At 67.2% G+C, this 57,671-nt stretch carries 37 protein-coding genes and 1 riboswitch (1 of these 38 running past the window's edge); of the genes, 14 read left to right on the top strand and 23 right to left on the bottom strand.

What is annotated here, in order from left to right; genetic code table 11:
• Window positions 1-52: 52 nt before the first annotated feature.
• Window positions 53-1,555, bottom strand: coding sequence for a hypothetical protein (locus Pla123a_RS12365; protein WP_146587348.1), 1,503 nt, complete (start codon window positions 1,553-1,555; stop codon window positions 53-55).
• A gap of 207 nt (window positions 1,556-1,762) precedes the next feature.
• Complete coding sequence (trxA, locus tag Pla123a_RS12370) at window positions 1,763-2,086, bottom strand: thioredoxin (RefSeq protein WP_146587350.1); 324 nt, start codon at window positions 2,084-2,086, stop codon at window positions 1,763-1,765.
• 339 nt (window positions 2,087-2,425) lie between these two features.
• Here trxA and Pla123a_RS12375 point away from each other — a divergent pair, with 339 nt between their 5' ends.
• Window positions 2,426-3,004 (top strand): thioredoxin family protein, encoded by a 579-nt coding sequence (locus tag Pla123a_RS12375; RefSeq protein WP_146587352.1) that lies wholly within the window; start codon window positions 2,426-2,428, stop codon window positions 3,002-3,004.
• Window positions 3,005-3,259: 255 nt separating this feature from the next.
• On the opposite strand, the gene Pla123a_RS12380 is transcribed toward Pla123a_RS12375, so the two are convergent.
• The 11 genes from Pla123a_RS12380 to ligA form a co-directional block, all read right to left on the bottom strand.
• On the bottom strand, window positions 3,260-3,874 hold the full coding sequence (locus Pla123a_RS12380) for a tetratricopeptide repeat protein (protein ID WP_146587354.1): 615 nt from the start codon (window positions 3,872-3,874) through the stop codon (window positions 3,260-3,262).
• Between the two features lie 111 nt (window positions 3,875-3,985).
• Window positions 3,986-4,777, bottom strand: coding sequence for a hypothetical protein (locus Pla123a_RS12385; RefSeq protein ID WP_146587355.1), 792 nt, complete (start codon window positions 4,775-4,777; stop codon window positions 3,986-3,988).
• A gap of 304 nt (window positions 4,778-5,081) precedes the next feature.
• The gene (locus Pla123a_RS12390) at window positions 5,082-6,374 is read right to left on the bottom strand and encodes a TRAP transporter large permease (RefSeq protein WP_146587357.1); all 1,293 of its coding nucleotides are present in this window, start codon (window positions 6,372-6,374) and stop codon (window positions 5,082-5,084) included.
• Window positions 6,375-6,380: 6 nt separating this feature from the next.
• Window positions 6,381-6,908: a TRAP transporter small permease gene (locus Pla123a_RS12395; RefSeq protein WP_146587359.1), complete on the bottom strand. Its 528-nt coding sequence runs from the start codon at window positions 6,906-6,908 to the stop codon at window positions 6,381-6,383.
• Window positions 6,909-6,938: 30 nt separating this feature from the next.
• Window positions 6,939-7,961 carry a TRAP transporter substrate-binding protein gene (locus tag Pla123a_RS12400; protein WP_146587361.1) on the bottom strand — a complete coding sequence of 341 codons (1,023 nt, stop codon included), beginning with the start codon at window positions 7,959-7,961 and terminating at the stop codon, window positions 6,939-6,941.
• 181 nt (window positions 7,962-8,142) lie between these two features.
• Complete coding sequence (locus Pla123a_RS12405) at window positions 8,143-9,012, bottom strand: transglutaminase family protein (RefSeq protein WP_146587363.1); 870 nt, start codon at window positions 9,010-9,012, stop codon at window positions 8,143-8,145.
• Between the two features lie 15 nt (window positions 9,013-9,027).
• The gene (locus tag Pla123a_RS12410; protein WP_146587365.1) at window positions 9,028-11,598 is read right to left on the bottom strand and encodes a circularly permuted type 2 ATP-grasp protein; all 2,571 of its coding nucleotides are present in this window, start codon (window positions 11,596-11,598) and stop codon (window positions 9,028-9,030) included.
• Window positions 11,598-15,062, bottom strand: a complete 3,465-nt coding sequence (locus Pla123a_RS12415; protein ID WP_146587367.1) for a transglutaminase family protein — start codon at window positions 15,060-15,062, stop codon at window positions 11,598-11,600. Before Pla123a_RS12415 ends, Pla123a_RS12410 begins: the two co-directional genes overlap by 1 nt.
• Before the next feature lie 85 nt (window positions 15,063-15,147).
• Entirely contained in the window at window positions 15,148-16,134 is a 987-nt protein-coding gene (locus Pla123a_RS12420; RefSeq protein ID WP_146587369.1) for an alpha-E domain-containing protein, read from the bottom strand.
• Window positions 16,135-16,253: 119 nt separating this feature from the next.
• Window positions 16,254-17,675, bottom strand: a complete 1,422-nt coding sequence (locus Pla123a_RS12425) for a circularly permuted type 2 ATP-grasp protein (protein ID WP_146587371.1) — start codon at window positions 17,673-17,675, stop codon at window positions 16,254-16,256.
• A 697-nt stretch (window positions 17,676-18,372) separates the two neighbouring features.
• Entirely contained in the window at window positions 18,373-20,451 is a 2,079-nt protein-coding gene (gene ligA / locus Pla123a_RS12430) for an NAD-dependent DNA ligase LigA (protein ID WP_146587373.1), read from the bottom strand.
• Between the two features lie 123 nt (window positions 20,452-20,574).
• Between ligA and uvrA the strand changes: the two genes are divergently transcribed.
• From uvrA to Pla123a_RS12445, 3 genes are all read left to right on the top strand, one after another.
• Window positions 20,575-23,472, top strand: coding sequence for an excinuclease ABC subunit UvrA (uvrA, locus tag Pla123a_RS12435; protein ID WP_146587374.1), 2,898 nt, complete (start codon window positions 20,575-20,577; stop codon window positions 23,470-23,472).
• Window positions 23,465-24,502, top strand: coding sequence for a ThiF family adenylyltransferase (locus Pla123a_RS12440; protein WP_146587376.1), 1,038 nt, complete (start codon window positions 23,465-23,467; stop codon window positions 24,500-24,502). Before uvrA ends, Pla123a_RS12440 begins: the two co-directional genes overlap by 8 nt.
• A gap of 113 nt (window positions 24,503-24,615) precedes the next feature.
• Entirely contained in the window at window positions 24,616-26,001 is a 1,386-nt protein-coding gene (locus Pla123a_RS12445; RefSeq protein ID WP_146587378.1) for a sulfatase family protein, read from the top strand.
• An 18-nt stretch (window positions 26,002-26,019) separates the two neighbouring features.
• Here the strand turns inward: Pla123a_RS12445 and Pla123a_RS12450 are convergent, their stop codons facing one another.
• On the bottom strand, window positions 26,020-27,006 hold the full coding sequence (locus tag Pla123a_RS12450) for an SRPBCC family protein (protein ID WP_146587380.1): 987 nt from the start codon (window positions 27,004-27,006) through the stop codon (window positions 26,020-26,022).
• Window positions 26,966-27,361: an ArsR/SmtB family transcription factor gene (locus Pla123a_RS12455; RefSeq protein WP_146587382.1), complete on the bottom strand. Its 396-nt coding sequence runs from the start codon at window positions 27,359-27,361 to the stop codon at window positions 26,966-26,968. Before Pla123a_RS12455 ends, Pla123a_RS12450 begins: the two co-directional genes overlap by 41 nt.
• Window positions 27,362-27,563: 202 nt before the next feature.
• On the opposite strand from Pla123a_RS12455, the gene Pla123a_RS12460 reads away from it, so the two are divergent.
• Complete coding sequence (locus Pla123a_RS12460) at window positions 27,564-27,791, top strand: hypothetical protein (RefSeq protein WP_146587384.1); 228 nt, start codon at window positions 27,564-27,566, stop codon at window positions 27,789-27,791.
• Window positions 27,792-27,800: 9 nt separating this feature from the next.
• Here Pla123a_RS12460 and Pla123a_RS12465 read toward each other — a convergent pair whose 3' ends face one another.
• Together Pla123a_RS12465 and Pla123a_RS12470 are read right to left on the bottom strand one after the other, a co-directional pair.
• Window positions 27,801-28,595 (bottom strand): enoyl-CoA hydratase/isomerase family protein, encoded by a 795-nt coding sequence (locus tag Pla123a_RS12465; protein ID WP_146587386.1) that lies wholly within the window; start codon window positions 28,593-28,595, stop codon window positions 27,801-27,803.
• A gap of 57 nt (window positions 28,596-28,652) precedes the next feature.
• A complete protein-coding gene (locus tag Pla123a_RS12470) occupies window positions 28,653-29,819 on the bottom strand; it encodes an acyclic terpene utilization AtuA family protein (RefSeq protein WP_146587387.1) in 1,167 nt (388 codons plus the stop codon).
• Window positions 29,820-30,048: 229 nt separating this feature from the next.
• Here Pla123a_RS12470 and Pla123a_RS12475 point away from each other — a divergent pair, with 229 nt between their 5' ends.
• On the top strand, window positions 30,049-31,611 hold the full coding sequence (locus Pla123a_RS12475) for a sigma-70 family RNA polymerase sigma factor (RefSeq protein WP_231956417.1): 1,563 nt from the start codon (window positions 30,049-30,051) through the stop codon (window positions 31,609-31,611).
• On the opposite strand, the gene Pla123a_RS12480 is transcribed toward Pla123a_RS12475, so the two are convergent.
• A complete protein-coding gene (locus Pla123a_RS12480; protein ID WP_146587390.1) occupies window positions 31,608-32,522 on the bottom strand; it encodes a serine/threonine-protein kinase in 915 nt (304 codons plus the stop codon). The two genes, Pla123a_RS12475 and Pla123a_RS12480, sit on opposite strands and share 4 nt — an antisense overlap.
• 242 nt (window positions 32,523-32,764) lie before the next feature.
• On the opposite strand from Pla123a_RS12480, the gene Pla123a_RS12485 reads away from it, so the two are divergent.
• From Pla123a_RS12485 to recJ, 3 genes are all read left to right on the top strand, one after another.
• The gene (locus Pla123a_RS12485) at window positions 32,765-34,630 is read left to right on the top strand and encodes a DUF7453 family protein (protein WP_146587392.1); all 1,866 of its coding nucleotides are present in this window, start codon (window positions 32,765-32,767) and stop codon (window positions 34,628-34,630) included.
• 172 nt (window positions 34,631-34,802) lie between these two features.
• Window positions 34,803-34,899: riboswitch (cyclic di-GMP riboswitch) on the top strand.
• A gap of 573 nt (window positions 34,900-35,472) precedes the next feature.
• Entirely contained in the window at window positions 35,473-35,649 is a 177-nt protein-coding gene (gene rpmG, locus Pla123a_RS12490) for a 50S ribosomal protein L33 (RefSeq protein WP_146587394.1), read from the top strand.
• A gap of 115 nt (window positions 35,650-35,764) precedes the next feature.
• The gene (recJ, locus tag Pla123a_RS12495) at window positions 35,765-37,636 is read left to right on the top strand and encodes a single-stranded-DNA-specific exonuclease RecJ (protein ID WP_146587396.1); all 1,872 of its coding nucleotides are present in this window, start codon (window positions 35,765-35,767) and stop codon (window positions 37,634-37,636) included.
• On the opposite strand, the gene Pla123a_RS12500 is transcribed toward recJ, so the two are convergent.
• Entirely contained in the window at window positions 37,612-39,048 is a 1,437-nt protein-coding gene (locus tag Pla123a_RS12500; RefSeq protein WP_197527911.1) for a DUF3754 domain-containing protein, read from the bottom strand. The genes recJ and Pla123a_RS12500 overlap by 25 nt on opposite strands.
• 133 nt (window positions 39,049-39,181) lie before the next feature.
• On the opposite strand from Pla123a_RS12500, the gene Pla123a_RS12505 reads away from it, so the two are divergent.
• From Pla123a_RS12505 to Pla123a_RS25290, 4 genes are all read left to right on the top strand, one after another.
• Complete coding sequence (locus tag Pla123a_RS12505) at window positions 39,182-40,045, top strand: hypothetical protein (RefSeq protein WP_146587400.1); 864 nt, start codon at window positions 39,182-39,184, stop codon at window positions 40,043-40,045.
• A gap of 239 nt (window positions 40,046-40,284) precedes the next feature.
• The gene (locus Pla123a_RS12510; protein WP_146587402.1) at window positions 40,285-41,412 is read left to right on the top strand and encodes an ABC transporter permease; all 1,128 of its coding nucleotides are present in this window, start codon (window positions 40,285-40,287) and stop codon (window positions 41,410-41,412) included.
• A 96-nt stretch (window positions 41,413-41,508) separates the two neighbouring features.
• A complete protein-coding gene (locus Pla123a_RS12515; protein ID WP_146587404.1) occupies window positions 41,509-42,432 on the top strand; it encodes a phosphatidylinositol kinase in 924 nt (307 codons plus the stop codon).
• Between the two features lie 140 nt (window positions 42,433-42,572).
• Window positions 42,573-43,184: an HIRAN domain-containing protein gene (locus Pla123a_RS25290; protein WP_391542390.1), complete on the top strand. Its 612-nt coding sequence runs from the start codon at window positions 42,573-42,575 to the stop codon at window positions 43,182-43,184.
• Between the two features lie 183 nt (window positions 43,185-43,367).
• Here Pla123a_RS25290 and Pla123a_RS12525 read toward each other — a convergent pair whose 3' ends face one another.
• From Pla123a_RS12525 to Pla123a_RS12540, 4 genes are all read right to left on the bottom strand, one after another.
• On the bottom strand, window positions 43,368-43,691 hold the full coding sequence (locus Pla123a_RS12525) for a hypothetical protein (RefSeq protein ID WP_146587407.1): 324 nt from the start codon (window positions 43,689-43,691) through the stop codon (window positions 43,368-43,370).
• Window positions 43,692-44,130: 439 nt separating this feature from the next.
• The gene (locus tag Pla123a_RS12530) at window positions 44,131-49,347 is read right to left on the bottom strand and encodes a non-ribosomal peptide synthetase (protein WP_146587409.1); all 5,217 of its coding nucleotides are present in this window, start codon (window positions 49,345-49,347) and stop codon (window positions 44,131-44,133) included.
• A 2-nt stretch (window positions 49,348-49,349) separates the two neighbouring features.
• Window positions 49,350-50,990, bottom strand: coding sequence for an NAD(P)-binding domain-containing protein (locus Pla123a_RS12535; RefSeq protein ID WP_197527912.1), 1,641 nt, complete (start codon window positions 50,988-50,990; stop codon window positions 49,350-49,352).
• Between the two features lie 117 nt (window positions 50,991-51,107).
• Window positions 51,108-56,336, bottom strand: coding sequence for a non-ribosomal peptide synthetase (locus tag Pla123a_RS12540; RefSeq protein ID WP_197527913.1), 5,229 nt, complete (start codon window positions 56,334-56,336; stop codon window positions 51,108-51,110).
• 429 nt (window positions 56,337-56,765) lie between these two features.
• On the opposite strand from Pla123a_RS12540, the gene Pla123a_RS12545 reads away from it, so the two are divergent.
• A protein-coding gene (locus Pla123a_RS12545; protein ID WP_146587414.1) for an amidohydrolase family protein crosses the window boundary here: on the top strand, window positions 56,766-57,671 show its 5' portion. 315 nt of this gene lie beyond the right edge of the window; only the first 906 of its 1,221 coding nucleotides appear in the window; its start codon is at window positions 56,766-56,768; its stop codon lies off the right edge, out of view.

Here is a 57,671-nt window from a genome sequence, read left to right on the forward strand (position 1 = left end):
ATGGCTGGCGCGATGGGCTACTGCGGGATGGCCCTTCTGACCATGGCTGCAATTACGCCGCCTTGGCGAGCGGCCCCTCCCCCGAGGGCCCGTGACGCATGTTCGACAGCAGGTCGCGGATGCGGGCCCGCAGCTCCGACCGCTCGTGGTTCCACCTCACCTCGAGGGACTCGTACTGACCCTGCTGGCGGTCGAGCTCCCGCTCGCGTGCGATCAGCCGCGCGGCCTGCTTCTCGATCTCCTCGTCCCGACGGCGTGACCACTCCAGGAGCTGGCGGCCGTGCTCCTCGAGCCGCGACTGCTCGTCGCCCAACTGCTTGGAGACGCCCTCCAGCTCCACCCGGCGCTCCTCCATCTCACGGAGGGTCTGCTCGTAGTGGTCGCTGAGCCGGGCCCGCACCTGCGCGATCGAACGCGTCAGGCTGGCGGGCGCCAGGGCGCCGGTGAGTTGGGCCCAGGTCTCCTCGGTGGCGAGGCGCATCTCGAGCACCTCGCGCTGCGTCCCCTGGAGCTCGACCTGCAGCCGTTCGAGGGCCGCCTCGCGGTCGTCGATCCGCTCGGCCCGCCGCGACAGCAGCTCCTTGTCGTGGGCGATCTCCTGTTTCATGGTGACCCGCTCCTCCTCGATCTTGCGACGTTCCATCAGGTGCTGCTGCTGCATCGCCTGGCGGTCGGCGTTGAGCTGCGAGCGTTCCCGCTGCAGCGAGCGCTTCTCCTCGGCGAGCATCGCCTCGGCCTCGTCGAGGTGGATCGCCCGGGCGTGCGACTCGTTGCTCTGGCTCTCGGCCTGGGCGATGCGGCGTTCGGTGATGCCGAGCGCCTCGTAGCGTTTGATGGCGAGCTGGATTTCTGCCTGACGGGCGGCCAGCTGGGCCTCGCGTTCGGCGAAGCCGGCGATCTGGTTCTGCAGCTCCTGCTGCTGCGACTCCAGCTCGACCCGCTGCCGCTCGAGTTCGGCCTCGACCGTGGACCTGCTCTTGAGCTGGCCGTTGAGCTCCTGCTGGCGTGCTTTGAATTCTTCCTCGCGGCGCTGGATGGCCTGCTGGCGGCGGTCTAGCTCGGCGATGCGGTCGCCGTGTTTGCCGCGGTCGTTGGTGAACGATTCGATCTCTTGGTACAGCTCGGCCTGCCGGGCGTCGAGCTCTTGTTCGCGTTTGGCGATAGCGGCCCTCAGCTCTTCGAGTTCCCGCTTCGCCCGCTCCGCGGCGGCCGCGTCGGCGCTGGGGTCTCGTTCGCCGCCCGGCCGCTCCTCGACGAGCTGGTTCTGCTCCTCGAACCACAGCTTGGCCGACTCGACCTTGGCCTGCAGGTCGAGCTCGCGGGCGTCGAGCTCGGCGGCGCGGCGCTGCAGCGCGTCCTGCTGCTGCTGCAGCCGCTGGGCCAGCTCGGCGGCGTGCTTGTCGATCGGCATCGACGATTCGAGCTCGAGCGCGGCGGGGGCCTCTGCCACTTCGCCGCCGACGGCCGCCTTCGCGGCGGTCTTGGCGGTCGCGCGGTGGATGGCGTGGGGCGGGTCTACCCGCGACTCGGAGGCCTTGGCGGACTTGTCTGGCATCGAACGCGATTCCCTTCTGCTGGCCGCCACGGGGCGTCGTGCCCGTGCGACCCGTACAAACGGTAAGATTTGCCTATCTTCCGTTTCGGCCAGCCGGCGTCACGGCTTGAGCGAATTGCCGCGTGACCGCGCAAAAAAAAGAGCCCCGCTGCTAGCAAGCAGCGGGGCTCCTGGTCGTTGGTGGCATTATTGGCCGGCCGGCGTAGATTAAGCCTTGGCCGAGTCGATCGCGTCCTGCAGGCGGTTCTTCGGCTGGACGCCGACGAAGCGGTCGACCACCTCGCCGCCCTTGAAGACCATCAGGGTCGGGATGCTGCTGACGCCGTAGCTCTGCGCGGCGCCGGGGGCGTCGTCGACGTTGAGCTTCACGACCTTGGCGCCGCCGCTGTTCTCGCCGGCCAGCTCTTCCACGAGCGGGGCGATCTGACGGCACGGGCCGCACCACGGCGCCCAGAAGTCGACCAGCACCGGCTCGCCGGCCTTCAGTACTTCTGCCTCAAAGTTATCGTCGTTGACTTCTTGAACGCCCACGGTAGTCTCCTGAACTGGTAACCGGTCCGCCTGGCGCCGGACCGCTGGTTTCTAATGACACAAATCTGCTAGTGACTCACTACGGCGTCGGGTGACAGCGGGTTCGACCCCGGCGGGGCCATCGGCCGTAAGTTGTTTGCGTGCAAACGATTGTAGGAGCTGCGGGGCCGCTGTCAACGCTACGGGCGGCCCCCCCGGCCGGTTGGCGGCGGGGCCGTGGCTCCTATACTGCAGGACCTAGGCCGCCCGCTGCAGGCAGGTCCCGCCGCCCGCCCAGGGCAGGACCCAGGCGGCCCCGCGAGGTTCGTTCGCCGTCCCGCTAGATCCGGAGCCCCACCCATGGTTAAAACCCCCAGCACAATGCTGCCGCTCGGCACGCCCGCCCCTGATTTCTCGCTCCCGAACGTCGACGGCAAAACGGTCTCCCTGGACAGTTTTGACGGCTCCAAGGGCCTGCTGGTGGTTTTCATGTGCAACCACTGCCCCTTTGTGATCCACATCGCCGACGAGCTGAAGAAGTTTGCCGACGAGTACCAGGCCAAGGGCCTGGCGGTGGTCGGCATCAGCGCGAACGACGTCGAGAACTACCCGGACGACTCGCCCGAAAAGATGGTCGAGGAGGCCAAGTCCCGCGGCTACAGCTTCCCGTACCTGTACGACGCGACGCAGGACACCGCCATCGCGTACAAGGCGGCCTGCACGCCGGACTTCTTCGTGTTCGACGCGGACAAGAAGCTGGTCTACCGCGGCCAGTTCGACGCCAGCCGCCCGGGCAGCGACATCCCCGTGACCGGCGAGGACCTCCGCGCCGCCGCCGACCAGGTGCTGGCCGGCAAGACCCCCTCCGAGGACCAAACCCCCAGCATCGGCTGCAACATCAAATGGAAGCCGGGCGGCGAGCCGGAGTACTTCGGTTAGCGGGTAGTTGAGGCTCTGCGAACAGCTCGAGATAGCAACCTCGAGGCGTTGCCGCAATCTCTCAGTGAGGGTCGATATGTGCCGCGGTTCGTCCAGCCTCGGCTGCTAGAGATCTGACGGAGCTGCGCGAGGTGTCCGCGTCTAAGAGCAACCGCTGCGGATAACGGTAGGGATCAGCGGGCGGCGGGAGTTGACATTGATCTCACCAAAAACCGCACCACCGCCGCTCCGTTGCATCCCATGGTTCTGCCCGTCTTATTCGTGTGATGCGAAAAGTGACTGGTATTTGGCGGCACGCTCGGTATCGCCAAGTTCATCATAGCATCCAGCCAGTTCACCGTATATGAAGTACGAAGAAGGCTGGCCGTCGGCAGCAATCTGAAACGCTTCTGCAGCTTCGGCGAATCTTCGCTCGTCGCGAAGGATATAGCCAAGGTCTTCCGCGATGTATTGCCTATGGGGCGACAAGTTAAGTCCGTTTCGGAGAATGTTGATACCGACATCAGGGGCAATTCGTGAGTAAAAGAGTTCGTAGACCCCGAAGCAGTCAATTGGGACACCGCAGACCACATCGCCATCACATTCGTGGTGGTATCGAAATTCAATCTCACCGTCGCGCAGAAAGTATGCGTAATCGCTGATGCGTTCAGGAAGGCAGAGGTCCAAGTAGCAATCTTGGATTGTGCCGCCTGGAAGTACATGTTTCGCCTTCACGACGAAAAAGTCACTGATCTCGGATTCACGGAGGACTGCCGCATCGATTGGGTCGAATTCCCAATCGCGAATGTCGTCCGTGTCGGGTTCGAGTCCTTCGACCCGGCCAAAGATCGGAATTTCAGGGTGCTGAGTAAGAGCGTCGATGAATCGCATCGTTGTAAATTCAGCGGCAGAACGGCAGTCGTAACCGGGCACGAACGGAAGACCTTGATTTCAAATGCCGCGTGAATGAGTGCTCCGGTTCACGGCTTTGTTCTGCAGCATTCACGGTTGATTGGCGTACGCGCCGATGGTGTCCAAGTTAAACGCCAACCGCCCATCATTGTAACGCACTAGTGGCGACCAAGAGGTGTATTTTGGCACGTCAAGATGAAATTCAATCGGTGCGATTGTTGAAACTGGTTCCAATTCGAATGTCGAATTTGCGTTTTCATTTAGATGGCGTTGTACTACATCACATTCACGCGCGAGGTCGCCATCGGTAACGGCCAAAATCGCATCAGCGCGTAATTGTGGTGGGTCAGGAAATTTGCCAAGCATTGAAAATGGCGCACACCATTGAAGGACACGAACTGCCTCGCATGCCATCAGCGAAGGAATGGATTCGATTGTCGGCAATGTGTCAAGAGTTTTGCGAAGTGAATCAAAGGTCGCCCATTCAAATACGGGAATTCCGTACTTGGTCTCGGTGAGATACCCCGGCGGCGTGTATTGGCTCGATTTCCACGCACCTTCAAGCATCTTGGTAAACGCCGGAATCCAGACTACGTAATTTCCAACGCGTCGAATTGAGATATACCCGCCGGATTCACACCCCGGAAATCCACAGCAGTCGCAAACCAGCACTTGGGATGGGTCTTCATCGACGCCAGCACGGTCGATATTGTTGACGAGGCAGACGCCGTTTGAATGAAGTGCCTTGGTCGCAAACATTCCCAGCGACGAAGATGTGTAATCGAAGGTCACATCTCGGAGTTCGTAGGATTCGACATACCACATGTTGATGTTGCTGCAGAACTTGTTATTAGACAGAAACTTCTTCAGTAAGAACTGCATACTGAAGAAGGTCTTCAGTATGCGGGTTGACAGGGAGTTCGCGGACATGTATACATAAATACACTACCCGTCAACATCCCCGCAGAGGGCCTCGCGATGGCGCCAGTCTACCGGTGCGACCCGCAGGCGGCAAACGGCGTTGGGTTAACCAATCCACTCAAGTTGCTGGACCGAATGTTGAGTCAAGTTCTCCGCGCCTGAACCAGCCGTCGGGGAGGTCATTTGCGTCGACCGGCGCGGCGAGCATCCTTTCCAAGATCGCGGCGGGGCGCGACACTTCCCTTACCTCCCCTGAACCCGTCGCCTACGGCCCCAGCACTTCCGGCAGCCAGAGCGACAGCTGCGGCACGTAGGTGATGATCAGCAGCGCCACGACCATCGCGATGAAGAACGGGATCATCGGCCGCGCGACCTTGGCGATGGTGGTCTGGCCGACCCCGCAGCCGATGAACAGGCAGGTCCCCACCGGTGGCGTGCAGAGGCCGATGCACAGGTTCACGATGATCATGATGCCGAAGTGCACCGGGTCCATGCCGAGCTCCGTGACGACCGGCAGGAAGATCGGCGTGAAGATCAGCACCGCCGGCGTCATGTCCATGAACGCGCCGACGACCAGCAGCACCAGGTTGATGATCAGCAGGATCACCAGCGGGTTGTCCGACAGCGAGAGCATCGTGGCGCTGATGGTCTGCGGGATGTTCTGGTAGACCAGCACCCAGCTCATCGCCTGGCTGGCGCCGATCAAGAGGAAGATCACCGAGGTGGTGATGCCGGCCTTGAGCAGCATCTGCGGCAGGGCCGACAGCGGCGCCTCGCGGTAGATGACGAAGGTCAAGAGGAAGGCGTACAGTACGGCGATGGCGGCCGCCTCGGTGGGGGAGAACACGCCCCCCAAGATGCCGCCCATCACGATCACGATCAGCAGCAGGCTGGGGAAGGCGGCCCAGGCGGCGCGGATGATGTCGTCGAGCGAGGCCCGCACACCCTCGTGCTCGTCGCCCCGAAAGCCGGTGATCCAGCAGGCCAGCATCAGCAGCAGGCCGGTCAGGATGCCCGGCCCGATGCCGGCCAGGAAGAGCGAAGCGACCGAAACGTCGCCGGCGACCACCGCGAACACGATCATCACGTTGCTGGGCGGGATCATCAGCCCGGTGGTGGCGGCGGTGGTGGTGAGCGCGACGCTGGTGTCGCGGTCGTAGCCGTTGCGTTGCATTTCAGGGAGCATCATCCCGCCGACGCTCGACACCGCGGCGGTGGCCGAGCCGGAGATGGCGCCGAACAGCATGCAGGTGAGCGTGCAGACGTACGCCAGTCCGCCCTGCAGGTGGCCGACCAGCACGCTGGCGAAGTCGATGAGTCGCCGCGCCATGCCCCCCTCGCCCATCAGCTGGCCGGCGAGCACGAAGAACGGGATCGCCAGCAGCGAGAACTTGGCGATGCCGGCGCTCATCTTCTGGGCCACGATGTACCCGGTCGAGACATCGCCCAGCGACAAGATCGCCATGAACGCCGCGCCGCCGATCGCGATCGCCACGGGGACGTTCATCAGCAGCATCGCGAAGAACGCGACCACGATGATGATGATCTGCACGTCCATACGGCGTCAGGCCTGCTGCTCCAATTCGGTGGGGACCGAAGGGGCATCCCCCGGCCCGCCGCCGACGACCTCGGCCCCGCCCGCGATCCGCCACGCGCGGTGCAGCGAGAACAGGCAGATCAACACCCCGCCGACCGGAGCGGCCAGGTAGACCCAGCCCTTGCGGAGCGGCACCGTGGTCATCATCTGGCCCGACTCGAGGGTCTTCGCAACTAGCACGTAGCCGCCCCAGATCAGGGCCGCGGCCGCGAACACCGCGCAGATCAGCGCGACGAGGACCTCCAGCAGCCGCCGGGCGTCGGGCGAGAGCTTTTCGGCCAGCCAGTCGAGGCCCAGGTGCTCCCAGCGGCGGAAGCCAGCCGCGGCGGCCAGGAACGTCAGCCAGACGATCAACGCCTCGGAGACGTCTTGGGTCCAGCGGCTCGGCGAGTCGAGCACGAACCGCGACGCCACGCCCCACAGCACGACCAGCACCAGCGCGCCCATGATGAGCGACACCAGCCCCTCGAGCAGCGCCACGCCAAAGCGTCTCACAGAAGATTGCTCCTGATGGTCCAAGCTGCCCTATTCCTCCGCGATCCGCTGCATCAGCCCGCCCACCTGCGTGCCGTCGTAGCTGTGGTGCAGGTCCTGGACCTTCTCGATGAACGGCGCCAGGTCGGGCACGTGGACTGCGACGCCCTCGGCCTCGAGGGCCTGCAGGACTCGCTTGGTTTCGTCCGACCAGAGCTGCCGCTGCCGGTCGGCCGACTCGTAGGCGGCCTCCTGCAGCCACCGCTGCTCGTCGGGCGACAACGCCTGCCAGGTCTGCTCGCTCACCAGCAGCACGTCGGGCACGCGGGTGTGCTCGTTGCGGGTGAAGTGGCGGCAGACCTCGAAGTGCCGGTTGGAGTAGAAGCTCGGCAGGTTGTTCTCGGCGCCGTCGACCTGGTTGGTCTGCAGGGCGGAGTAGAGCTCGCCCCAGTCGATCGGGGTCGGCGACCCGCCGAGCGCCTCGACCATGGCCATGGCGGTCTTGCTCTGCTGCACGCGGATCTTGAGGCCGACCAGGTCGTCGGGCGAGAGGATCGCGCGGTTGACGGTGTAGAAGCTGCGGGCGCCGGCGTCGAAGTAGCACAGGCCCTTGAAGCCGACCCGCTCGCCGGCGGCGAGCAGCTCGTCGCCGATCGGGCCCTCGAGCACCTTCCAGCAGTGGTCCTCGCTGCGGAACACATAGGGCACGCCCAGCACCGCGATCTCGGGGATAAAGTTCTCCAGCGGCCCGGCGGAGGTTTTGGTCAGGTCGAGCGCGCCCTGCTGCAGCTGCTCGACGCACTCGGCCTCGCTGCCGAGCTGGCTGTTGGCGAAGATCTCGAGGCTGAGCCGGCCGCGCGACTTCTGGTCGAGCGTCTCGGCCATTTGCAGCAGCGCCTGGTGCACCGGGTGCTTCTCGTCCAGGCTGTGGGCCAGCTTCAGCACCCGCGTTGGCGAACCCCCTGGTTCATGGGCATCGTCGGCCGAGCGGAGCACCAACGCAAACGCCAGCGTCGCGCTCAGAACGCCACAGCACAGGCCAACGATAAAGAACGATGTGGCTTTGCCAAACATAGGTCGGAATCGGATTGTCCAAGAAGAGCGCCGCGGCCGCGGCGGCAGCCCCTCTACCTTAAGGCAAACCCACCCGCAGGTGTATGGGTAATCGACCCGCGACGGCGAAAGATCCGCCGCGGGCGTTCGTGGTTGCAGAGCGCGCGCCATCTAGCGCAACGCAAGTGGACAAGTGCGTGGGCTACTTCATCGGGGCCACGTCGACCGTGACCTCCATCGTGTGCCCGCCGCCGCCGACATAGACGCCCTGGATTGGGCAGACGTCGGCGTAATCGCGGCCGTGGGCGATGGTGATGTGGTCGCGGCCGGGGAGCACCGCGTTGGTGGGGTCGGCGTCGACCCAGCCGTCGGCGCCGCAGTACAACGCGAGCCACGCGTGCGAGGCGTCGGCCCCAACCAGCCGTGGCTTGCCCGGCGGCGGTATCGTCCGCAGGTAGCCGCTGACGTACCGCGCGGCGAGGCCGATCGACCTCAGGCAGGAGATTGCCACGTGGGCGAAGTCCTGGCAGACGCCCGCCCGCTGGTCGAACGCCTCGGTGACCGGGGTGCTGACCGTGGTGGCCTGGGGGTTGTACTCGAAGTCCTTGTTGATGCGGAGGTTGAGGTCCCGCAGGGCGTCGACGATCGGCCGCCCCGGCGTGAACGACTTCTCCGCGTACTGCCCCAGCCGGCGGACGAGCGGCGCCTTGGACGAGGGGAACGCGAACTGGTAGGGCCGCATCGGCGCGTCGGGCTCGGCCGCCGGGAGCGCGTCACGCACCTGCTCCCACGGCGTCCCGGGTCCCGGCTCGTCCCGCTCGTCGATCTCGATCTCGCTGGTCGCCGAGAGGGACAACCCGCGGTGCGCTTCGAGGATCGAAAAGTACTCGGTCGGGTTGCCAAAGACATCGGTCCGCTGCAGCACGTCTGACGGGTCGGGCAGGATGATCAGGCGGTAGCTCTGCCGGGTCTGGCCGCGGGTTTCGCGGGGCGACAGGTGCACCAGGTTGTGGCACACCGCCACCGGCTCGCTGTAGGCGTACTTGGTGGTGTGCGTGATGCGGTAGCGCATGGCGGGCGTAGTCGGCTAGAGCGGTGAGAGCTGCCGCGGCGTGCCGGCGTGGACCAAGTACTTGAGTGAGATCGCGTTGGACAGGCTCGGCAGGTCGCGGCTGATCTGGGCCAGCAGCTCGGCCAGCGGCTTCTGGTTGCCCATCTCGTGGGCCTCGGCAAGCGCCTCGACGTCGGCCATGCGGATGGCGTGGCTCATCGACATCACCAGCCGCTGCTCGGCCGCGGCGCCCTGCGCCTCGTCGTCGCTGCGGGGCAGCTTGCCGATGTGCCGCTCGAGCGTGTTGAGCTGGAACGCCACGCTCCGCGGGTTCGACGGGTCGGTCAGCAGCAGGTCGAGGGTCGCCACGAAACGCATGTTCGAGCGGTACCGCGAACGGTAGGTCATGATGCTGTCGGAGGTCTCGAGGAGCGCCTCGAGCATCGGCCGGACGGAGGGCTGGGTCTCGATCAGGCAGGCGGTCAGCAGCTCGACCAGCTGGGCCGCCCGCTCGAGCCGCCGGCCGATGTCCAGGAACCGGTAGAACTGCGTGCGGGTCATGCTCTCGACCACCAGGCCGCCGACGGCGGCCAGGTCGGCGATCAGCTCGTCGGTCGCGTTGATCAGGTCGGTCAGGTCCTGCGGGGCTGCGTCGGGCGCGTTGAACGCCTGGCTCACGCGCAGCAAGAGCCGCCACGCGTCCCGCGACAGGCGGTCGCGTACCTTGGTCGCCGAGTAGAACACCCGATCGACCGACGCCGTCAGCGAGCTCGGCTGCTGCGAGTTGAGCACCTGCGACGGCAGCGACCGGTCGACGTGCGGCAGCAGCTCGCGCATCTCGGCGACGGCGTAGCCCGGCTCGATCAGGCCCTCGTCGGCCAGCGCCCGCAGCAGGTAGGGCAGCTCGACAAGCTGCGTCGGGTCGTCCTCGCCGGTCAGCCGGTTGGCGACCGTGCGGACCAGGCGCGCTTTGGCGTCGGCCCGTTCGAGGTTCCGGCCCAGCCAGTAGCTGTTGTCCGCGACACGGCTGGGCAGCTCGGCGCCGAGACGCACCAACGCCACTGGCTCGTCCTCGTGAGAGAGCAGCGAGATCGGCTCGACCGGCTGATCGCTGGTGATCCAAACGTCCTTGCTCCCCTCGCCGGAAAGGATGGAGGTCTCGAGCGGCTCGGCGCTCGACGTCGTCCGGGCGAGGGCGCCCTCCATCACCTGGAAGCCGCCGTCGGGGGTCGCGGTGGCGAAAGCCCGCAACGCCACACGGCAGGTCTGCAGCCGCCCGTTACGCCAGCAGGGCGCCGAGGAACGCTGAACCCTTTCCTGGGCGATGTAGCCGCGCGGGTCGGCGCGTAGTTTTTCGATCAGCTGCTCGCGGGGCATGTCGCGGAGCTCGACCGTCAGCATGCTCTCTTCGCCCCGCTGCCGGAACGCCCGCTTGAGCAGCAGGCGGTCGACGTTCTGCGTGACGTACTCGAGCGACTCCGGCTCGCCGCACCACCAGGTCGCGACCCCCGGCAGCTTGAGCTTCTCGCCCAGCAGCGCCTGGCAGAGCCGCGGCAGGAAGGCCATGAACACGGGCGACTCGACCAGCCCGCTGCCGAGCGGGTTGGCGACCGCCAGCGACCCTTCGCGCGAGGCCTGGATCAGCCCCGCCACGCCGGCCGGCGATTCGCCGCCCAGCTCCAGCGGGTCACACTGATCGCTGTTCGGGCGGCGGATCAGCACGTCGATGGGCACCAGCCCCTCGAGCGTCTTGAGCCACAGGCGGCGTTTCCGCACGGTGAGGTCTTCGCCCTCGACCAGCACGTAGCCCAGGTACCTGGCGAGGTACGCGTCCTCAAAATAGTTCTGCTGGCCGGGGCCCTGGCTGAGGATCGCGATGCTCGGGTTGCGGACCTGCTGCGGCGCGATGGCCTGCAGGCTCTCGCGCACGCGGGCGAAGTAACCCGCCAGCCGCATCACGCGGCAGTCGCGGAACGGCTCGGGCAGCATCCGCGAGACAACGATCCGGTTCTCCAGCGCGAAACCGATTCCCGAGGGCGACTCGGTGCGGTCCGCCAGCACCCACCACGACCCGTCGGGGGAGCGGCCCAAGTCGGCCGAATACAGCTGCAGCATCTGCGAACGCGCAACCTCGGGCGACTTAAGCGGCAGCAGGTAGCCCGGGTGACCGTACAGCAGCTCGGGAGGCAGGACGCCATCGCGCACCAGCTTCTGCGGCCCGTACAGGTCCTGCAGCGCGAGCTCGAGCACCTGAGCCCGCTGGGCGAGACCTGTCGAGACCTCGGACCATTCACGCGACCCGACCAGCAGCGGGAACGGGTCGAGCATCCAGGGGCGTTGGCGGTCGTCCGCCGCGCCGTGCGGGCTGTACGCGACGCCGTTGGCATGAATCAGCCGCTGCGAACGGGCCCAGCGGCGTTTGAGCTCGAGCGTGCCGAGTCGTTCAAACTGTGCGGTAAACGCCAGCCAGTGGGCGCGGTAGCCGCCGCGGGGGTCGATTAGCTCGTCGTAGGCGCCGGCGACAGGTCGGTACCCAACCAGCGGAGAAACATCGGCGGCCTGCTGGTTGACGAGGCCACCGGGTTGAGTCTGCCGCTGGCCTTGCATCAGGTTCCGCCGCGCCGTAGATCAAGCGTGAGTGGGAACTCTGGATTGGTTTCCACAGGCGGAATTCTAACAGGGCCCGGGGTGTGGCCAAAGCTGAAAAACCGCGTCGCGCGTCGGCTTTCGGCTTCTAGGGCGTTGACTGGGAAGGTTGTAGGATTGTTGCCTCCGGGGTGGCCGATATGGTACTGGCAACCGCCCATCGAGCGGTCCATCCACGAATCGACCAGGTCGAAGACCAGCGGCCCGTGTACCGGGATCGTGGGGTGCAAACAACTTGGCGGCTGCCACGCGCGGTACCGGACACCCGCGACATACTCGTCCTCGACCCCGGTTGGGTGGAGCGGCACACGGCGGCCATTGCAGGCGAGCACGTACCGCGGATCGGTCATGCCGCTCACCCTGGCTTCCAGACGCTCAATCGACGAGTCGACGTAGCGGGCCAGCGCCCCGCCGCCCGGCTCCTCACCGAGCACGTACCACGGCTCGATCGCCCGCCGCAACTCGACGTGCACGCCGCGTTGCGTGAAGCGGCCGATCACCGGGAACCGGAACTCCCAGTGGGCCGCGAACCAGTCCCGCTTGATCGGGAACCCGAGCTGGTGCATCTCGTCGGTGACGTCCTGGAAGTCCTGCCAGATGAAGTGCGGCAGCATCCAGCGGTCGTGCAGCGTGGTGCGCCACGACACGATCGGCTCCTCGTAGGGCGTCTCCCAGAACCGCGCGACCAGCGCCCGCAGCAGCAGCTGCTGGGTCAGGCTCATGCGGGCGTGGGGCGGCATCTCGAACGCGCGGAACTCGACCAGTCCGAGGCGGCCGGTCGGGCCGTCGGGCGAGAACAGCTTGTCGATGCAGAACTCCGACCGGTGCGTGTTGCCGGTGCCGTCCACCAGCAGGTGACGGAACAGGCGGTCGACCAGCCACGGCGGGACCTCGCGGCCGGCCTGGATCTGCTCGAACGCAATCTTCAGCTCGTACAACGAGTCGGCCCGGGCCTCCTCGACCCGCGGCGCCTGGCTTGTCGGGCCGATAAACTTGCCCGAGAAGATGTACGACAACGACGGGTGGTTCTGCCAGTACGCCAGGAAGCTCTTCAGCAGGTCGGGCCGCCGCAGCCACGGGCTGTCGGCGACCGACTGGCCCCCCATCACGACGTGGTTGCCGCCGCCGGTGCCGGTGTGCGAGCCGTCCTGGTCGAACTTCTCGGTGCCGAGCCGCGTCTGCCGCGCGTCCTCGTACACGCCAGTGGTAATCTCAACCAGCTCGTCCCAGCTCTCGGCCGGGTGGACGTTGACTTCCAGCACACCGGGGTCGGGCGTGACCTTGATGTGCTGCAGCCGCGGGTCGTGGGGCGGTGTGTAGCCCTCGATCACGATCTGGGTGTCGAGCGACTCGGTTGTGTCTTCGATCGCGGTGATCAGGTCGAGGAAGACCTCGAGCCGATCGAGCGGCGGCAGGAAGATATGCAGCACGCCGCCACGGGCCTCGATGCAGAGCGCCGTGCGGATAACGTCGGCCGGGTCGTTGTAGTTGGTGTCGGCCTTAAAGACGTTTTGGGGGTTGTAGCGGTCTTCGGGGTCCTCGGGCATCTGCTCCGGGTGCGACGCGTCACCGGGGCCCCCTGCGCCGTTCCAACCGCCGCCCGAGCCGTTCGGGCCCGACCCGCCGCGGCGCCGCAGCGCGCTGAACGGGTCGGCGTGGTCGCCCTCGCCGCCGCCAGCAACGGCAAGTGCGGGCTGGGCGTGACGCCGGCGGAGCGTCTCGTAGCGGGGCAGCTCGGCGAGCGCCTCCATCGTGTCGCGTTCGAAGTAGTCGGTCGAGGTGGTCGACTTGCCCGTGTACAGCAGGCTCTGCAGCGGCAGCCGGTAGCCCATCGGCGAGTCGCCCGGGAGCAGGAACATCTCGTCCGCCCGCACCACCCACTCGCTGCTCTGCCAGCAGGGCTGCGACTCCCACCAGCGGAACTGCAGCGGCAGCGCGACGCCGACCGTGCTCGACAGCCCCTGCTCGAAGATGCGGGCGATCCGCTCGCGTTCTTCGACCTCTTCGATCTTGGAGTCACGCGGGTCGACGTTGGCCGGCAGCCGCCGCTCGCGCCAGGCGTAGTACATGGCGTCTTCGTAGGCGTCGGTGACGTGATCGGCGTTCACGCCCAAACGCTCGGCCAGCGCGCGGCCGAACCGCTGCGCGTCGGCCGCCGTGTGGCCGAGGTTGACGCCGTCGGGTGCGAAGAGCGCGTCGTTCTTCCAGATCGGCTCGCCGTCCTTGCGCCAGTAGCACTGCATGGACCACCGCGGCAACGACTCGCCGGGGTACCACTTGCCCTGGCCGAAGTGCAGCAGGCCGCCGGCGCCGAATCGCCGCTTCAGCTTGAGCAGCATCTCGTTGCCCAGGCGACGCTTGTTGGGGCCGACCGCCGCGGTCTGCCACTCGTCGCCGTCCATGTCGTCGATAGAAACAAAGGTCGGCTCGCCCCCCATGGTGAGCCGCACGTCGTGCTGATTGAGCCGCTCGTCGACCTTGTGGCCGAGGGCCTCGATCTCGCTCCATTCTTCCTCGGTGTACGGCTTGGTGACCCGCGGGTCCTCGTGCACCCGGTTGACCGACATCTCGAAGTCGAATTCGACGTTCTCGCACTGATCGTGGGCGCCGGTGATCGGCGCGGCCGAAACCGGGTGCGGCGTGCACGCCAGCGGGATGTGGCCCTCGCTGGCCAGCAGGCCGGAGGTCGGGTCGAGCCCCACCCAACCGGCGCCCGGCAGGTAGACCTCGGTCCACGCGTGCAGGTCGGTAAAATCGGCCTCGGGACCCGAGGGGCCGTCTAGTGACTTCTGGTCGGCGACCAGCTGGATCAGGTAGCCGGACACAAACCGCGACGCGAAGCCAATCTGACGCAGCACCTGGCACATCAGCCAGGCCGAGTCACGGCACGAACCGGTGCCGAGCTCGAGCGTCTGCTCGCAGGTCTGCACGCCCGGCTCGAGACGCACGACGTAGCCGACCTCACGCTGCAGACGCTGGTTCAGCTCGACCAGGAAGTCGATGGTCTTGCGGGGCCGGCGGTCGACCGTGCCGAGCAGCGCGTGCATCCGCGGCCCGGCCGCGTCCAGCGACATGTACGGCTTCAGGTCCCGCAGGGTGTGCTCGTCGTAGTGGAACGGGAACTCTTCGGCGGCCGGCTCGGTGAAGAAGTCGAACGGGTTGATCGACGAGAGCGACGCCACCAGGTCGACCTCTACCGACAGCTTGGTCGCCGGCTCCGGGAAGACGCACCGCGCCTGGTAGTTGCCGTAGGGGTCCTGCTGCCAGTTGAGGAAGTGGTTGTCGGGCTGAACCCGCAGCGAGTAGCTGAGGATTGGCGTCCGCGAGTGCGGCGCCGGGCGCAGCCGGATGACCTGCGGCCCTAGCCCAATCCGCTCGGAGTAGGTGTAGGTAGTCTTGTGGTGCAGCGCGACGTGGATGCTCATCGGTAGGATTGCTCGCGAGGGGAGACCCGCTGCCGCACGCCTCCCCAGTCTGGGGGGACCGCCGCCGCGGGTCCGGGCCGGGCCGTCAGGCCTGGCGTTGGGATTGCAGGATAGGGGTCTTCGTATGATCGGCAGGAGACAGGAAGTCTGCCTGCAAAGCTTCCCCAATCCCATTCAATAGGAGTTGGAAGCGATCGATATATTCGTGCAATCCCTCGCGTATGACATCCTCAATGGCGGTGTAGTCCATCTCTGACCGCAGTCGACCGGCCAGCTGCTCCGTCCGACAGGTGAACGTCCCCGGTCGGCTGCCGGTGATCTCGCTGACCGAGTCCTGCGCGCGCATCACACAGAAACGCATCGAGCGGGGAAAATCTCGGTCGAGGATCAAAAAATCGGCGACCCGATCCGGCACAATCCGACCGTGCACCCGGCGGTACATTGTCAGTGCACTGGTCGAGCGGAGCAGCGCGTTCCAGCGCACCAGGTCGAGGGCGGAGCCGACGTCATTAATCGAGGGGAGCAGGTGGTAGTACTGGACATCCAGGATGCGCGACGTCTTGTCGGCCCTCTCGAGCAGCCTTCCGACCCGCGAGAAGTGCCAGGCCTCGCCGTGGGACATCGTCGTGTAGGTGTGCCCGACCAGCGCGTGGCTGTTGAGCTTCACGGCGTCGCAAAACTCGTTGGGGTCGTGCAGGGCGGCGCCCGACTTGGCGACCGACTGCACCATCAGGTAGAAGCGGTTGATCTGCTCCCACATCGGCGCGGTGATCGAGTCGCGGGCCGTGCGGGCGTTCTCCCGCGCGGCGTTGACGCTGGAGAGGATCGAGTTGGGGTTGCGGTCGTCGAACGCTAGGAACCGCAGCACCGAGTCGCGCTCGCCCTCGCCGTACAGCTCCTTGAACAGCTCGTGGTCGCCGGTCGTGTAGACGAGCGGCGCCCACTGCAGCGGGTTGTCCGATTCAGCGCCAAGGGTGATGTTGAAGTTGACATCGATGTACCGCGCGACGTTCTCTGCCCGCTCGATGTATCGGCTCATCCAGAAAATAGAGTCGGCCACGCGGCTTAGCATGTTTAATATCGCTCCGCCAGATAATTCTGGGTCCGCGGGGGCTTTTCCCCCGCGGCGAGATGCAGTCCGGCCGCCATCGGCCGCAACAGTTCTGTCTGGCCGCCGTCGGCCGAAGCTCCCTAGTTTCGCAAGACCCAGGTGTCTTTGCTACCACCTCCTTGGGAGGAATTTACTACCATCGAACCGGCGTTGAGCGCCACGCGGGTCAACCCGCCCGGCATCACATAGACCTCCTCACCGGCCAGCACAAACGGACGCAGGTCGACGTGCCGCGGCTCGAGCCGGTCGCCGATCAGGGTCGGAACGGTCGACAGCTGCAGCATCGGCTGGGCGATGTAGTTCCGCGGGTTCGAGCGGATCAGGTCCACGTAGGCGGCCCGCTGCTCGTCGGTCGCCTGGGGGCCCATCAAGATGCCGTAGCCGCCCGACTCGTTGGTCGGCTTCACCACCAGCTTGTCGAGGTTTGCGAGCACGTGGTCCCGCTGCTGGGGGTCCCCGCACAGGTAGGTCGGCACGTTGTTGAGGATCGGCTCCTCGTCCAGGTAGTACTTGATGATCTGCGGCACGTAGGCGTAGACCGCCTTGTCGTCCGCGACGCCGGTGCCCGGCGCGTTGGCCAGCGCGACGTTGCCGGCCCGGTAGGCCCGCATCAGGCCGGCGACTCCAAGGCACGAGTCCTTGCGGAAGCACTCCGGATCGAGGAAGTCGTCGTCGATGCGGCGGTAGATTACGTCCACTCGGTGCAGGCCATGAGTCGTGCGGAGGAAGACCACGTTGTCGACCACGGCTAGGTCGCTCCCCTGCACCAGCTGCACGCCCATCTGCTGAGCCAAGAAGGTGTGCTCAAAGTAAGCGGAGTTGTAGACGCCGGGCGTCAGCACCACTGCCAGCGGTTGGTGGGCCGACGGGGGCGCGACGCTCTGCAGCGTCTGCAGCAGCTTCTCTGGGTACTCCTCGACCGGCGCGATCGACACCCCGTGGAACACCTGCGAGAAGCTCCGCTTCATCACCTCCCGGTTTTCCAGCACGTACGAAACGCCCGACGGGCACCGCAGGTTGTCCTCGAGGACGTAGATCTGGCCGTCCTTGTCGCGGACCAGGTCGACGCCGTTGACGTGGCACCACGCCTTGTGGGTGGGGCTGAAACCCTCCATCTCGGGGCGGTAGGTCTTGGAAGTGCGGAGCAGTTCCTCGGGCACCACGCCGTCCTTGATGATCCGCCGCTCGTTGTAGACGTCGTCGATAAACAGGTTGAGCGCCATGACGCGCTGCCGCAGTCCGGCCTCGATCGACGACCACTCGGCGCCATCGAGCACCCGGGGCATGATGTCGAACGGCCAGACCTTCTCGACGCCATCTTCGTGCCCGTACACGTTGAACGTGATGCCCGCGTTGCGGAACTGCAGTTCGGCGGCCTGCTGGCGCCGCCCCAATTCGTCGGGGCCGATCATCTGCAACCGGCGGTAGAATTCCTCGCACGCGGGGCGGGGCTGCCCCTCGGAGGTAAACGTCTCATCAAAGCCCTGGGCCTGATACTGCATGAATGGTTGCGGCCTCGTTGGGAGATCGTACTAGCTTGAACGCGGCCTCGCACAGTTAGCTGGCACGCGGCGCCGCGAAAATGGGCGACTTCGGTAGCTCGCGGACTTAAATCTGTCGTTTATTGATCGATTTTCGGCTGGGCAAATACTGCCCACCCTCATGGAGGTGCAACTGCCATGCCGCGGCACAGAGCGTCGCCCCTGCCAAACACCCGCGTGAACGCCCCCCAACTGGGGGAAGCCCTCTTACGCGCTGAATACGCCTCAACGGTTATCGCTTCCTAGTGTGCCATGTCAATCGCTCCTCTCCCCAAGTGCAGCCGATTCCTCATCAGAAAGCGTGGCGGGCCAAGAGAGTGGACGTTGATCAACCAACTGAGCCCGCAAGTCAGCCGCGCGAAGTCCGGCGTCGGATCAAGAATGGGCAGTGGTCTAACAGGAAGGAACTAGGCGATGAAACACAACACCCTCAGCAGACGCCACCAGACCGGGCGTCAGCTCTGCATGGCGATGAGGCTAATCGGCGTCTCGGCCTCCTGCCGGCGGCCCAGCGGCGGACGCACCGGCAGCCGGACCCCGCTGCACCAAGCGAGCACGCGCGTCGATCGTAATCTCAGCTTGCCGCGGGTTCCTCGCGTCGACACCGCTGGCGGATGACCTGCCATGCTCGACGCGCAGCTAGCGTGACGCGGCGCTACTAGGCATCTTCGGGCGTTCCCGAGACCGACGGCTGCCATTCGCCAGCGACCAACTGGTTGAAAGACGCCTCATCCAAGACCTTCACGCCGAGCTTCTCCGCCTTGGCGAGCTTGCTGCCGGCTTTTGCGCCGGCCAGCAGGTAGTCGGTCGACTTCGAAACGCTGCTCGCGGTCTTGCCTCCACGCTGGAGGATCGCCTCGTGCGCCTGGTCGCGGGTGTAGCCTTCGAGCGTCCCCGTGACGACAAACGTCAGACCACCCAGCGGGCCCGCCGCTTCCGACTCGGGGGGCGCCTCCTCGGTTGTGTTCAGTCCCAGGCTGGTCAGGTCGGCGGCGGTTTGCTGACCGTACTCGCTATGGAAAAAGTCGTGCACGCTCTCGGCGATGATGTCGCCGACCTCGTTGATTTCGGCCAGCTGCTCGACGGTCGCCTGGCGCACGGCCTCGAGCGAGCCGAGGCTCTGCGCGATAACCCGCGCCACGGTCGTGCCGACGTGGCGGATGGCGAGGCCATTGAGCAGCCGAGCCAGGCCGCGTGACTTGCTCACCTCGATCGCGTTGACCAGGTTGCTGGCCGACTTGGCGCCGACCCGTTCGAGCTCGACCAGCTGCTCCTCGGTCAGCCGGTAGAGGTCGCCGAAGGTTGTGACCAGGCCGGCGTCGAGGAGCTGATCGATCAGCTTCTCGCCGAGCCCGTCGATGTCCATGGCAGAGCGGCTGGAGAAGTACATCAGCCGCTCCCGCATCCGCCCGGGGCAGCTCATGTTGGGGCAGCGGATGTAGACGCCCCCCTCGTCCTTCACGAGCTCGGTCCCGCAGCGGGGGCACTCGGTCGGGAACGGAAACGGAGCGAGGTTTTCCTTGCGGAGGTGCTTCTCAACCCGCACCACGTGCGGGATGATCTTGCCCGCCTTCTCGACGACGATTGTGTCGCCGGGGCGGATGTCCTTGCGTTCGACCTCCTCGGCGTTGTGCAGCGTGACCCGGCTGACCGTTGTGCCGGCGATCTCGACCGGCTCCAGCTCGCCGTACGGGGTCACCGCCCCGGTCTTGCCGACGTTGACCTTGATCTCGTGGATTGTGGTGACCGCCTCGTACTTCTCGAACTTGTAGGCAACCATCCACCGCGGACTCTTGCTGGTGGCGCCGAGCCGGGCCCGCTGCGCGAAGCTGTTGACCTTCAGCACCAGGCCGTCGACCTCGAAGTCGAGCTCGTGCAGGCGTTCGATGAGCTGCTCGCAGTGTTCGGTGGCCTCCTTGAAGCTGCCGAACCGCTGGACCATCGGCGTCGCCGGGAGGCCCCACCGCGCGATCGCGGCGAGGAAGTCCATGTGGTTGTCGACCGGCAGGTCGTCGGTCTGGCCGACTCCGTGGGCAAAGAAGCGGATCTTCCGCGCCGCACAGACCCGCGGGTCGAGCGTCTTGATGGCGCCGGCGGTCAGGTTGCGTGTGTTGGCGAAGGTCGCCTCGCCGGCGGCCGTGCGTTGGGCGTTCAGGGCGACCAGGTCGGAGTTGGTCATGTAGACCTCGCCGCGGACCTCGACCACGTCGGGGTAGTCGTCGCCCAGCAGCCGCAGCGGCACGCCCAGCACCGTGCGGGCGTTGTGCGTGATGTTGTCGCCGACGCGGCCATCGCCCCGCGTGGCGGCCCGGGTCAGCCGGCCCTGCTCGTACAACAGCGAGATCGCCACGCCGTCGATCTTGAGCTCCACGACCCACTCGATCGGTTCCCCCCCCTCCTCGGAGTCCCCTTCGGCGGCGAGCAGCTTCTGCACCCGCTCGCCAAACTTCTGCAGCTCCTCCTGGCTGAAGGTGTTATCCATCGACAGCATCGGCGTGACGTGCTCGGCCGGCTCGAGGTGCGGCGCGGGCTGATCGCCGACCCGCTGGGTCGGGCTGTCGGGCGTGATCTTCTCAGGGTGCGCGGCCTCCAGCTCCTTGAGCCGGTGCATTAGCTTGTCGTAGTCGTGGTCGGCCACGACCGGCTTGGCCTCAACGTAGTAGAGCTGGTCGTGCTGGCGGATCTCGTTGCGTAGCGACTCGATTTCGCGGTCGGGATCGGCGGCAGGGCTGGGCATGGACGGCGGCTGCTAGCGGGGGAAGAGACGGTGATTTTGCGTAGTTGGGGGCGCCGACGAGGTGGTGCCGGACGCCGGGAGTGCTTATCTTACAGGATTGCCCTCTGAGCCCGCACTCCCGCTATGCCGACCGCAAAAGCCAGCAACGCCACGAACGGCGCCGCCGCCCCGGCCGCACTCGACGTCATCCGCGTCCGCGGCGCCCGGGACCACAACCTGCGGGACATCGACCTGGAGCTGCCCCGCAACCAGCTGATCGCGTTCTGCGGGGTCTCGGGCAGCGGCAAGACCACCATGGCGATCGACACGCTCTACGCCGAGGGCCAGCGTCGGTACATGGAGAGCTTCTCGACCTACACACGGCAGTTCCTCGACCAGCTCGACAAGCCCGACGCCGACGTCATCGAGGGCCTGCCGCCCGCCGTGGCGGTCACCCAGAACCAGACCAGCCGCTCCAACCGCGCGACGGTCGCCACCGCGACCGAGATCGCCGACCACCTGCGGCTGCTGTTCGCGCGGATCGGCCGCGTGATCTGCTCCGGCTGCGGCCAGGAGGTGCACCGCGACTCGCCCGAGAGCATCGCCCGCTGGCTGCAGGACCAGCCCGCAGGGCGGCGGGGCATGCTGGCCTACCCGCACGAGACCGACTCGCCGACCTGGCGCGAGGAACTCGTCGAGGCGGGGTTTGTCCGCGCGATCATCGGCAGCCACACCTACAACCTCGACGACCCTTCCGTGCGCGACCTGCCGACCGGCGGGTCGGTGCTGGTGGTGGTCGACCGCCTGACCACTCCCGGGACCTCCGAGGGCCGGCTGACCGAGTCGATCGAGTCGGCCCTGCACCACGGCGCCGACCACTGCCAGCTGCTGCTCGAAACCGACAACGCATCCCCGGCCGCCGGCGCCGCGGATATCGACGGCCGCCGCTGGCAGGTTTTCCGGTTCGGCCGTTCGCTGCACTGCGGCGTGTGCGACCTGTCGTACACCGAGCCGTCGCCGCAGCTGTTCAACTTCAACAGCCCGCTGGGCGCCTGCCACGAGTGCGAGGGTTTCGGCAGCATCATCGAGACCGACATGGGTCTGGTGGTGCCCGACCCAACGAAGTCGCTCCGCCAGGGCGCGGTGGCGCCGTGGAACTCGCCGTCCTACCTGCACGAGCTCGAGGAGCTGATCGCCCTGGCGCCCGACCGGGGGATCCCGCTCGACGTGCCGTTTGCCGAGCTCGCGCCCCAGCACCTCGACGTCGTGCTGCACGGGTCGCCGGAGCACGAATTTGGCGGGCTCGACGGCTTCTTCCGCTGGCTCGAACGCCGCAAGTACAAGATGCACCTGCGGGTGTTCCTCAGCCGCTGGCGGTCGTACCGCGCCTGCGAGGCCTGCGGCGGCTCGCGGCTCAAGCCGGACGCGTTGGCGGTCCGCATCGGCGGCAAGAACCTGGCGGAGGTTTGCGGGCAGACCGCCGGAGCCGCCCTCAACTTCCTCACCTCGCTGCCGCTCTCCGACACCGAGCAGCAGGTCGGCCAGGTGATGCTCAACCAGGTCCGGGCGCGGCTGGAGTACCTGGTCGAGGTCGGCCTCGCCTACCTGCCGCTCGACCGTTCGCTCCGCACGCTCAGCTCGGGCGAGAGTCAGCGGGTCGCGATGACCTCGACGCTCGGCTCGAGTCTGGTCGACATGCTGTACGTGCTCGACGAGCCAACCGCCGGCCTGCACCACGTCGACGTCAAGCGGCTGACCGGCGCCATCCACCGCCTGCGTGACCGCGGCAACACGGTGATCGTGGTTGACCACGAGGAGGACGTCATCGCCGGCGCCGACCAGGCGGTCGAGTTCGGACCCGCCGCCGGCGTCGACGGCGGGCGGATTGTCTTCCAAGGTCCGCCGGCTCGGCTCTGCGAGACCCCCGACAGCAGCACCGGCGACTGGCTCGCCGGCCGCCGGTCGATGGTCCCTGGCGGCCAGCGCCGCGCCGCCGAAAACTGGGTCGAGCTGACCGGCGCCAGCGGCAACAACCTCCAAGAAGTCGACCTGCGGGTCCCGCTCGGCGTGCTGTCGGTCGTGACCGGCGTGAGCGGGGCGGGCAAGAGCAGCCTCGTGCTGCAAACCCTCTACCCGGCGCTGGTCGCGTCGCTGGGCAAGGAAAACGGCCGCTCGGCCGACCAGTCGCCGCTGCCCTACGCTTCGCTGTCGGGCTCGGCGCACATCGACAACGTGGTGCAGGTGGACCAGCAGGCGATCAGCCGCTCGCCCCGCTCGAACCCGGTCACCTACATCAAGGCGTTCGACCCAATCCGAGCCGTGTTCGCCGAGCAGCCCGACGCCCAGACGCTCGGCCTGACCAGCGGGCACTTCAGCTTCAACGTCGAGGGGGGCCGCTGCGAGACCTGCCAGGGCGCCGGCCGCGTCGAGGTCGACATGCAGTTCCTGGCCGACATCACCATGCGGTGCCGCGAGTGCGACGGCCGCCGCTACCGCCCCGAGGTGCTCGGCGTCAAGTACCGCGGCCGCGACATCTCCGAGGTGCTCGAGATGTCCGCGCAGGAGGCGTTCCGCTTCTTCCGCGGGCACAAGAAAGTGCAGCAGAAGCTCAAGGTGCTGCTCGACGTCGGCCTCGGCTACGTGCCGCTCGGTCAGCCGTCGAGCACGCTGTCGGGCGGCGAGGCCCAGCGGCTCAAGCTGGCCGGCTCGCTGGCGGGCAAACAGACCGGGCGCTCGCTGTTCGTCATGGACGAGCCGACCCGCGGGCTGCACTTCTCGGACATCGTGCGGCTGATCGACTGCTTCGACGCGCTGCTGGAGGTCGGCCACTCGCTGCTGGTCATCGAGCATAATGTGCAGCTCATCCTCGCCGCCGACCACGTGATCGACCTCGGCCCCGGCGCCGCGGGCGAAGGGGGACGCATCGTCGCGACCGGCACGCCGGAGCAGGTCGCGAAGAAGCCCGACTCGGCCACCGGCCGGTCCCTCGCCGAGGCGCTCCGCAAGAACGCCGAGGCCGTTCGCGAGCTCGACGATGAGTAGCCCGCCCTTCGACCGCTACGCCAAGCAGGTCCGCTTCGCCCCGATCGGCGAGCAGGGCCAGCAGCGGATCGCCGACTCCAGTGTGCTGGTGGTCGGCTGCGGCGCGCTCGGCTCGGTAGTCGCCGAGTCGCTGGTCCGCAGCGGCGTCGGCCGGGTGCGGCTGGTCGACCGCGACTTCCTCGAGCTCTCGAACCTCCAACGCCAGACCCTCTACGACGAGGAGGATCTGGCTACAGGACTTCCGAAGGCGGTGCTCGCCGGCCGCCGGCTGGCGAAGATCAACAGCCAGGTCGCGGTCGACGCCGTGGTGGCGGACGTCACGCACCACAACATGGCCGAGCTGGCTGCTGGCGTCGACGTGATCGTCGACGCGCTCGACAATTTCGAGACCCGCCTCCTGATCAACGACTACGCGGTCAGCACCGGCACGCCGTGGGTGTACGGCGGCTGCATCGGCGCCGAGGGCCAGGTGATGGCGATCCTGCCGGGCGAGACCCCGTGCCTGACCGCCCTGGTTCCCGAGCCCCCCGCGCCCGGCGAGTCGCCCACCTGCGACACCGCCGGCGTGATCGCCCCCGCGGTGAACGTGGTGGCGTCATTCCAGGCGGCCGAGGCGCTCAAGCTGCTCTCCGGCGCCCGCAACGCCGTCAACCGCCGGCTCACCTCGATCGACCTGTGGCGCAACCGCGTCCGCATGCTCGACGTCTCGAAGCTGCACGCCGATGGGACCTGCCCGACCTGCCACGAGCGAGAATTCCCTTGGCTCCGCGGCGACCGCGGCAGCCAAGCCGTGGTGCTCTGCGGCCGCAACGCCGTGCAGCTCCGCGCCGCCGTACCGGGCGACGTCGACCTCGACGCGCTGGCCGCGCGGCTCCGGCCCGCCGGCCCCGCGACCGTCAACGCCTTCTTGCTGCGGCTACAAGCTGGCGTGCACACGCTGACCCTCTTCCGCGACGGCCGCTGCATCGTTTCCGGCACGGACGACCCGGCCAAGGCCCGCTCGCTGGTGGCGCAGCACCTCGGCAGCTAGCCGGGGAAATCCCGTCTCGAGTGCGCGACTGCTTGACCCGCGGCAAAGTTGAAGGCGGAACGGGAGCCGGTTCGCCTGAATGGCTCCCCCACTCCCCTCAGGCGCCAACCACCATGATTCCCCTGCGATGCTGCGGCCTGCTTCTCGCAACGCTTGCCGCCACTTTCCCAGCTCCCGCGAAAGCAGCCGAGCGGCCGAACGTAATCGTCATCATGTCGGACGACCAGGGCGCGGCCGACGCGGGGTGCTACGGCGCAACCGACGTGCAGACGCCGGCGCTCGACGCGCTCGCCGGCCGCGGCGTGCGGTTCACGCAGTTTTACTCCGCCGCGCCGGTCTGCTCGCCATCGCGGGCGGCGCTGTTGACCGGCCGGTACCCGTGGCAGGTCGGCATGGCGGGCAACGGCTCGCCGCCGCCGAGCGAGGAGCACGACAACTCCGACGCGTTCGGCGGCCGGGGGCTGCCGGTCGACGGGTTCACCATGGCCCGGATGTTCCAGCAGGCGGGCTACGCCACCGCCCACATCGGCAAGTGGCACCTAGGGATCGGCGTCGGGACCCAGCCGCTGCAGCAGGGGTTCGACTACTCCTTCGGCTTCCTCGGCGGCTGCATCGACAACTACTCGCACTTCGACTACTGGGGCGGCCCCAACCGGCACGACCTGTGGGAGAACGGCCGGCGGGTGCGGCTGCCGGGGAAGTACTTCCCCGACCTGCTGGTCGACCACGCCGCCGAGTTCATTGACGACCACGGCGACCGGCCTTTCTTCATGTACTTCGCCATCAACGTGCCACACTACCCCTACCAGGGCGAACCGAAGTGGGTCGACTACTACCAACAGCAGGGAACCCCCTACCCTCGGAACCTCTACGCCGCCTGGCTGTCGACGCTCGACGACCGGCTGGCGGCGCTGATGAAGCACCTGGACGATCGCGGCCTGCGCGAGAACACCGTCGTCGTGTACCAGGCCGACAACGGCTACTCGACCGAGCAGCGCGCGCACAACGGCGGCGGCAGCAGCGGCCGGTACCGCGGCGCCAAGTTCAGCCTCTTCGAGGGGGGCACGCGGCTGCCGGCGGTCCTCTCCTGGCCCGGTCATCTCCCGGAGGGCGAGGTCCGCGACCAGCTGACCCACGGCTGCGACTGGCTGCCGACGCTGGCCGAGCTGTGCGGCGTCGAGGTTGACGCCTCACTGCCGCTCGACGGCGAGAGCCTGGTCGACGTCGTCCGCTCGGCCGACGCGCCGACCCCGCACGACGCCGTGTGCTGGCGGTTCCAGGACCAGTGGGCCGTCCGGCAGGGGCGGTGGAAGCTGATGCACCAGCCGCGCGGCTACGATAAGTCGCCCCAGCCCGAACTCGTCGACGGCAAGTGGTTCCTCGCCGACATCGACGCCGACCCAAGCGAGGCGACCAACCTGGCGGCCGACCACCCCGAGGTCGTCGAGCAGCTGCGTAGGCTGTACGAGTCCCGCTACGCCACCAACCGCGGCGACTGACCCAGGGCATTCCCCGCGTCAGCCGACTGCCGCCGTCGACTCTCCGGCGAGGCGTTGCTCGAGGTTGTCAAACGATCCGGTCCAGCCCATCGTCATCCCGGTGCGTTCGGACGTGAACGCCTGCAGCTCCGCGGCGGTACGCGCGCCCTGAGGCGTGCTCGCCACCGTGACGCGGGTGCGATTGGGGGTCTCTGCGGCGAGCGAGATGGAGGTCAGCAGCGTGGCCGGGAACTCGGGCGACATCGGGTGGCGGCCCGGACTGCCCTGCTCATCGCAAAACGACTGCGTGTAGGCGATGCGGGTTGGGGGCTCGACCTCGAGGTACTCGAAGCACGCGTAAATAGTCGGCCGTTGGTCGCCAAACATCTTATTCCGAGCCGAGCCGCCGGCGCGGATGTCGGCCTCGGCGAACTCCATCTGAAAGCCGGCCGGGGGGAGCCACGCGGCGAGCTGTTGCGGGTCGGTCCAGGCGGCGAACACGGCGTCGATCGGCGCCTCGACCGTGCGGTTGATGACGAACACCTCGTCGCCGCTCTGCTGCTTCTCGACGTACTCGGCCAGCCGGTCCCAGGTCGAGTTGCCGTTGGCCTGCTTGATCATCTTCTTGATCTCGGCGGCCGCCTCGGCCGTCTCGAGCGCGAAGGTCATCTCCATCCGGGTTTGGCCCTGCTCCTTGAAAAACAGCACCGTGACGCGGAACAGCGGGGGCCGGTCGTCATTGCCGCCGTGGTCGTAGACTAACTTCTCGTGTTCCACGACCTCGTAGTACAGTGTCCTGTTCTCGTAGTCCGTGCCGTCGGGCCCGTGCATGGTGTACGACCAGTGCCCCCCCGGCCGCAGGTCCTTGGAGTGGGTGGTGATGGTGAACCCGCGCGGGCCCCACCACTGGGCTACCTGCTCGGGATCGGTCCAGGCATCCCACACCAGAGCGACCGGCGCGTCGTACACCCGGTTGATGTAGATCTCATTTGCTTTTTCGTCCGTCGCTTTTTGTTCGGGGGGCATTTTTGTTGCTCTTTTCTTGTTCGGCCTGCGCGGCGGTTACCGATTTGAGGTACTCGTCGAGTCGGTCGAGGCTCTCTTCCCACAACTGCCGGTACTGCTCGAGCCACTGGTTGACGTCCTGCAGGGCCTCGGGCTTGAGGCTGCAGGGGCGCCGTTGGCCGTCGCGCGACTTCTCGACCAAGCCGGCCTTCTCCAGCACTTTCACGTGCTTGGTAACCGCCGGCAGGCTCATCTCGGTGAGGAACGGCGCTGCCAGGTCCGAGACGCACGCCTCGCCCTCGGCTAGGCGTGCGAGCATCGCCCGGCGGGTCGGGTCGGCGAGGGCCGAGAACTTCTGGCTGAGCAGGTCGGGCATGATGAACCACTTAGTTAATTAACCTATCGGTTAACAATACCGCCGGGTTGAGGGCCTGTCAACAAGACCCGTTCTGGCAGTCACCCCACGCGTGCTCGACCGCATGACGGTCTGCGTCGAGCGGGACCAGCCGACAAGCATGCTACGTTTGAGAGATAACAGTAACGTTGCCCGGAACCCACCTTCTACCCTGCCGACCGCCATGCTCGCCAAGCTGTTTCTGGTGTCGTTCGCGTTCCTAGTCGGCTACGCGCTCTTGATGTACGCGTTCTGGGCCCATGACCAGGCGATGCCCGCGTTCTGGCAGAGCCTGTGGTTCTGGGGCCTGTACATCGCGGTGTTGGTGGCGCCGCTACGTTGGACCGGCTACGACGACTCATGGATGACCGACTTCGGCGGGCACGACGGCTTCGACCTCGGCGACGACTAGACCCATCCTCTAGGGCCACTCGGCAGGGCGTTTGTCGAGGAACGCCTGCAGCCCCTGCTGGGCCGACTCGGTGGTCCGCGCAGTCGCCGCGGCGATGGCGCCGCTAGTGAGCTGGGTCTCGAGCTGCTCTCCGATAGTCTCCAGCAGCAGCCGCTTGGTGAGCTGCAGCGACTCGGGCGCGCCGGCCGCGCACTGCTTGGCGATCTCGAACGCCCGGGCCCACAGCAGGTCGTTCGACACCAGCTCGTGGTAGACGCCCGTGCGGTGGGCTTCGACTGAGGTGATTGGCGTGCTGGTGAGCATCAGCCGCGACGCGGGGCCCGCGCCCAGTCGGTAGGCGAGCAGCGGCGCCTCGACCCCGGCCACCACGCCCAGCCTCGGCTCGGGGAAGCCGAACTCGGCCGCGGGCGCCGCGACCACGATGTCGGCGGCCAGCACCAGCCCGGCGCCGGCCCCGACCGCGGGCCCGTTGACCGCGGCAATAATTGGCTTAGGCAGCCGCAGCATCTCGAGCAGCAGGTCGCGGAGCTGCTCGGCCTCCTCTCCCCAGCGGGCCAGGTCGGCCATCGGGTCGGCGCCGCCCGCGACCATCTCGTTGACGTCCCGCCCGGCGCAGAACGCGGTCCCCGCGCCGGTCAGCACCATTGCCCGCACCTTCCGCTCTTGGTGCACGTCGGACAGCGCCAGGCGGAGGTCTTCGATCATCGCGCGGCTCAGCGCGTTCCGCTTCTGATGGCGATTGATCGTGACGGTCGCTACCGGTTCGTCAACGCGGATCTCGATCGCGTTGCTCTGCATAATCATCGCAAGACACCTGGAGTCATACGGCATGGGGTCTGACGCTACCGGAGCGTCTGCCGGCTAGTTTAGCCACTCCGCCGCCGGCTTGATATCGATCGACCACTCGAGCAGCTCGGGCGGCAACTGCGTCGGCCACAGCTTGAGGGAGGGCCGCACCGCCGGCGGCCCGCCGACCACCTCGACACCGAGCTCGGGGCCTCCGACCTCGAGCACCGCAGCAAGCGCGCCCACCGCCGCGGCCAGCCGGTCGCGGCTGGCGTGGCGTAGCGGGATCACCGCAAGGCTGCCTGCGAGCTCGGGCCAGTCGTCGCCGTCGCGGCACGCCTGCACCACCGGCGGCGCTTTGGAGAGCGCGGACCGCAGCCGGCTGGCGGAGTGCTCGTGCCGCAGGGCGACGCACAGCTCGGCCTCGTAGCCGGCGACATACATCAGGTTCAGCTCGGAATGTGTCGTGGGCGAGGGGGACGGCCGTCCGGCCTCTTCCCATTCGGCCATCGCCTGTTTTGCCGCGTCGCACAGCGGTTTGGCGCCGTAGAAGCAGACAGCGCCGTTCGGCTCAATCTCGGCCTGCAGCGACTCGAGCTGTGACCAGTCGGTCTGCTGCAGCGAGTGAGCACACAACCCGCGGGAGAAGCAGGCGAGCACGCCGCCAACACCACGGGCGACCGCGCACTCAGGTTTGGCAAACGCGTTCCAGGCGGCCGCCTCGGCGAGGGCGGTCGGATTCTCGTAGGCAGTCAGCACGAGCCGGGCGCCCTGCTTCAGGGCCTGGGCAGCGGGCCGGGGCCCCAGGCCGGCAATCGCGGAAACCGTCTTGGCGTTGAGCTCGGCGAACCGCTGACCGGTAGTTTGGTGCGCCAGGTCGGTGTGGAGCATCAGCTCCTCGAGCCGGTCGAGCACGTTCTGGCCCCGTACGACCGCCACCCGCAGGTCGGCGTTGCCGGTTTCGACCAGGGAGGCCGCAACGGCGCCGGCCGCCTCTACCGGGTCCTGCCCCGCCAGGCTCGCCAGCACCCGCAGCTGCGAGTCCATGTAGAGCCGCGGGCCTACCGTCCTCACCGCCTGCGCAACCGGACCCTGGGCGGCCGTGAAGGCCGGCCCGGCGGCGCTCTCAGGGGGGAGCGGTCCGCACCCCAGCATGAGGACGTCGCCGCCGTCGAGCTGACCGGTCGGCGCCGCGAGCGACGCGACCCGCAGGTCTTGGTACTCGAGTCGCAGGCCGGGCATTTGGCGTTTCCTTTTTGCAGCAGGCGTTGCCGTGGGGCGACGCTGTTCATTTTTTGAATCACGCAACGGGTTCGGCAGGCCGCGTCTGGGCGCCTCCCCCAAGATCGCAACCGCCAACCCACAAACAGTTTACGGCGAGCAGCCTGCGCAGCGAAGCCTCCCCTGGCGCCGCCGCTGCATTAAGGCCGGGCGAAGCAGCTCATCTCCCGCACACCGAGAGGATTCGCCAGTGCCCAGCAGCCGCAAGACCCCGTCGAAGTCCCGCCCCACCTCGTCCCGCAAGGCGAGCGTCAAGCGTCCCGCCCGCCGCAAGAGCAACGACGATTCGCCGCAGCTCGCAGGCGACGTCGAGATCGTGGACGTGAGCCTCGACGAGCACGAGACCGGCGAGTCGGAGTCGCACGTCGACGACCCCGTGCGGATGTACCTGATGCAGATGGGCGAGATCCCAATGCTCGACCGCGAGGCCGAGATCAACGCGGCCAAGGAGATCGAGTACACCCGCACCCGCTTCCGCCGCACCATGCTGTGCAACGACTACATGCTGCACGGCGCCGTCGAGCTGCTGGAGAAGGTCGAGAGCGGCGCCCTGCGACTCGATCGCACGATCGAGATCAGCGTCACGAACACGGTCGAGAAGAAGAAGGTCCTCAAGCGGCTGGCGCCGAACCTCAAGACCATCCGCCACCTGCTGACCGAGAACACCGCCGACTACCTCAAGGCGGTCGACGGCGCCTCGACCCCGGCCGAGCAGCGTGCCGCCTGGCGCCGGCTGATCTGCCGCCGCAACAAGGTGATCCGCCTGGTCGAGGAGATGAACCTGCGTCTGCCGCGGCTGCTGCCGATCATGGACCAGCTGCACGAGATCGGCCACCGCATGGCGATCATCAAGGAGCAGCTCGCCGAGCCGAACCTGACCCTCGGCCCCAAGCACCACGAAGAACTGCGTCACGAGCTCCGCTACCTGATGCGGATCACCCAGGAGAGCCCCGCCACGCTGGCCCACCTGGTTACCCGCTCGGTCACCCGCCGCGCCGCCTACGACGCCGCCAAGCGGCGCCTGTCCGCCGCCAACCTGCGGCTGGTGGTCTCGATCGCCAAGCGGTACCGCAACCGCGGACTCTCGTTCCTCGACCTCATCCAGGAGGGCAACACCGGCCTGATGCGGGCGGTCGACAAGTTTGAGCACGCCCGCGGCTACAAGTTCTCCACCTACGCCACGTGGTGGATCCGCCAGGCGATCACCCGGGCGATTGCCGACCAGAGCCGCACGATCCGGCTGCCGGTCCACATGATCGACACCATGAGCAAGATCCGCGCGGTCACCGCCGAGTTCCTGCAGGAGTTCGGCCGCGAGCCGAACCCGGAAGAGGTCGCCGAGCGTGCCGGCCTGTCGCTGGAAGACTCGCGGGTAGTCCTGAAGATGACCCGCCAGCCGCTGTCGCTCGACCAGCCGGTCGGCGACCACGAGGACAACTACTTCGGCGAGTTCATCCAGGAGAACCGCGAGGACGACCCGCTGTACGACACCAACATGGAGATGCTCAAGCGTCGGCTCGAGGACGTGATGGACGACCTCAGCTACCGCGAGCGGGAGATCATCAAGCTCCGCTACGGCCTTACCGACGGCTACAGCTACACGCTGGAAGAGGTCGGCAAGATCTTCTCGGTGACCCGCGAGCGGGTGCGGCAGATCGAGTCGAAGGCGGTCCGCAAGCTGCAGCAGCCGTACCGCAGCCGCTCGCTGGCCGGCTTCCTCGACGGCGTCGAGCCGATCGTCGACTCGCTCTAAGCGACCGTTTCGTGGTACGCGAAGCAGGCAATCTCTAACCTCGCCAACTCGTCGGCCGTTTCGCCCGGCGAGTTTGGCCGGCGCAGCGGGTCCTTCGCCAGCAGCCGGTGCACCAGCGAGGCGACCGCCTTGGGCGTGCCGGGGGCGGCCGACTCGATGCTCTCCGACTTGGCCTGGCGGTGCAGCGCGATCAGCTCCGCCGGCTCGTCGGCCGCGAACGGCGGGCGGCCCGCCAGCAGCTCGTAGATCGTCGCGCCGAGGCTGTAGAGGTCGCTGCGGCAGTCGGCCGTGCAGGCCGAGGTGACCATCTCGGGTGCGATGTAGTTGAGGGTCCCCACCACGGGGCGCGAGGCCCAGCACTTGGCCTCGCTGTGGGTCTGGCAGAACCCCAGGTCCAGCAGCGTGACGTGCCCGTCGGGGGCGATGAAGATGTTGCTCGGCTTGACGTCGGCGTGGATGACGCCGGCCTGATCGTTCAGCGCGGTGAGCGCTTGGCAGACCTGCCGGGCGATCCACAATGTCTGCGGCAGCGAGGTCCGCACGCCCCGCTTCAGCCGGCTGGCGAGGGGCTCGCCCCGCAGGCACGGCATCGCGACGTAGAACGGCGGCTGGGTGACCTGCGCACTGAGCACCGAGACCAGGTTCGGGCTGCTCGCTTGGCGGCCGACCCACGCCTCGCGGCGCATGGTCTCGATCGCGGTGGGGTCCTGCCACCACTCGCGGCGGAGCGCCTTGATGGCGTACGTCGGGGCGGCCTCCGGGTGATCGGCCGGCCGGGCCTGGTAGACCCGGGTCAGCGGCCCCTCGGCTAGCACCTGCGTCAGCTGCCAGGGGCCCATCCGGCCCACCATCTTCCGCCGGCCGGCGCCACCAAAAATCGTTCGCGAGGTTGTCGTTTGAGCAGCCGTCATCGAGCGCGGACTTTCTGAAAGGAATACACACACCTGACGATCAAATCGGATAGATCGGCTGGCGAATTGAGGAGAGCCGTGCGTTACGGAAAACAGTTGTCACACTGGGAGGACCAGGTAAAACTCGCGGCCCCTCTTGCCGCCGCCGTTGTGACCCACTCGGCGGCTGATTACGATAAACGGTTTGCCGTGCGGCGTGCCCGCCCCCGTTCCCCTCTCACTTCTCCCCGCGTATCTCCCCGATGCTCCGCTGCTCGATCTTGCTGCTCGCGGCCTGTGCCGCGGCGTCATGGCAACCCGTGAGGGCGGACTCGCTCCGCGTGCTAGCAGTGACGGGGCGGGAGATCGAAGGGGCCGGGTTCGAGCCGATTAACTGGATCAAGGGCGAGTTGTCGCACGACGGCGGCGTGTGGGCGCTAGCCGAAGGTCCGACGGAACCATGCGGACAGTTCACCTGCCAGATCGCTCCGGTGCAACTGCTCCGATTCGACGCCACCGGCGCTGGGCTGCTGTCTGCTCGAATTGGCGAGCGCGACAAGTCCCTCTTCGGAACGGGGCAGATCTACCAACTCGCTACCGACAGCCAAGGCCGGTACGCTGCTTATTCCGCCGGGACCCCCACGACGCCCACAGAACTCTGGTCGGTTGATCGGGGCCCCGCTACTCCTGCCTTGGTGGCGACGTCCGACGAGCAGCTGTTTATCGACAACCAATTCGCTCGTGAAATCGGCGTCGGCCATTCGGGCGAGGTCTACTACAGCGGGCAGTTTCAACCGAGCCAAGCGACCTCAACGCAACAAGACACCGGCATCTGGCGGGTCCGTAACGGGGAAACCGATGTCATCGCGCGTGAGGGCTCGCCCGCTCCCGCAGTCCCGGGCGCGCTGCTGGGGCCGATCGGTTCCCACAGCCCGTTGATTATCTTCGGCTCGAATCCCTCCGTCGCGACCTTCTCAAGCAGCCGCGGCGGGGTCGCGTTCCGAGCCGAAATCGAAATCCCCGGGTTCGAGTTCGTCAACGAACGAGGTCTATGGGTCAACCGTGGCCAGGGGACCGAGCTAGTCACACGCGCCAGCCTAGTGGCGCCTGGAACTGAGAACGGAAACGTGTTTGCACCCGAGTCGAGCTTCTCGCCCTTCGCCGTCAGCCAGGCGTTCTCCGAGCCGCTGATCACGGACGCGGGCGACGTCGTGTTCGCCGCCAACCTCCGCAGCGGCGGCAATGGCTGGGACGGGCTATGGCGCTCGTCTGTCGGGGGTGGACTCGAAGCAGTGGTTACCGTACACGACACCGTAGACGACGACGCCCGCCCCGACGAGCGTGCTGCATCCTACCGAGACATCGACGGGTTCGCCGCCGCCAACGCAGGCCATGTCGCGTTCACCGGCGAGATGCGAATGGAGAGCATTGCCGAGGACGAGTTTGGCTACGAGTACTCGGTTTACGAAGAGCAGTACGGCGTCTGGCTCTCCACCCCTGGTGCGGGGTTAACGCTGATCGAAATGACCGACAACGATACGCAGGCCAGTGACGCGACCTACTTGGATCCTGATCTCCGGGTCAACTCCGCCGGGCAGGTCGTGTTCCGCAGCAACTACTACGGAGAAGAGACTCTCCGCGTGCTGACCGCCACCGGGCGGGATGGCGAAGTCGTACAACTCCTGGAAACGGGCGACACATTCGACGTCAGCGACAACACAACGCCAGACCTACGCACGGTCTCAGACCTTAGTTTCGCCGACCTCGACGACGCCGGTCGCGTCCTCATCCAGGCGTGGTTTGAGGAGGGCGGGTCCGCCTTGATCGTCTCCGACGCGGTCGCCGCCCCGTCGATCTTTGGCGACTACAATGGCGACGGCCAGACCGACGCGGCCGACTACGCCGTCTGGCAATCGACCTACGGCGCGACGGTTCGGGTCGGCGACGGGGCCGACGGCAACCTCAATGGCGTGATCGACGCCGGCGACTACGCGTACTGGCGGGACCGCTTCGCGGCGGCTGGAGCAGAGGGCCTGGCCCTTGCCGCGCCAGAGCCGGCCGCGATTGGTCTGCTCTGCGCAGCCGCGGGAATCGGGCTGTGGGGCCGCGGGCGGGCCTTTCGGGGCTAGGGGAAACCGGCCTTCTCGCCGCCCTAGGGAGCTTTTTTCTACAAAATCTCCGCTCGCAATTTGCCTGGTCGCCAACCGTAACCTATTCCTTTACTGGCGAGGCAAGTTCTCGCTGACCTTCCTTCTCTCTTCTTCCTGCCTTCTCTTACGTCTTGTCCCTCCCCAGAGGGGCTACCGATAAAGGCAAACCCGTCGTGAGGCGGGGACGCAAAGCCATGGGTCTTGAGCGCGGCTGCCCGCCGCGCCTTCCAGATCGCCAGGCCGCCGGACAATCAGCCCCAGAGGCGGATTGCTACGGAGCGACCCATGAGCACTTCTCTTGCCCACGTCTTGTGGATTGGCCTCGCTAGCTGCCCGTTCCGCCTCGCTCGCCGCGATTTCGCGCCTAGTCCTGACGCCACGATCTTGCCCGTCGTGACCCAGCAGGACCGTCCGTCTTTGCCCACGGACCGCAGCGGGGCTGCCCGGCCCTCGTCTGCCCGCGGCGACTGAGTTTGCTGCCCCTGTTCGCTCTCCCCGCTCTGGGGCGGGTTCGTCTGGCGACCGATATAGTGGTGTCCCCCATCATTCGGAAACCGGCGGATCCGCCCCACCTTTATTTGCTGGGGAGCCGATACGCTCCCCAGGCGGGCCGTCCGCTGCGGCCCTGCCCCGCCGAGCCCGCTTTTTGCCCGGCAGATTGGGCCTTTTTCGCCGGCCCGCTGTCCGCTAGACTGTGTGATTCGAAATCCCCCGGCCGCGGCGACTTGCGCCGTGCCGGTTTGGCAGTTAGCGAGAGCGTCTCCCGTATCCGCCCGCCGGCAGACCAGCCTTGGCGGGCAACCGAAGCGAGCAAACCGATCATGGCCAAGAGCACTGGCAAGAGGAAGAAGAAGGTCGAGTCCGTGTTCCTCGTCTGCGAGGAGACCGGCGACTACAACTACACCGTGCGTCGCAAGCTCGGCGGGGAGAAGCTGAAGCTGAAGAAGTTCTGCCCGCGTCTGCAGCGGCACACGATCCACAACGAGAAGAAGAAGTAGCAGCCGCCGGCCCGGCTGCTGCTGGGCGCGGATGGTGCTCTCCTTCTCGTTCGTCGCCTGTGGCCGATTGGCTGCGCGTGGCGGTCTTCTGTCGCGTCACTCCATCAGGGATGAGATGGCCAAGCGCTGGCGAATCGCGACCCCGGATCCCGATCGCGCCGAGGCCCTGCAGCGCTCCGCCGGCGTCCCGCCGATCGTGGCCCGCCTGCTGGTGGCCCGCGGCATCTACTCCCCGGACGAGGCGCAGCAGTTCCTCGACCCGAAGCTGAGCGGCCTCCGCGACCCGGAAGAGCTGCCCGGCGTCACGGCCGCGGCCGACCTGCTGCACCGCGCGATCACCGACAAGCAGCCGATTGTCGTCTACGGCGACTACGACGCCGACGGCATGACCTCCACGGCGATCATGGTCAGGTGCCTCCGCCTGACCGGGGCCCCGGTCAGCTTCTACGTGCCGCACCGCCTGGAAGAAGGCTACGGCATGAACGTCGAAGCCCTCCAGCGGCTCGCCGCCGACGGGGCCAAGGTCGTGGTGACGGTCGACAACGGCATCGCCAGCCTCGTGGAGGCCGACGCCGCCCGCGAGCTCGGGCTGACGCTGATCGTCACCGACCACCACCAGATGGCCGACCGCCTGCCCGACGCGGCCGCCATTGTGCACCCGGCCCTGCCGGGGCACGACTACCCGTTCGCCGGGCTGTGCGGCGCGGCGGTCGCCTTCAAGCTCGCCTGGGCCGTCTGCCAGCGCGTCAGCGACGCCAAGCGGGTCAGCGAGCCGATGCGGCGGTTCCTGCTGCAGGCAGTCGGGCTCGCCGCGATCGGCACGGTCGCCGACGTCGTGCCGTTGGTCGACGAGAACCGCATCCTGGTCCGCTACGGCCTGGGCGCGCTGCGTCAGCACCAGCTCCCCGGCATCGCCGAGCTGGAGCGGGTCGCCAAGAGCGCCGACAAGCCGGCGCTCGGCGGCGAGGACATCGGCTTCTCGCTCGCGCCGCGGCTCAACGCCGCCGGCCGCATGGGCCAGGCCGACCTGGCGGTCGAGCTGCTCACGACCGACTCCAAAGAGCGGGCGCACGAGCTGGCCGACTACCTCGACGAGCTCAACCAGACGCGGCAGTCGCTCGAGCGGAGCGTGCTGCTGTCGGCCCGCAAGCAGGCCAAGAAGTACCTCACCGGCAAGTCGACGCCCGCCCTCGTGCTGGCCGACCGCGACTGGCACCCCGGCATCATCGGCATCGTCGCCGGCAAGCTGGCCGAGCAGTACTGCCTGCCGGTGGTGATGATCGCCCTCGACAAGCTGGGGACCAAGCCGGGCATCGGCTCGGGGCGGACCGCGCCCGGCTTCAACCTCGGCGAGGCGTTCGCCGCGTGCCGCCAGCACCTGGCGAGCTGCGGCGGGCACGCCGCGGCGGCCGGCCTGAAGATCGAAGAGCAGAACCTCGACGCGTTCCGCATCGACTTCTGCGCCCACGCCGAGGCCCAACTCGGCGGCGCCGAGCGCGTCGGCGAGGTGCTGATCGACGCCGAGGCGCCCCTCTCCGCCCTGACCCACCAGACCGTCAGCCAGATCGAGCAGCTCGCGCCATTCGGCCAGGGCAACGCCCGGCCAACCCTCTGCACTTCCGACGTCCGGCTCGCCGGGCCGCCGCGGCGGATGGGGGGCGCGGGGCGGCACCTGTCGCTCGAGCTCGAGCAGGCCGGCGTCAAGCTGCGGGCCGTGGCCTTTGGCGCCGGCGACCGCGAAGAAGAGCTGCTGCGGATCGACGGGCTGCTGTCGATCGCGTTCCGCCCGGTGATCAACACCTTCCGCGGCTGGGCCAAGGTCGAGATGCACCTAGAGGACTGGCGGGCGCAAGAAACGCCCGCCGCAGGCTCGCCAAACGCAGAGCCGCCAAACGCAGCAATGCCCGCCGCAGAGATGCCAGCCGCAGAGATGCCAGCCACGGAGGCCGGTGACAGCCAGACTCAGGACAGCTTCCTGTCGAGCTGAGCGGCGTCGCGCTGAACGGCGCCATTCTGATCCGCGAAGTGCGGCCGCGCGGCATTCGCCGGCGGCTCCTCGCCGACGAACAGCCGGATCGCCTCGGCGTGGTAGTTGCTCGAACGCTGCTCCCGCCGGTGGTCCTCCAGCCGCAAGAGCGCGTCCCGCGGCGCACAAACGACCCCGCTCCCCGGCTGCCGCCAGAGGTCCAGCCGCGTCAGGGTCTCAACCGCGTCGGGCAGGTCGAAGTCGATCTCTACGCCGAGCTTCTCTGCCAGGTAATCTTCGATGCGTTCACCTAGGCCCGCGGATGACTCCAAAACGACTCCCGCAGTTTTCTTGCTTACCCCCTCACCTAGCCTCTCCCCCCTTGGGGGAGAGGGATTGGCAGAGGAAGTCGTTTTGAAGTCAGCCGCTACGCTGGCGTGCGCCGCGGACTCGAGCGAGAACGCGTAGCCCAGGTACGCCTCCTTCATCTCTTCCTGCTTGACCGACGAGATCAGCAGCTGCAGTGCGCTGGCGTTGTTGCCCAGGTTCTGGAAGTAGAGCCGCTGGGTCCGCCGCCAGTTGCGGCTCGTCTTGGCGTTCTTGTAGCCGAAGAAGGTCCGCAGCGCGATCGTCACCACGCCGATCAAAACGATCCATAGAATCTGACTGAGCATCGTCAACGCGAGCGCGATCTTGGCGAGCTTCATCGCCATCGCGCCGGCCGCCCCCGCGCCCGAGCCGAACAGCTTGAGCCGGTCGAGCAGCGTCATGGCGGCCTCGGCGTGCGGCAAGAGCGCCTCGACGTCGTGCTCGGGGATGTCCTTGAACAGCTTGACGAGCACGTCCGAGTCGCCCTTCAGCTGGGCGATCACCGCCAGCCGCTTGAAGACCGGCGTGGTGGTCTCCTTTCCGCGGACCGGGCAGCGGAGCGTGCGGCGGCGGGCGCGGGTCTCGCCGTGGCCGCGGACCCACAGCTCGAGCCGCTCGACCCGGTCGGGGTGGATCCGCACCGCGATCCGCGCCGTGCTCGCCCGCTCGACCACCTCGGCGATCTTGATGTCGTCGAGCCGTTCAAAGTTTGCCTTGTCGAGAAGATAGGCGAGCTGGCGATGCAGCGTGTCGTACGCCGACTGTTCGGCTTTCGGGTCCGTCGCAGGCGCGGGACCATCGAAGGTGAGCGTCTCGCAGTCGGGGTTGAACCGCGTGTAGGCGAGCTCGAGCTCGCTGTGGAAGTAGCTCCCCTCCTGCTCGATCACCGCCCGGATCGCGTCGAGCGTCTGGCGGAGCTGGGCCTTCTCGACGCCGAACCGCGCGGCGTCGCGCACCAGGCAGTCGGCCAGGTCCTCGGCGCGCGCCGGCACAAACCGGCGTTCCGGGCGCCAGCAGGGCGCGGGCGGCTGCCCCAACGGGTCCTGACCAAGTGTCTGGTGCATAGCCTCCATCGTATCACACGCGCCGGGGGCGCGTCCCTGTGGATCGGGCCTGATAGCTGGACTGTTAGCACTGTCGCCGGGCGGTGAGTCGCGTAGAATAAGGCCTCCGTCCCACCGCCTTTGCCTAAACGCGATGCCCCGCACTAGTCCTACCGGCGTCCTGATCGTGGCGATCCTGCTGACGTCGCCGGGGTGGTCGCGGGGTGAGATGGACTTCCGCCCGCGGCCGATCGACCGCCTGCCGGCGGCGGATCTCTCGTTGCGTAACCCTGCTCAGAAGCAACTCCCTCCAGGGTATTCGCACGTCGTGCTGGTTGCTTGGCCCCGGCTCGCCCCCGAACAGGCAGAAAAAACGCCCGGCACGGCCGCCAAGTTTGCCCAGATGTTCGGCTCGGTCATCCTGGCCGGCGTCGAGCAGGACCCGGCGACCGGCCGCCACCGGCTGGCCCGGGTCGGCATCGGCCACATCGTCCGCGGCGAGGGCTCGGCCCGCATCATCCGGCCGGGCGACGGCGGCCTGTCGTTCATCGGCAGCCAGGTGCTTTCGTCCGGCGAGAAGGAGCTCGACAAGATCCAGGTCATCGCCCGCTACGACACCGCCGTGCTGCTCGAGTCGCCCGCCGTGCTGCTGCGGGGCGGCGTGCACCGCGCGATGCGGGTGCGGCACTTCATCTGGACCAGCGCGGCGCAGGGCGGACTCGCCTCGGTCGTGTGGGCAGTCGACGACCAAGGCCCGGCCGGCCCGCAGGTAGTCGACCAGCAGTTTGTGCAGCTGCTCAGCGACTCGACCGACGACCGGCTGCTGTCGGTCGACCCAACACAGTTCTCGTTCATCGGCGCGCCCGGCCCGACCGCCTTCGCGATGGCGCGCCTGCCGGCCGGCGCCCAACTCGCGGCTTCGCCCGAGTTGCTTAGACTCGCGACCACGCCACGCTACGACCAACAGACCCTGCCCCTGCTCGCCCAAGCGCTCGCCGCCGCGGTCGCGGGGCAGTAGCGAACAAAACAAAAATACATCATCGAAGAAGATAGCCACAAAGAGGCACAAGAAGACACAAAAAAAGAGAGGGCAATCCGCCAACTAAGGCACGCGTCGCCCCCGTTCTTTTTCGTGACCTTTCGTGACCTTTCGTGACCTTTCGTGACCTTTCGTGACCTTTCGTGACCTTTCGTGCCTTTTCTTGGCCATCCCATAACCAGCCGTTTCGGTTCCATAACCACAAACCAACAACCGCCATGCGATTCTCTCGACTTGTCACCGCCAATCTGATGGGCCGCCCGGTCCGCTCGCTGCTGACGCTGACCGGCGTCGCCGTAGCGGTCGGCGCGGTGGTCGCGTTGGTCGGCGTGTCCGACGGGTTCGAGAAGTCGCTGCTCGACGCGTACGAGAGCCGCGGCGTCGACCTCTTGGTGCTGCAGGCCGGCAAGGTGCAGCAGACCATGAGCGTGCTGCCTGAGTCGCTGGGCGACGAGCTCGCCAAGCTCGACGGCATCGAGTCGTTTGCCCCCGGCCTGACCGACGTCGTCTCGCTCGGCGACGAGGGCCTGATGGGCGTCACGATCCAGGCGTGGCCGCGGGACAGCCCGCTGCTCGACCAGTTCCAGCTGATCGAGGGCGGCCCGCTCTCGGAGGCCGGGCCCAAGACCCTGCTGATCGGCCAGTCGCTCTCCACCGCGCTCAAGAAAAAGGCCGGCGACACCATCGAGGTCTACGAGGGCGAGCCGTTCACCGTCGCCGGCGTGTACGAGTCGTACAACGTGTTCGAGAACGGCGCGATCGTGATGCCGCTGGCCGACCTGCAGGACCTAATGTTCCGCGAGGGCGAGGTCACCGCCTACACGATCATCGGCAAGCAGCACGACCGGCCGTTCCTCGAGGAACTCGCCGCCCAGATCCGCGCGCTGCAGCCCGGCCTCGAGGTCGCCCAGACCCGCGACTACGCCGAGAACGCCCCCGAGCTGAAGACCGCCCGGGCGATCGCGTGGCTCACCAGCAGCATCGCCCTGGTCGTCGGCGCGGTCGGCATCCTCAACACGATGCTGATGGCGGTGTTCGAGCGGACCAAAGAGATCGCGATGATGCGGGCGGTCGGCTGGCGGCGGAGCCGCGTGATGCGTCTGGTCATGAGCGAGGCCCTGCTGCTGGCGTTCGGCGGCGCCGTGCTAGGCACCCTCGGCGCGATCGTGCTCTTGCGGCTGCTGGCCCAAACCCCCTCCGCCGGCCGCATCGTCAGCGGCGACATCTCGGGCGAGGTCGTGCTGCAGGGCTTTGTGGTCGCGATGCTGCTGGGGCTGTTGGGCGGGCTGTACCCGGCCTACCGCGCGGCGCGGCTGACACCGATTGAAGGGTTGCGGCACGAGTAGAGGGCGGTAGCTTTTCTCCGTAGTAGAATGAGCTAGGTACCGCCACCGCGTTGGTTTGGCCAGCCAACAACCTCCGGCAGAGTTTGGAACACTCTTTTGATACCTTTCTCCGTCACGATCGTCGATCGCCGCAAGGCTGATCAATTCGAGCCGCTCGGTAGCAAGCCGAAATTCTGGTTCCGCGACGGCGAGCGTCGGCTGATGTTCAAGGCGGACGACCGAGGAACCGGAGAGGACTGGGCCGAGGTCGTCGCATGCGAATTGTGCAAGCTGGTCGGCCTACCGCACGTCCATTACGATCTAGCGGCCGAAGGTGCAGGCGACCAGACAAGCCTCCCGGGCGTGATATGCGAGAACATGGCGCCTCCACCCAAGTCATTGGTGCTTGGCAACCAGTTGCTTCTGGCTGCAGACGGTACCTATCCGATGGAACAGCGATTCAAGGTCAGTCAACACACGGTCGAAATGGTCGCCAAGTGCTTGTCGACGCTTTGGCCTCCCGAAGAAGACCTCTGCAAACGCTGCCCCAGTCTAAACCGCGGGAACGCTCTGGACTTCTTTGTGGGCTATGCCCTCTTGGACGCCTGGATTGCCAATCAGGATCGACATCACGAGAACTGGGCCGCCGTCTGGACTGGTGAACGAATGCGGCTGGCGCCGACTTTCGATCACGGAGCAGCCCTTGCGAGAAACCTCACCGACAGCGAGCGTCGCGAGCGACTGTCCACGAGGGACCGCAACCGTACGATCAAGGCGTTCGCGCGTCGGGCCCGGTCGGCCTTCTACGCCAACGAGACCGATAAGAAGGCCCTTTCCACGCTCGACGCTTTCCTTGCCTTTGGAATCCTCTCCCCTAAAGCTAGTAACGCTTGGCTCGAGCGGGTATTGGCCGTTGGGACCAATGAGTTGTCAGCTATACTTGACCGAGTACCAAGTAGTCGGATCTCTGATGTAGGCCGCGAGTTCACACTGGCCCTGTTGCTGGAGAACCAGCAACGGCTGAGGGAAGCCAACCCATGAATGCACTATTTGTCGCGTGGCGACCGAAAAAAGCGAGCAGCGGCTGGCGCCCGGTCGGCCGGCTAATCTATGAAAATGGCCTCTACCGATTCTGCTACACCCAGGGAGCACGGCAGGAGGGATTCCGGCCATTCGCCGGAATGGAGCTACTCGATCGCGTGTATGAATCGGAGTCCCTATTCCCAATCTTCGCCAACCGCTTACTTCCATCATCACGCCCGGAGTATGAGGAATACCTACGTTGGAGCGGTTTCGATCCAGCTCACCCCCCAGAGCCAATTGTTGTACTCGGCGTGACTGAGGGCATTCGAAAGACAGACGCTGTCGAGGTATTTCCATGCCCAACCCCTGATACTGAAGGATGCTACCTCAATCGCTTCTTTCTCCACGGAATCCGTTGGATGGATCATTTGGCGTCCGAGCGTTTGGAGACGGTACGTCCAGGCGATCGCTTGTACCTAATGCTTGATCTGCAGAATCATTCCGATCCACAAGCCGTCGCGGTGCGAACAGAGCACCCCAGCGCTATGGTGGGCTACGTTCCACGCTACCTCGCCAGAGATGTATGGTCGCTAATGCGTGAGTGTGAGATTGATTGGATCGAGCTCTCTGTCGAACGAGTCAACCTGCGAGCACCCACGCAGAACCGCCTACTGTGCCGAATGAAGGCGTGTTGGCCAGATGGCTTCCAGCCGTGCGACGGCGAGGAGTTCGTTCCCATTCCGGCGGGCGTGACTGCGCGGTGCGGCTAGAGACAGCCAACCGACACACGTTGCAACTAGTGCAATACGTGCCTGGCTGGGCAGCGTTTCCGCTCGTTCGAACCATTGTCGGCAGGCGCAGCCCAAGAGGCAGTCCAGGTTCGAGAATCGCTTGCGTGTCGAACGCTTCTTGTCGCCAGCGAGCCCGACGCCGACACCCACTAGGTCAATCGCTCAACGCGATTCGATGTCCTCGCCACCGCCGTTGTTCTCGCGCGGCGGATCCGCTTGGGCGGCAGGGCGTGGGAATCGGAACTCGGGCCCCGGTGCGTAGGACTGCACGTCGTCGCTCAAGTCGTCCGGCGGGTCGGACGGCCCGGCGTCGAGCAGATAATACGGGGTTGCGAGGGTCTGGGGTGCGTCGTCTCGGCGGAGCCATTGAACGACGCTTGGGCCGGCCCAGACCGCGCCCGTCCCGAGGGCAATCAGCAGCAGCCAGACTTCATTCACTCGGAACCGCGGCGCCTTCCGCGGCTGCTTGCCGCTTTGCATCATCATTCCGGTCGACCTTTCCGAAATAGCAGGACGCAGACGATTCCCTGGCGCCCGGCGTGCTTCTCCAATGGCAGCTGCGGCCCTGACGGCTTCAACATTCTCCCCACTTCTTTGTAGCGACACCCCGCCCGGCGCGGTCCAATGAGGGGTTGCCGGGGGGCGGGTGTGAGCCACGTCGTACGCGGCCGGCGGTGCGGGCCTGGTACCCACTTCGCACTGCCAGCAAGCTGTACAGTGGCACGATGAGAGTCCTCGCGGCGCGACAGAACGGACAAAACCTCGCCGCCCAGCAGACTCGAAATCACCTTAAACCATTACTCCGCAACGATTTGCGGCCAACGCGAGGCGCCTCCGTTCGAGGTTTTGTCCCCTCCGCTCGAAGTTTCGGACTATACGACTTGGACAAGACGAGGGGACAAAACCCACGTCCGATAGGCGGCGGCTACGAGGCCTCAACCCGCTCGAGCTCGGCCTTCACCAGCGCGGCGAGGGCATCGACCTGCGGGGCGACCATCATCTGGGTGTGGTCGCTGGGCACCTCGAGCACGCGGACCAACTCGGTGAGCGGGCCCCAGCCGAGTTGGGGGTCGTCGAACAGCTGGTTGGTCTTGGTCTGCTCGCCGGCGCGGAACAGGGTCACCGGGCCGGGGTAGCTCTCGGCCTGGTGCTTGTGCACCGCGGTGACGTTGTTCTGGAACACGCTAAAGATGTGCTGGCTGGCGGCGAGCTGGGCCGGGTCGACCAGGCCGGCCTTGGCGGCCCGCTCGGTGAAGAACGCGACCTGATCCTCGGGCGACAGTCCGCGGATCTCGGCGAGCGGGGCGTGGTCGCTCTCGGGGAACAGGGCCTCGAGCAGCGGCAGCAGGTCCTCCTCGCCGAGCGAGCCCTCCGGCGGGATCGCGCCGGCGTCGAACAAGGCGACCAAGCCGACCTCGCCGCCTCCTTCGCGGAGCCGGCGGGCGACCTCGTAGGCGATGTTGCCGCCGATCGACCAACCACAGATGTGGTAGGGACCATGAGGACGCAGTGCTTGAATCGCCTCGGCATACGCGGCGGCCATCGAGGGCATGTCCTCGTGCGGAGGCCGCAGCCCGTCGACGCCGTGGGCCTGGACGCCGATCACCGGCCGCTCGCCGGCGAAGTGGGCGGCCAGCTCCTGGTAGCAGAACACGGCCCCGCCGGCGGGGTGCACGCAGAAGAGCGGAGCGGCGGCGCCCTCCTTCTGCAGCGGGATGAGCGTCATCGCGGCGGCGGCCTCGGCCGGCTCGCGGAGCAGCCGTGCAAGGTTCTCGACCGTCGGGTCCTGGAACAAGGCGGCCAGCGGCAACGCACGGCCGGCGCGGGCCTCGATCTCGGACATCACCTGCACGGCGAGCATCGAGTGCCCGCCGAGCTCGAAGAAGTCGTCCTCGGCGCCAACCGGCGAGACACCGAGCAGCTGCTCCCAGACCTCGGCGATCAGGCGTTCCTCGTCGTCGCGGGGCTCGGTGTAGCCGGTCGCCCAGGCGGGGCGGCCGCTGGGGGGCGGCGGCAGCGCGTCGCGGTCGATCTTGCCATTGGAGGTTTGCGGGAATGCATCCAAGACAACAAACGCCGACGGCAGCATGTACTGCGGCAGCGACTCCGCCAGGCCAGCCCGCAGTTCGGGGGCGAGCCGGGCGAGCAGCTTCTGCTGCATCGGCTCGTTGGTGCAGCGGCTGAGTGGGCAGAGCGAGTCGGCATTGGGCGGCGGAACCGCCTTGCCGGGCAGCGTGTAGCGGACCTCGATCGTGTCGGGCTCGGCGCCCCACCGGACCTCGGTCTGGTATCCGTGCTCGGCGCCGAGGGCCCGCCACTGGTCGGGCGTCGGCTCGCTGGGGTGCTCGTGCCGGGCTTGCTTGAGTTCGGCGGTGGTCTGCGTTTCCGACTCGTCCCGCAGCCGACCCCACACCCGGGCGTCGGCGGCGACGCGTGGGTTGATGGCCGACTCGACGACCACCGCGGCGGGCTGCTTGCTCAACGCCTTGGCGACTGCTGCAAGGTCGGCCTGGCAGCGGACTGGATCAACACTTTCAGGAGGCTCATCGAACGAGAGCGTCACGTCGTAGCGGAAGCGGGTCAGCTCGTTGTCGGCGTCGCCCGGCTTGAGTTGGATCTGCACGCCGGAGAGCCGCGGCAGGTCGTCGCCGAGCCGCTCGAACAGGTCTGGGTCGATGAGCAGCTCTTCCTCGCGGCGGAGCTGGGCCTCGATACGGCCGAGCAGCTCGCGGCGGCTCAGCCGCGCGTCGGCCCGGGCGATCTCGACCGAAGCGGCCAGCGCCTCGTGCAGCCGCAGGTTGCGGAAGTCGCCGAGGAACATCCGCCCGCCCGGCGCGACCAACTCCGCCGCGTCACGGATCACGCCCCGCAGGTAGTCGCCCGACGGGAAGTACTGAGCAACCGAGTTGCACACGATGGTGTCAAACGTATGCCCCGAAAGTTGACCAACCTGATCGGCGGTCATCTGCCCGAGCGTCACCTTGTCGGCCAGGCCGCGGTCGTCGACGACCCGCGCGAGCTGGTTGAGCGAGCGCTCGAGGAAGTCGACCCCGTGGTACGATTCGCAGCTCGGCGCCACCCGCAGCAGGATCAGTCCGGTGCCGCAGCCGATCTCGAGCACCCGCCGCGGCTTGTGACCGAGGATCTGGTTGGCGGCCGCCTCGGCCCAGGCCCGCATCTGGTCCTTGGGGATCGGCAGGCCGGTGTAGGTGCTGATCCAGCCGGTGGTGTCGAACTCGGTGTCGCGGAGGGCGCCGGCGGCGCGGTGCGAGCCCTCCATCAGCGACCGCCACGCCGCCACGTGGTTGGCCTCGCCCTGGTCGGCGGCCAGGCCCGCCTTGGCGGGCGTTACGTAGGCCACCAGCCGGTCCTCGCCCCGCGCGTCGGGCTTTACCGTGACAAACGCCTGATCGACCTGCGGCAATCGCTCGAGCGCCGCGGCGACCTCGCTCGGCTCGACACGGTAGCCACGCAGCTGCACCTGATCGTCCAGGCGGCCGAGGAACTCCAGCTCGCCGTCGGCCCGCCAGCGGCCGACGTCGCCCGTGCGGTACATTCTGGAGCCATCGTCGGCAATCGGGTCGCGGACAAACTTGGCGGCGGTCTGCTCGGGCTGGTTCAGGTAGCCGACCGCCACCCCGGCGCCGCCGATGCAGATCTCGCCCGCCACGCCGATCGGGACTTGTCGCAAATTCTTGTCGAGCACGTACGCCCGCATGTTGGCCATCGGCGGGCCGATCGGCGGCAGGCCGGTGAGCGGCTCGCGCAACACGTGCATCGAAACGCCAACGGTCGCCTCGGTAGGGCCGTAGCCGTTGAGCATCCGCCGTCCCGGCAGCCAGCGGCGGGCGAGCTCGGTGGTGAGCGTGTCGCCGCCGGTCGAGATGGTCTTGAGCGCAGGAAACGAGTCGGGGTCGAGCGTCGCGAGCAGGGCCGGCGGGAACTTGGCGATCGTCGCCGACGACTCTTGCAGCAGCCGAGTCAACGCGGTTGGGTCGAGCACTTGCTGCCGCGAGGCGACGATCATCGTAGCGCCGGTCGCCAGCGGCAGGAACGACTCCGACAAACCACCATCGAACGACGGCGACATGACGTGCAGCACGCGGTCGCCGGCCGTGACGCCGAGCAGTCTGGCTTGGGCCCGCACAAAGTTCACGATGCTGCGGTGCTGGACCTGAACCCCCTTGGGGACGCCGGTCGACCCGGAGGTGTAGATGATGTAAGCGAGGTCATCCGGGCTGACTTCGGGCGCGGCGAAATCTTTACCGACCCCGAGTTCGACCAGTCCGGTGACCGATTGGCTGTCGATCGGCGGGTCGGATACCTCTCCAAGGATCAGCTTCGCCCGCGTGTCGTCGGTGACGAAGCGGATCCGCTGCGGCCCCGCGTGCGGATCAACTGGCACGTAAACCGCGCCGGCGGTCATCGCGGCCAGCATCGCCGTGACCGAGTCGAACGAGCGGTCGAGCGCGACTATCACCGCGTCACCCCGCTGAACTCCCAGCGACTGCAACCCCGCGGCGGCGTGGTTGACGCGCTCGGCGAGCGCCCGCCAGGTCACCTCGTTTCCGCCGTCCAAGATCGCGGTTGCTTCGGGCCGGGCGTCGGCGGCGGATTGTTGGAACAGCTCGTGCGCTATCAGGGGGCCAACGAGAGGCGTGTGGGTCTCATTGAACGAAGCCAGCAGCCGACGCTCGCTGTCGGCAAGCAGCTCGAGCTCGTCGATCGCCGCCGTGGGCCGAGCGAGCGCGTCGCTCAGCAGTGTCTGGAACCCCGCGGCGAAGCGTTCGATGGTCGCCGGCTCGAACAGCGAGGTGCGGTACTCGATCTGCCCAGCCCAGCCCTCGTCGTCCCGCCAAAAGAACAGCGTGAGATCGTACTTGGCGGTTCCGTTGTCGACCAGCAGCGGCTCGACCGACAGGCCCTCGCCGGCGGCGAAGTCGCGGGGCGGGTTCTGCACCACCAGCGCAGTCTGGAACAACGCCGCGTGGCTCTGGTCACGCTCGGGGGCGACCGCTTCAATGAGCTGGTCGAACGGCAGGTCCTGGTGTGCGAACGCGTCGAGCGATTCGGCCCGGACCCGCTCGACGAGTTGATCAAAGCTCGGCTCGCCCGAAAGGTCGCCGCGGACAGCGAGTGTGTTGACGAAGAACCCGATCAGCCGCTCAAGCTCCGAACGGCTGCGGCCGGCGACCACCGTGCCGACCAAGAGGTCCTGCTGGCCGGTCATGCGGGCGAGCCACGCTTGGTAGGCCGCCATGAGGACCATGAACGGCGTCGCCTGATGGCGGTCGGCAGTTGCCTGCAGTGCGGCGGAGCTCGTATCGGAGAGCCGGAACGGGAGAACGGCGCCGTCAAAGTCTTGCACCGCTCCCCGGGCGTGGTCGGCAGGCAGCTCGAGCAGGGGCGGCGCGTCGGCCAGCTTCGACTTCCAGTAGCTGACGAGCGTCGCCCGCCGAGAGTCGTCCAAACTGGTCCGCTGCCAGACGGCGTAGTCGGAGTACTGGATCGGCAGCGGCGCCGCTGGCTCGCTGCCAGCCCGCGCTACCTCGTAGCCGGTGGCCAGCTCGTTGAGCATCACCCACATCGACCACCCGTCGGAGACGATATGGTGCATCACCAAGAGCACGATCTGCTCGGCGTCGCTCAACTCCAGCATGACACACCGCAGCAGCGGCGGGCGGGCCAGGTCGAACGGCACACGGGCCTCCTCACGCAGCCGGGCGTCGAGCGCGGCCCGGTCACCGGCGAGCGATCGCGCGTCGATGTACTCGGGAGCGATGGCGACCCGCTCGGCGACGCTCCGCTCGGGGCGCCCGTCGCGCAGGTGGTACGAGTAGCGCAAGGTCTCGTGCTGGGCGCACAGCGCCGCCAGGCTGGCGGCGAACGCGCCGCGGTCGAGCGGACCGGTGACCCGGGCCGCCAACGGCATGTTGTAGAACGGGTGGTTTGGCTCGAGCTTGTCGAGCAGCCAGAGCCGCCGCTCGGCGAACGACAGCTCGGCCGCCCGGTCCGGCGGCGCCAGCGGGATCCGCGCAGCCTCGGCCGCCGCGTCGCGACGCTTAAGCAACAGCTTCTCGAGCGCCGCCCGCTTCGTTGGCGAGAGCGATCGCAGCCCCTCCGTGGCGCCGCCATTGGCCATCCCTACATGGCCCCCATGGCGTACGACTGCTGGGCGAGCTGCCCTTCAAGGAAGCTCACCAGCTGCTCGCGAACCGTGTGCTGGAACATGGTTGGGTCGTCCTGCCCATGCAGGCCAAGCTTGCGGATCAACGAGCGGGAGCCGCAGTGGGCATCGGTCCGCCAGTCGTTCTCCAGCGACTCGGAGATGTGGTGCTCGGCCACCAACTGCCCACGCGAGTACTGCCGCACCCGCGGGTGCAGGTAGACGTCGTTGTAGGCGCGGGTCGGGTCGGGCTCGCGGTTGACGGCCAGCACGTCGTCCTGGGTGTCGCCGTACTCCATGGTCACCACGAAGTAGTTCTCCGACTCGGCGAAGCAGCTCTCCTGGAGGTAGTCGACGTTGAGGGTCTCGTAGTAGCGGGCCTTGTCGTTGTCGACAACGATCAGGTCGGCCAGGAAGCCTGGCTGCAGCATGATGCTGCTGTCGCGGCTGACCTGGGAGATGATCTTGTCGGAGATCGCCCCGGGGTCCCGCGCTAGCGCGACCGACGGCCAGTCGCGACCCTCGTAGCGTGCGGCCAGGATCGAAGCCAGCGACTTGATGTTCGACCGGAAGCCGTGCAGCACATTGGACATGGTCTTGTGCTTGTCCCGCATCTGCATCAGCGTGCCGGCGTAGAACAGGTGCGGCAGGTTGGTCGACTCCCACGCGCTGGTCATCTTCGGCAGGCGGCCGCACTCGGTGCTCTCCGGTTTGCAGCTGGCCGGGAACATGTTGTGGTTCCACTTAAAGCCGGTGCAGACCAGCACGCGGTCGTAGGCGAGCTGCGCCTTCTGACCACCGGCGTGCGAGAAAGTCAGGTCCACGACGTACTCGCCGTCCCGCTTCTCGATGCGGTCGATGTTGGCGTCGAGCAACGAGTTTTGCCCTTTTAGCAGGTAGGTATCGAGGAAGTCGTTGTTGACCGCCCGCAGGTGGCCGACGTAGTGCGACTTCCACGCCAGCTTCAGCGGGTTGGGGCTGCAGACGTGCGTCACCCGGGTGGCGCCGCACAGGTGGTTGGCGGTCTCGAAGGCAGAGTTGCCCTTGCCGAGGATCAGCACCCGCTGGTTCTCAAAATCCACGGGATCGATTGACATGTCGGCGTAAGACTCGGTGGTCTCGATGCCGGGGATGTTCGGCTCCCAAGGCTCCCACATGCCGGTCGCCATGATCAGCGCTCGGCACGAGTACCGCATGCCGTCCTCGTCGGCGACCTCGAAGTTCGGCCCGTCGTGGCAGCGGGTGATGTCCGCGACACGGGTCTTGTAGCGGATCCGCAGGCCCATCTTGGCGGCGAAGTCCTGCAGGTACTTGGCGTACAGCCGGGCGCTGGGGAAGTACTCCTTCGAGTACTTGGTGAAGGCCATCTCCTCGTCTTCGCAGAACAGCGAGTTCCAGTCGTAGCGGAGCTGGGTCTCGCGGTCGGTGTAGCCGGTGTGGACCTTGTTGATCGACAGCAGCCCATCGTGCCGAGGGAACTTCTCGAAGAAGCCGCCGGGGCGTTCCCGCGACTCGAGCACCATGTAGTTGCGCCCGGCGCGGTCGAGGAAGTAGGCGAGCTGCAAACCGGCCGGGCCGGCGCCAACGATCAGGTAATCGACGTGGGTAGATCCATTCATAATTCTCATCTCTCGTTGAGGTCTGCGGTCTGATCGCCGCGGGCCATGCTTAACGGTTTGGTTTGAGTGCCTGTCGTATTCGGCGCCGCTGGCTTCCGCGGCGGGTTTGTGCTTGGGTCAATCCCCTGTTCCGAGTCCCTCTAGAAACGCGACCGCTTCTTCGTCGGACATCGCCTCGATCTGGGCGAGCAGCTCGGGTTCGGTCAGATCGGCATCGACTACCTGCTGAGCGAGGATCAACTCAGCCCAGTGGGCGATGGTCGGCAGGCGATAGACCTCCCGCAGGTCGAGCTCAACGCCCAGGTGCTCGTGGATCCTCACCGTCAGCTGCATCACCGACAGCGAGTGCCCGCCGAGCTCGAAGAAGTTTTCGTGGACGCCCACCTCCTCGAGCCGTAGCACCTCGCGCCACCAGCCGGCCAGCCGCTCCTCGAGCGGCGTGCTCGGCGCGACACGCTCGGCCGACCGAGCCAGCAGGCAGCCCTCGGGTTTCGGCAGTCGCTTGCGGTCGAGCTTGCCGCTGCCATTGCGTGGCAGCGCCTCGTCGATCGACACGAAGGCGGACGGAAGCATATACTCCGGCAGCGACTCGGCCAGCCAACGACGCAGCTCTGCCGGGGAGAGTTCGGACCCGCCCGCGTCAACGAAGTACGCGGCCAACGCGGCGCCGAGCGGGTCGTCAACCGTGACGACCGCCGCCTCGGCCACGCCGGGGTGCTCGCAGAGATTGCGTTCAATTTCACCGAGCTCAATGCGGTGGCCGCGGACCTTGACCTGCGTGTCCGCCCGCCCGCCGAACTCCAGCCGCCCGTCGGAACGCCAGCGGACCAGGTCGCCCGTCAGGTAGACCCGGGTCGGCCCGCCGTTTAGCTCGATCGTAGGGAAGCGGGCGGCCGTGAGCTCTTCCTGCTCGTAATAGCCGTCGGCCAGCCCGGCGCCGCCGATCGCCAATTCGCCCCACCCGCCGGGCGGGACCAGCCGCTGGCGGCTGTCGAGCAGGTAGCACTGCGTGTTGTCGATCGGGCGGCCGATCGACACCCGCTCGCCGACGTCGGCGATCTCGTCGATCGTCGACCAGATGGTGGTCTCGGTCGGTCCGTAGACGTTCCAAAGTCGACCGGCGTCGGCCGCGAGTTCGCGTGCGAGGTCCGGCGTCAGCTCTTCGCCGCCCGCTAGCAGCCGCTGCCTGCTCGTTGGCCGCCAACCGGTCGCCAGCAGCATGCGGTAGGTCGACGGGGTGCCCTGCACCAGTGTGACGTTCGCATCATTGATGAGTCGGCCGAGCCGCCCCCCATCGCCGACGGTCGCCGAGTCGGCCAGCACTACCGTCGCGCCGGCAGCCAGCGGCAGGAACAACTCGAGCACCGAGATGTCGAACGAAATCGTGGTCGCGGCCAGCACTCGATCGGCCGGAACGATACTCAGGTCGCGGCCGAACGAGCGGACGAAGTTGGCGACCGCGCGGTGCGGCACGACAACGCCCTTCGGGTTGCCGGTCGAGCCGGAGGTATAGATAACGTAGGCGGCGTCGGCCGCTTGAGGTTCTCGTCGTAGCGCCGGCTTGCCCGCGCCCGCTGCCAGCAGCTCTGGCAGCGTGACTACCTTGCCGGCGCCGCCCGGGGCGTCGGCGGCGAGCTCGTGGTCGGCAATCAGCAGCGCCGGCGTGCAGTCCTCGACCATCCGGCCGAGCCGTGCGGGCGGGTAGCTGGGGTCGAGCGGCACGTAGGCGGCCCCCACCTTCCAGACGCCGAGCATCGTGGCAAGCGTGTCGACACCACGGGTCAGCAGCAGACCCACTCGGTCGCCACGCCGCACGCCCAGGGCGGCAAGCCCCGCGGTGATCTCATCGGCGCGGGTGCTGAGCTGCCCGTAGGTTTGGGCATCGCCGCTACACTCGACGGCCACCGCCGCAGGCGAATAGGCCGCGTGCCGGGCGAAGGACGCCAGTAGGTGCTCTGCCGGCGCGTCGTCGGTGCGCCCCTTGCCCGCAGTGATCAGCTTACGCCGCTGCTCCGGGCTGACTACCTCGAGTCTCGACAAGGTGGCCGCAGGGGCCGCACAGACCGAGTCCAACAGCTGGCGGTAACCCTCGGCAAGGCGTTCGACAAACTCGCTCGGAAGCAGCTGCGGGTCGTACAGCAGGCGGACGTCGGCGCCACGCCCAGAGGCGTCCACAACCACCGTCAAATCGTACACGCCCAGGCCGCGGTAGTCGGTCGCCGCGTTGACGATTCGTGCGCCATCGAAATCGGGGCGTGAGGAAAGCGGGCTCTCGAACAGGAAGAACACCTGGGTCAGCGGCATCCGTCCCGGAACGCGATCGGCGTTTGCCGCGGCCAGGATCTGCTCCCAAGGGACGCCGGCGTGCGCGAGGTCGGCCAGCACGTTGTCGCGGAGCTCGGCGAGGAACTCGTCGTACGTCTGGTCGCCGCCGACCCGTGCGAGGATCGGCGCGGCGTGCATAAAGCAGCCGAGCGTGTCGCGGGCCTCGGCCGCGTCGCGTCCCGCCTGGGCGACGCCGACGACTACCTCATTGTCGCCGCTGAACCGCCCCAACAGGACCTGCAACGCCGACAGGTAGACAGCAAACGGCGTGGCCGAGCAGCGGGTCGCCAGCCGCGTGACCGCCGCGGTTTGCTCGGCCGAAAGGGAGAGCGTGTGACGCTCAATCGATCGGGGGTCGGTCGCCGCCTGGCCCGTGACCAGCGGCAGGTTAATGGCGGATGGCGCGTCGGCGAGTCGTCCGGCCCAGTATTCGGCGTTTCCGCCCGACGGGGAGGGGCGATCCTGATTCGCTAAGTAATCCCAGTAATCGAACCGGCCGGCCGGCAAATCGCCGCCAGAGTACAGGGCCGCCAGCTCCTGCGTCAGCGGCTCGAACGCCACGCCGTCACAGATCAGGTGATGCATCACCAGCACTAGCAGGTGGCGGTCCGGCGCGAGCGGCGCGACTCCCGCCCTGGCGAGCGGAGCCGCGTCAAGCTCAAACGGGCGCCAGACGAAGTCGAGGTTGCTGGCCCAATCGACCGGGATCGCTGGCGGCTGGGCCGGCGGGGCGATCTCTTCGAGCAGGAGCTCTGCCGTGGTGTGGAGCGTTTGCCGCGGCTCGCCGTCCACGGTCGTGAACGAGGTGCGGAGCATCTGCCGCCGCTCGACGAGCTCTCCGAGCGCCGCGGCAAGGCGTTCGCGGTCCAGCGGGCCGTTGAGCTCCAGCACCATCGGCACGTTCGCGCCCCCCGGCAGTCCAAGCTGCTCGAGCATCCACATCCGCTGCTGAGGCTCGGTAAGCGGCTGCGGTTGGGCAAGGAACGCGGGGGAAGCCTTTTGGAATCCGCGGGCAGCGTTTTCACTTGCCTGGTCGACAACCGCAGCAAAGCCGGCGAGTGTCGAGTGCGCGAACAGCTCGCTAGCGGCGATCGTCTTGCCGGTCTTCGCGGCGACGTCCTGCAGCAGCTGGATGATCTGCAGCGACTGACCGCCGAGGGCGAAAAAGCTGTCCTCGCGCGACACGCTTTCTACGTCCAGCAGCTCTTGCCACAGCTCGGATAGCCACGACTCGGTCGGCGTCGCCGGCGGTGCGTTCGACGTGACTGCGACCGACTCTTGCTTGTCACCCTGCCCTGCCTCCCACGCGTAGACGGCCGTCAGGATGCGCGACTCGTACTCGGGCCAGCACTGCGAGCGGCGGGTCTTGCCGCTGGAGGTCTTGGGCAGTTCGCCGACCGGTAGCAACACCACGGCGTGCGGCTCTTGGAGCGTCTCCTCGAGCACGACCGAGCGGACGATGTCGCACAGCGCGGGCAGGTCCTGACGCTTGGGACGCTGGACCTCGTGGAACACGACCAGCCGCTCTTCGCCTTCAAGGTCGAGCGACGCGACCGCGCCGCCGTCGGCCTTGAAGGCCTCGTGCCGCTGCTGGATGGCGAGCTCGATGTCCTGTGGGTAGTAGTTGCGGCCGCCGAGGATGACGGTCTCTTTCCGCCTGCCAACCACAAACAGCTCGCCCGCGTCGAGGAAGCCGAGGTCCCCGGTGCGGAGGAAACCTTGCTCGCCGGTCGACAGCACCGCGTCGAAGGCAGTCGAGGTCTGCTCGGGGTTGCGCCAGTACCCTGCCGCGACGCCTGGGCTGCGGACCCAGATCTCGCCGACGCCGTCGGTCGGGCGGCGGGTCTGGGGGTCGACGATCCGCAGGTCGATCTCTGGCCCGGGCGGGCCACAGCCAACCAGTCGCCGAATCGGCTCGGCCTTGCCGTTGCGGGGCACAACCGCCGACTCGGCCATGTCGCGGGCCTTGTACTCCCGCTCGAGCGGGGGCTTGGTCAGCGGGCCGACGCTCACCATCAGCGTGGTCTCGGCCATGCCGTAGGCCGGTACGAAGGCCTCGCGGCGGAAGCCGTACGGCTCGAAGCGTTCGCAGAAGCGGTCGAGGGTCTCGCTGCGGACCGGCTCAGCGCCCGACACCGCGACCTGCCAGCTGCTGAGGTCGAGGCCCTCGCAGTCCTCGTCGGCGATCTTGCGGGCGCACAGCTCGTAGCCGAAGTTGGGCGCCGCGGAGGTGGTGGCGCCGTACTCGCTGATCGTCTGCAACCACGACACCGGACGCCGCACGAAGTCGAGCGGCGACATCAGCACCGTCCGACGGCCCGCGAACAGCGGCAGGAATACCCCGCCGATGAGCCCCAGGTCATGGTACGGTGGGAGCCAGAACGTGGCGACCGCGTCGGGCACGTCGAGCAGCTGCTCCATCGCCCGCAAGTTGTACTGCAGGTTGGCGTACGTGATCGCGACCCCGCGGGGAGAGCCAGTTGTCCCCGAGGTGTACTGCAGCAGGGCCAGGTCGGACGCCGCTGGGTTGAACGGCCGCCACGCGTCGGCGGCGTCATCGGCCAGGTCCTCAATCGCGATCGCGCCAGCTGGGCAGGTCTGGCGGAGCAGGCTGGTCTCGCTGCCGACCCACTGGCGGCTGCTCACCAACAGCTGGCACTCGGCGTTCTTGAAGATCGCCTGCAGCCGCGGCAGCGTGCGGGCGATGCGGAATGGGTCGGGCGGGTAGACCGGCACGGCGACCGCGCCGGCGAAGAAGCAGCCAAACAGCGTGGCGATGTAGTCGAGCCCTGGTTCCAACACGACCAGCACCCGCTGGCCCACGGGGCCGCGCTGCTGGAGCTCGGCCGCGATCGCCCGGGCGCGTCGTTCGAGCCCACCGTACGAAAAGGTTGCCGGCTGCTCGGCGTCGCCGCTCAGGAAGGTGTAGGCCGACTCTTTCGCCTGGTTCTGCGCGCGCCACTGGGCGACCTCGACCAGGGTCGAGAGCCCCCAATGCGTCGCCCCTTGGGGGGCGCGCACAGCCGGGTTTTGGATTGCCGAACCTGGGTTCATCCTGGTCGCCGCTGCTGCCTGGTACCGCTAGGGGAGAGCTCCCTCTTCTTCCCCGCCGCTGGGCAACTTTCAACGGCCGGCAAGCGTCGCCTATTCTACGCATTCCTCTAGAGTTTCATCACCCGTGCGAATCCCGCGGCTTGCGTTTATCGCCAGTGTCCACTCTCCTCAAAACCGCAACCTGTTTTTTAGCAACGGGTTGCGGCGAATCAATCATGTGGCCGATAATCGATCAGGTCTTCCCATAGGCCACAAATATCCTGATCATCACTTCCTACTTCGGCGTTTGGCGTTTGCCGCTAGCACCACTCGCCTGCGTATTCAGGTTATGCCGAACAATAGTGGTATATCAGCAACCACCCTGCCCACGCCGCCCGAGGCCGATGGACGCCCGCCATGCTTGTATCCGGCCAGCTGCTACTGAATGACCTGCCGGACCGCGCGCGGACCGCTCCGGGTTATGTCCGGATCGAAGGGGACCAAATTGCCGAGGTGGTGACCGGCGAGGCCCCGGCCGAGTGCGATGCCGGGGGTCCGGCCTGCCTGATCTGCCCGGGGTTCATCGACACCCACCTGCACCTGCCGCAGTTCGATATGCAAGGCGCCCACGGGCTGCCGCTGCTGGAATGGCTCGAGCGCTCGACCTTTCCCGACGAGCGAAAGTGGGCCGACGCCGACTACGCCGCGGCCATGGCGGAGCGGGCGATGCGTCGATTGTTCTCGCACGGCACCACCGGCATCTGCGCCTACTCAACCGTGCACGCCGACGCGACCCGCGCCGCACTCCAGGCCGCCTGCCAGCTTGGCATACGGGGCGTGATTGGCCAGTCGCTGATGGACCGCAACGCCCCCGACGACCTGTGCCGCCCCGCGGACCAGCTGATCGACGAAACCACCTCGCTGCTAGACGACTTCCCCCCCGGCGGGCGGGTGGCGGCCGCGGTGACGCCGCGGTTCGCGATCTCCTGCACCGACGAGCTGCTGGCCGCCGCCGGGCGGCTCGCCGCCGAGCGTGACGCAACCGTGCAATCGCACCTCGCCGAGACCATCCCCGAGTGCGAGTGGGCGGCCGACCTGTTCGGCGGGGCCCGGTACGTCGACATCTACCGCGACGCCGGCCTGCTGACCGAGCGATCGATCTACGGCCACTGCATCTACCTCAGCGCCGAAGACCGCCGGACGATGGCGGACCGTGGCGCGCTGGCCGCGCACTGCCCGACCGCTAATTCGTTCCTCCGCGCCGGCGCGATGGACCGCCGGGCGACCCTGAGCGAGGGGGTGACCCTGACGCTCGGCAGCGAT

Source organism: Posidoniimonas polymericola, assembly GCF_007859935.1.
GTDB classification, from domain to species: Bacteria; Planctomycetota; Planctomycetia; order Pirellulales; family Lacipirellulaceae; genus Posidoniimonas; species Posidoniimonas polymericola.

Bases quoted from the DNA above. Each gene is read 5' to 3' on its own strand.
- Pla123a_RS12365 (WP_146587348.1), bottom strand. From the start codon at position 1,555: ATGCCAGACAAGTCCGCCAAGGCCTCCGAGTCGCGGGTAGACCCGCCC.
- Pla123a_RS12375 (WP_146587352.1), top strand. From the start codon at position 2,426: ATGGTTAAAACCCCCAGCACAATGCTGCCGCTCGGCACGCCCGCCCCT.
- Pla123a_RS12380 (WP_146587354.1), bottom strand. From the start codon at position 3,874: ATGCGATTCATCGACGCTCTTACTCAGCACCCTGAAATTCCGATCTTT.
- Pla123a_RS12385 (WP_146587355.1), bottom strand. From the start codon at position 4,777: ATGCAGTTCTTACTGAAGAAGTTTCTGTCTAATAACAAGTTCTGCAGC.
- Pla123a_RS12390 (WP_146587357.1), bottom strand. From the start codon at position 6,374: ATGGACGTGCAGATCATCATCATCGTGGTCGCGTTCTTCGCGATGCTG.
- Pla123a_RS12400 (WP_146587361.1), bottom strand. From the start codon at position 7,961: ATGTTTGGCAAAGCCACATCGTTCTTTATCGTTGGCCTGTGCTGTGGC.
- Pla123a_RS12405 (WP_146587363.1), bottom strand. From the start codon at position 9,012: ATGCGCTACCGCATCACGCACACCACCAAGTACGCCTACAGCGAGCCG.
- Pla123a_RS12410 (WP_146587365.1), bottom strand. From the start codon at position 11,598: ATGCAAGGCCAGCGGCAGACTCAACCCGGTGGCCTCGTCAACCAGCAG.
- Pla123a_RS12415 (WP_146587367.1), bottom strand. From the start codon at position 15,062: ATGAGCATCCACGTCGCGCTGCACCACAAGACTACCTACACCTACTCC.
- Pla123a_RS12420 (WP_146587369.1), bottom strand. From the start codon at position 16,134: ATGCTAAGCCGCGTGGCCGACTCTATTTTCTGGATGAGCCGATACATC.
- Pla123a_RS12425 (WP_146587371.1), bottom strand. From the start codon at position 17,675: ATGCAGTATCAGGCCCAGGGCTTTGATGAGACGTTTACCTCCGAGGGG.
- ligA (WP_146587373.1), bottom strand. From the start codon at position 20,451: ATGCCCAGCCCTGCCGCCGATCCCGACCGCGAAATCGAGTCGCTACGC.
- uvrA (WP_146587374.1), top strand. From the start codon at position 20,575: ATGCCGACCGCAAAAGCCAGCAACGCCACGAACGGCGCCGCCGCCCCG.
- Pla123a_RS12440 (WP_146587376.1), top strand. From the start codon at position 23,465: ATGAGTAGCCCGCCCTTCGACCGCTACGCCAAGCAGGTCCGCTTCGCC.
- Pla123a_RS12445 (WP_146587378.1), top strand. From the start codon at position 24,616: ATGATTCCCCTGCGATGCTGCGGCCTGCTTCTCGCAACGCTTGCCGCC.
- Pla123a_RS12450 (WP_146587380.1), bottom strand. From the start codon at position 27,006: ATGCCCCCCGAACAAAAAGCGACGGACGAAAAAGCAAATGAGATCTAC.
- Pla123a_RS12455 (WP_146587382.1), bottom strand. From the start codon at position 27,361: ATGCCCGACCTGCTCAGCCAGAAGTTCTCGGCCCTCGCCGACCCGACC.
- Pla123a_RS12460 (WP_146587384.1), top strand. From the start codon at position 27,564: ATGCTCGCCAAGCTGTTTCTGGTGTCGTTCGCGTTCCTAGTCGGCTAC.
- Pla123a_RS12465 (WP_146587386.1), bottom strand. From the start codon at position 28,595: ATGATTATGCAGAGCAACGCGATCGAGATCCGCGTTGACGAACCGGTA.
- Pla123a_RS12470 (WP_146587387.1), bottom strand. From the start codon at position 29,819: ATGCCCGGCCTGCGACTCGAGTACCAAGACCTGCGGGTCGCGTCGCTC.
- Pla123a_RS12480 (WP_146587390.1), bottom strand. From the start codon at position 32,522: ATGACGGCTGCTCAAACGACAACCTCGCGAACGATTTTTGGTGGCGCC.
- Pla123a_RS12485 (WP_146587392.1), top strand. From the start codon at position 32,765: ATGCTCCGCTGCTCGATCTTGCTGCTCGCGGCCTGTGCCGCGGCGTCA.
- rpmG (WP_146587394.1), top strand. From the start codon at position 35,473: ATGGCCAAGAGCACTGGCAAGAGGAAGAAGAAGGTCGAGTCCGTGTTC.
- recJ (WP_146587396.1), top strand. From the start codon at position 35,765: ATGGCCAAGCGCTGGCGAATCGCGACCCCGGATCCCGATCGCGCCGAG.
- Pla123a_RS12500 (WP_197527911.1), bottom strand. From the start codon at position 39,048: ATGCACCAGACACTTGGTCAGGACCCGTTGGGGCAGCCGCCCGCGCCC.
- Pla123a_RS12505 (WP_146587400.1), top strand. From the start codon at position 39,182: ATGCCCCGCACTAGTCCTACCGGCGTCCTGATCGTGGCGATCCTGCTG.
- Pla123a_RS12510 (WP_146587402.1), top strand. From the start codon at position 40,285: ATGCGATTCTCTCGACTTGTCACCGCCAATCTGATGGGCCGCCCGGTC.
- Pla123a_RS25290 (WP_391542390.1), top strand. From the start codon at position 42,573: ATGGAGCTACTCGATCGCGTGTATGAATCGGAGTCCCTATTCCCAATC.
- Pla123a_RS12525 (WP_146587407.1), bottom strand. From the start codon at position 43,691: ATGATGATGCAAAGCGGCAAGCAGCCGCGGAAGGCGCCGCGGTTCCGA.
- Pla123a_RS12530 (WP_146587409.1), bottom strand. From the start codon at position 49,347: ATGGCCAATGGCGGCGCCACGGAGGGGCTGCGATCGCTCTCGCCAACG.
- Pla123a_RS12535 (WP_197527912.1), bottom strand. From the start codon at position 50,990: ATGAATGGATCTACCCACGTCGATTACCTGATCGTTGGCGCCGGCCCG.